Source organism: Pseudovibrio axinellae, from assembly GCF_900110875.1.
Lineage (GTDB): Bacteria > Pseudomonadota > Alphaproteobacteria > Rhizobiales > Stappiaceae > Pseudovibrio > Pseudovibrio axinellae.
Window position 1 is genome coordinate 1 of sequence record NZ_FOFM01000004.1, and the last position, 57,671, is coordinate 57,671.

Annotated in this window: 47 protein-coding genes (1 of these 47 running past the window's edge); 30 read left to right on the forward strand and 17 right to left on the reverse strand. The window is 50.3% G+C overall.

Translation table 11 applies throughout. The annotated features are described in order from the left end of the window. Positions 1–594: 594 nt before the first annotated feature. The 3 genes from BMZ51_RS10310 to BMZ51_RS10320 all read left to right on the forward strand — a co-directional run bounded on the left by BMZ51_RS10310 (position 595) and on the right by BMZ51_RS10320 (position 4,878). Positions 595–1,812 (forward strand): phospholipase D family protein, encoded by a 1,218-nt coding sequence (locus BMZ51_RS10310; RefSeq protein WP_161941264.1) that lies wholly within the window; start codon positions 595–597, stop codon positions 1,810–1,812. A 228-nt stretch (positions 1,813–2,040) separates the two neighbouring features. Then, a complete protein-coding gene (locus tag BMZ51_RS10315) occupies positions 2,041–2,904 on the forward strand; it encodes a metallophosphoesterase (RefSeq protein WP_068011293.1) in 864 nt (287 codons plus the stop codon). A 411-nt stretch (positions 2,905–3,315) separates the two neighbouring features. Continuing rightward, positions 3,316–4,878 (forward strand): GSCFA domain-containing protein, encoded by a 1,563-nt coding sequence (locus BMZ51_RS10320; RefSeq protein WP_068011292.1) that lies wholly within the window; start codon positions 3,316–3,318, stop codon positions 4,876–4,878. A gap of 39 nt (positions 4,879–4,917) precedes the next feature. Here the strand turns inward: BMZ51_RS10320 and pyrE are convergent, their stop codons facing one another. Beyond that, positions 4,918–5,466 (reverse strand): orotate phosphoribosyltransferase, encoded by a 549-nt coding sequence (pyrE, locus tag BMZ51_RS10325; RefSeq protein ID WP_068011291.1) that lies wholly within the window; start codon positions 5,464–5,466, stop codon positions 4,918–4,920. 111 nt (positions 5,467–5,577) lie between these two features. Next, on the reverse strand, positions 5,578–6,537 hold the full coding sequence (locus tag BMZ51_RS10330) for an endonuclease/exonuclease/phosphatase family protein (RefSeq protein ID WP_161941263.1): 960 nt from the start codon (positions 6,535–6,537) through the stop codon (positions 5,578–5,580). 458 nt (positions 6,538–6,995) lie between these two features. On the opposite strand from BMZ51_RS10330, the gene BMZ51_RS10335 reads away from it, so the two are divergent. The 5 genes from BMZ51_RS10335 to BMZ51_RS10360 all read left to right on the forward strand — a co-directional run bounded on the left by BMZ51_RS10335 (position 6,996) and on the right by BMZ51_RS10360 (position 14,751). Beyond that, on the forward strand, positions 6,996–7,466 hold the full coding sequence (locus BMZ51_RS10335; RefSeq protein WP_068011288.1) for a GNAT family N-acetyltransferase: 471 nt from the start codon (positions 6,996–6,998) through the stop codon (positions 7,464–7,466). An 820-nt stretch (positions 7,467–8,286) separates the two neighbouring features. After that, a complete protein-coding gene (locus BMZ51_RS10345; RefSeq protein ID WP_068011281.1) occupies positions 8,287–9,075 on the forward strand; it encodes a hypothetical protein in 789 nt (262 codons plus the stop codon). Positions 9,076–9,435: 360 nt separating this feature from the next. After that, positions 9,436–10,002 carry an ImuA family protein gene (locus BMZ51_RS10350; RefSeq protein ID WP_068011279.1) on the forward strand — a complete coding sequence of 189 codons (567 nt, stop codon included), beginning with the start codon at positions 9,436–9,438 and terminating at the stop codon, positions 10,000–10,002. Continuing rightward, the gene (locus BMZ51_RS10355) at positions 9,956–11,428 is read left to right on the forward strand and encodes a Y-family DNA polymerase (RefSeq protein ID WP_068011277.1); all 1,473 of its coding nucleotides are present in this window, start codon (positions 9,956–9,958) and stop codon (positions 11,426–11,428) included. The genes BMZ51_RS10350 and BMZ51_RS10355 overlap by 47 nt, the downstream gene beginning before the upstream one ends. Continuing rightward, positions 11,425–14,751 carry an error-prone DNA polymerase gene (locus BMZ51_RS10360; protein ID WP_082825771.1) on the forward strand — a complete coding sequence of 1,109 codons (3,327 nt, stop codon included), beginning with the start codon at positions 11,425–11,427 and terminating at the stop codon, positions 14,749–14,751. Before BMZ51_RS10355 ends, BMZ51_RS10360 begins: the two co-directional genes overlap by 4 nt. Positions 14,752–14,823: 72 nt before the next feature. On the opposite strand, the gene BMZ51_RS10365 is transcribed toward BMZ51_RS10360, so the two are convergent. From BMZ51_RS10365 to BMZ51_RS10380, 4 genes are all read right to left on the reverse strand, one after another. Further along, a complete protein-coding gene (locus BMZ51_RS10365; protein ID WP_068011273.1) occupies positions 14,824–15,969 on the reverse strand; it encodes an HlyD family secretion protein in 1,146 nt (381 codons plus the stop codon). Then, on the reverse strand, positions 15,966–16,178 hold the full coding sequence (locus BMZ51_RS10370; protein WP_074882030.1) for a DUF1656 domain-containing protein: 213 nt from the start codon (positions 16,176–16,178) through the stop codon (positions 15,966–15,968). The genes BMZ51_RS10365 and BMZ51_RS10370 overlap by 4 nt, the downstream gene beginning before the upstream one ends. A 14-nt stretch (positions 16,179–16,192) precedes the next feature. Continuing rightward, positions 16,193–18,343 (reverse strand): FUSC family protein, encoded by a 2,151-nt coding sequence (locus BMZ51_RS10375; protein ID WP_068011271.1) that lies wholly within the window; start codon positions 18,341–18,343, stop codon positions 16,193–16,195. A gap of 110 nt (positions 18,344–18,453) precedes the next feature. Continuing rightward, complete coding sequence (locus tag BMZ51_RS10380; RefSeq protein ID WP_068011269.1) at positions 18,454–19,356, reverse strand: LysR family transcriptional regulator; 903 nt, start codon at positions 19,354–19,356, stop codon at positions 18,454–18,456. A gap of 231 nt (positions 19,357–19,587) precedes the next feature. Between BMZ51_RS10380 and bla the strand changes: the two genes are divergently transcribed. After that, the gene (gene bla, locus BMZ51_RS10385; RefSeq protein WP_068011268.1) at positions 19,588–20,475 is read left to right on the forward strand and encodes a class A beta-lactamase; all 888 of its coding nucleotides are present in this window, start codon (positions 19,588–19,590) and stop codon (positions 20,473–20,475) included. Positions 20,476–20,528: 53 nt separating this feature from the next. On the opposite strand, the gene BMZ51_RS10390 is transcribed toward bla, so the two are convergent. Continuing rightward, positions 20,529–22,043, reverse strand: coding sequence for an alkaline phosphatase family protein (locus tag BMZ51_RS10390; protein WP_068011266.1), 1,515 nt, complete (start codon positions 22,041–22,043; stop codon positions 20,529–20,531). 213 nt (positions 22,044–22,256) lie between these two features. Between BMZ51_RS10390 and BMZ51_RS10395 the strand changes: the two genes are divergently transcribed. The 7 genes from BMZ51_RS10395 (at position 22,257) to BMZ51_RS10425 (ending at position 30,508) form a co-directional block, all read left to right on the forward strand. Further along, positions 22,257–23,030, forward strand: a complete 774-nt coding sequence (locus BMZ51_RS10395; protein WP_068011264.1) for a DeoR/GlpR family DNA-binding transcription regulator — start codon at positions 22,257–22,259, stop codon at positions 23,028–23,030. Between the two features lie 206 nt (positions 23,031–23,236). After that, entirely contained in the window at positions 23,237–24,076 is an 840-nt protein-coding gene (locus tag BMZ51_RS10400) for an EamA family transporter (protein WP_068011263.1), read from the forward strand. A 194-nt stretch (positions 24,077–24,270) separates the two neighbouring features. Further along, positions 24,271–25,179 carry a LysR family transcriptional regulator gene (locus BMZ51_RS10405; RefSeq protein WP_068011262.1) on the forward strand — a complete coding sequence of 303 codons (909 nt, stop codon included), beginning with the start codon at positions 24,271–24,273 and terminating at the stop codon, positions 25,177–25,179. A 92-nt stretch (positions 25,180–25,271) separates the two neighbouring features. Next, positions 25,272–25,748 (forward strand): formate dehydrogenase subunit gamma, encoded by a 477-nt coding sequence (locus tag BMZ51_RS10410; protein WP_068011261.1) that lies wholly within the window; start codon positions 25,272–25,274, stop codon positions 25,746–25,748. After that, a complete protein-coding gene (locus BMZ51_RS10415) occupies positions 25,748–27,313 on the forward strand; it encodes a formate dehydrogenase beta subunit (RefSeq protein ID WP_068011260.1) in 1,566 nt (521 codons plus the stop codon). The genes BMZ51_RS10410 and BMZ51_RS10415 overlap by 1 nt, the downstream gene beginning before the upstream one ends. Then, positions 27,310–30,180 (forward strand): formate dehydrogenase subunit alpha, encoded by a 2,871-nt coding sequence (gene fdhF / locus BMZ51_RS10420; RefSeq protein WP_068011259.1) that lies wholly within the window; start codon positions 27,310–27,312, stop codon positions 30,178–30,180. The genes BMZ51_RS10415 and fdhF overlap by 4 nt, the downstream gene beginning before the upstream one ends. Before the next feature lie 103 nt (positions 30,181–30,283). Beyond that, a complete protein-coding gene (locus BMZ51_RS10425) occupies positions 30,284–30,508 on the forward strand; it encodes a formate dehydrogenase subunit delta (RefSeq protein ID WP_068011258.1) in 225 nt (74 codons plus the stop codon). A gap of 110 nt (positions 30,509–30,618) precedes the next feature. On the opposite strand, the gene BMZ51_RS10430 is transcribed toward BMZ51_RS10425, so the two are convergent. After that, entirely contained in the window at positions 30,619–31,470 is an 852-nt protein-coding gene (locus BMZ51_RS10430; protein WP_068011257.1) for a carbon-nitrogen hydrolase family protein, read from the reverse strand. A 23-nt stretch (positions 31,471–31,493) separates the two neighbouring features. Next, positions 31,494–32,372 (reverse strand): MurR/RpiR family transcriptional regulator, encoded by an 879-nt coding sequence (locus BMZ51_RS10435; RefSeq protein WP_068011255.1) that lies wholly within the window; start codon positions 32,370–32,372, stop codon positions 31,494–31,496. 595 nt (positions 32,373–32,967) lie between these two features. On the opposite strand from BMZ51_RS10435, the gene dctP reads away from it, so the two are divergent. The 12 genes from dctP (at position 32,968) to BMZ51_RS10505 (ending at position 46,592) form a co-directional block, all read left to right on the forward strand. Beyond that, entirely contained in the window at positions 32,968–34,002 is a 1,035-nt protein-coding gene (gene dctP, locus BMZ51_RS10445) for a TRAP transporter substrate-binding protein DctP (RefSeq protein ID WP_068011251.1), read from the forward strand. Between the two features lie 83 nt (positions 34,003–34,085). Then, a complete protein-coding gene (locus tag BMZ51_RS10450; protein ID WP_068011249.1) occupies positions 34,086–34,685 on the forward strand; it encodes a TRAP transporter small permease in 600 nt (199 codons plus the stop codon). Continuing rightward, a complete protein-coding gene (locus tag BMZ51_RS10455; RefSeq protein WP_068011247.1) occupies positions 34,685–35,974 on the forward strand; it encodes a TRAP transporter large permease in 1,290 nt (429 codons plus the stop codon). The genes BMZ51_RS10450 and BMZ51_RS10455 overlap by 1 nt, the downstream gene beginning before the upstream one ends. A 412-nt stretch (positions 35,975–36,386) precedes the next feature. Further along, a complete protein-coding gene (locus BMZ51_RS10460; RefSeq protein WP_068011245.1) occupies positions 36,387–37,751 on the forward strand; it encodes a TolC family outer membrane protein in 1,365 nt (454 codons plus the stop codon). Positions 37,752–38,107: 356 nt separating this feature from the next. Further along, positions 38,108–39,340 carry a branched-chain amino acid ABC transporter substrate-binding protein gene (locus BMZ51_RS10470; RefSeq protein ID WP_068011243.1) on the forward strand — a complete coding sequence of 411 codons (1,233 nt, stop codon included), beginning with the start codon at positions 38,108–38,110 and terminating at the stop codon, positions 39,338–39,340. 70 nt (positions 39,341–39,410) lie between these two features. Then, positions 39,411–40,343, forward strand: a complete 933-nt coding sequence (locus tag BMZ51_RS10475) for a branched-chain amino acid ABC transporter permease (protein ID WP_068011241.1) — start codon at positions 39,411–39,413, stop codon at positions 40,341–40,343. Then, positions 40,340–41,620, forward strand: a complete 1,281-nt coding sequence (locus BMZ51_RS10480; RefSeq protein ID WP_068011239.1) for a branched-chain amino acid ABC transporter permease — start codon at positions 40,340–40,342, stop codon at positions 41,618–41,620. The genes BMZ51_RS10475 and BMZ51_RS10480 overlap by 4 nt, the downstream gene beginning before the upstream one ends. Further along, positions 41,617–42,384 carry an ABC transporter ATP-binding protein gene (locus BMZ51_RS10485; protein ID WP_068011238.1) on the forward strand — a complete coding sequence of 256 codons (768 nt, stop codon included), beginning with the start codon at positions 41,617–41,619 and terminating at the stop codon, positions 42,382–42,384. Before BMZ51_RS10480 ends, BMZ51_RS10485 begins: the two co-directional genes overlap by 4 nt. Before the next feature lie 20 nt (positions 42,385–42,404). Next, a complete protein-coding gene (locus BMZ51_RS10490) occupies positions 42,405–43,100 on the forward strand; it encodes an ABC transporter ATP-binding protein (RefSeq protein WP_068011300.1) in 696 nt (231 codons plus the stop codon). An 87-nt stretch (positions 43,101–43,187) separates the two neighbouring features. Continuing rightward, entirely contained in the window at positions 43,188–44,039 is an 852-nt protein-coding gene (locus BMZ51_RS10495) for an IclR family transcriptional regulator (RefSeq protein ID WP_244271435.1), read from the forward strand. 210 nt (positions 44,040–44,249) lie between these two features. After that, positions 44,250–45,446: an acyl-CoA dehydrogenase family protein gene (locus BMZ51_RS10500; protein ID WP_068011236.1), complete on the forward strand. Its 1,197-nt coding sequence runs from the start codon at positions 44,250–44,252 to the stop codon at positions 45,444–45,446. A gap of 9 nt (positions 45,447–45,455) precedes the next feature. After that, on the forward strand, positions 45,456–46,592 hold the full coding sequence (locus tag BMZ51_RS10505; RefSeq protein ID WP_068011234.1) for an acyl-CoA dehydrogenase family protein: 1,137 nt from the start codon (positions 45,456–45,458) through the stop codon (positions 46,590–46,592). An 86-nt stretch (positions 46,593–46,678) separates the two neighbouring features. Here BMZ51_RS10505 and BMZ51_RS10510 read toward each other — a convergent pair whose 3' ends face one another. From BMZ51_RS10510 to BMZ51_RS10535, 6 genes are all read right to left on the reverse strand, one after another. After that, positions 46,679–48,076, reverse strand: coding sequence for a glutamine synthetase family protein (locus BMZ51_RS10510; RefSeq protein WP_068011233.1), 1,398 nt, complete (start codon positions 48,074–48,076; stop codon positions 46,679–46,681). Positions 48,077–48,112: 36 nt separating this feature from the next. Further along, positions 48,113–49,096 (reverse strand): agmatinase, encoded by a 984-nt coding sequence (speB, locus tag BMZ51_RS10515; protein ID WP_068011298.1) that lies wholly within the window; start codon positions 49,094–49,096, stop codon positions 48,113–48,115. A gap of 14 nt (positions 49,097–49,110) precedes the next feature. After that, a complete protein-coding gene (locus BMZ51_RS10520; RefSeq protein WP_068011230.1) occupies positions 49,111–49,929 on the reverse strand; it encodes an ABC transporter permease in 819 nt (272 codons plus the stop codon). Continuing rightward, positions 49,926–50,882, reverse strand: a complete 957-nt coding sequence (locus BMZ51_RS10525; protein WP_082825770.1) for an ABC transporter permease subunit — start codon at positions 50,880–50,882, stop codon at positions 49,926–49,928. Before BMZ51_RS10525 ends, BMZ51_RS10520 begins: the two co-directional genes overlap by 4 nt. Before the next feature lie 9 nt (positions 50,883–50,891). After that, a complete protein-coding gene (locus tag BMZ51_RS10530) occupies positions 50,892–52,040 on the reverse strand; it encodes an ABC transporter ATP-binding protein (protein WP_068011228.1) in 1,149 nt (382 codons plus the stop codon). A 93-nt stretch (positions 52,041–52,133) separates the two neighbouring features. Further along, positions 52,134–53,240, reverse strand: a complete 1,107-nt coding sequence (locus BMZ51_RS10535) for a polyamine ABC transporter substrate-binding protein (RefSeq protein ID WP_068011225.1) — start codon at positions 53,238–53,240, stop codon at positions 52,134–52,136. Positions 53,241–53,416: 176 nt separating this feature from the next. Between BMZ51_RS10535 and BMZ51_RS10540 the strand changes: the two genes are divergently transcribed. Both BMZ51_RS10540 and BMZ51_RS10545 read left to right on the forward strand, forming a co-directional pair. Then, positions 53,417–54,103, forward strand: a complete 687-nt coding sequence (locus BMZ51_RS10540) for a GntR family transcriptional regulator (RefSeq protein ID WP_068011223.1) — start codon at positions 53,417–53,419, stop codon at positions 54,101–54,103. 219 nt (positions 54,104–54,322) lie between these two features. Then, complete coding sequence (locus BMZ51_RS10545; RefSeq protein WP_068011221.1) at positions 54,323–55,714, forward strand: aspartate aminotransferase family protein; 1,392 nt, start codon at positions 54,323–54,325, stop codon at positions 55,712–55,714. Between the two features lie 3 nt (positions 55,715–55,717). Here BMZ51_RS10545 and BMZ51_RS10550 read toward each other — a convergent pair whose 3' ends face one another. After that, positions 55,718–56,848: an ABC transporter permease gene (locus BMZ51_RS10550; RefSeq protein ID WP_068011218.1), complete on the reverse strand. Its 1,131-nt coding sequence runs from the start codon at positions 56,846–56,848 to the stop codon at positions 55,718–55,720. Then, positions 56,845–57,671, reverse strand: the 3' portion of a protein-coding gene (locus BMZ51_RS10555; protein WP_068011216.1) for an ABC transporter ATP-binding protein. The gene runs 91 nt beyond the window's last position; only the last 827 of its 918 coding nucleotides appear in the window; its start codon lies beyond the right edge, outside the window; the stop codon is at positions 56,845–56,847. The genes BMZ51_RS10550 and BMZ51_RS10555 overlap by 4 nt, the downstream gene beginning before the upstream one ends.

Below are 57,671 nucleotides of genomic sequence, written 5' to 3' on the forward strand. Positions count from 1 at the left end.
GGGAGCTATCTTTGAAGTGCTCTAACAAGCGTCGAGCAGGATGAGACCGACTGCAGCTCAAACAGCACCGGAGTAACTGGGCAGGGGGATAGATTAGAGTGGTGGACGAAGCGAAAATAGATACCCCCCCGATCTGCAGAATTGCGCAGCAGCAGCCGTCAGGACGTTATCCCCGGTTGTGGGGCGCAAGTCGACATTCGGGTGCTACGATCTTGGGGGTGAAGCAACCACTACCGGTTCTGGAGTACCTTAATGCGCAGCTGCTCGCGGGCCTTTGAGACCATTTGGCTTGAACATAAACGTGGTTTGCTTTGCGCTTAAGAGGCATTAATCACGATGTGAGCTTTCGCAGTGGTAAGCATAGCGTGATTGTCAGTTACCAACCATCAGCGCGTAGCTCATGAACAACTGAGCCGGGACGGCTAAGGCCTTTCCTTGGGTTGCAGCAATGTCAAGAGCTCGATTTGAAACAAAGAACTGGGCCTTGTGGCTAGCTTGCTACGGTGGCACGGACACCTAAGATTTTCCTAGATGAGCATGGGGTCGAATCTGGAGCCAATACTGTATTTTGCCCGCAATCCTTTGGAAAATGTTATGAAGATCAATCTGTTGAACGCCGAGACATTACGAGGCACATTACCACGCCTTATTTGCAGCCATGATGAAATTCAGGTGGCAGTGGCTTGGGGATACAATGGAGAGCTCGCCAAGCTCTTGATGGAGCACAGCGCGAAATTCCGGTCTGTGATTATTGGTTTAAATGGCTTTGCGACCTGCCCCGATCTGGTGGACCGCCTGATTGACACTCCAAATGCCTGGGTTGCCAAGGCGACCACAGGCATTTTCCATCCAAAGATCTATTTATTTCGAAGCGGAAGCAGAACTGAAGCAATTGTTGGAAGTGCCAATTTTACGTCGGGGGGTCTCCAGCGAAATTATGAGGCCTGTCTTCACATTGAGGGTTCAGGTAAGGAAGATATTTTCGAGCAGCTTCAAAAAGAGCTTTGCTGCTACGACACATTAAAGCAGCGCGTTACATCAACGCTATCGGACAGCTACCGACGACAGCACGCGGCAGCGCGTCGAAGGCAGGGTACGCGCGACCCCATTCTGCCCAACGATGATAAGAGTGATAAGGGGCTTGTCTCAACGTTGGCTAGGATGGGTTGGGCGGAGTTTGCTTTAGAAGTGAAACGTGATCACTATCATAGTTTTAAGGGCCGCTTAGAACTATTGAGTGAAATTCAGTCCCTTTTTTCAGGCGTGGATAAATTTTCGGATCTGCCCGTGTCAGTTTGGAAGGGGATTGCTGGCACACTTGGCAGGGGCAACGAGGATACTTCTGTTCCTGGTAACCATGATTGGGCTTGGTTCGGGTCCATGGGGGGCAACGGCGACTTTGCTAGTCTGATCTTGAAACAAGATCCCAAACTTGGTGCGGCACTGGACTGTATTCCTCGGGAAGACCCGGTATCTTTTGAGAATTACAATAATTATTGCGAGAGTTTCCATAGGGCGTTTGTGGAGGCAGGAAGTCACCATGTTGGCAACGTTGCAACGGCGACGCGACTTCTTGCCATGAAGCGTCCGGATATGTTCGTGTGTGTGAACGGGAAGAACAAAGCTGGGTTAGCAAAGGCCCTAAATTTTGCACCGAGCACACTTTCGATTGACAACTATTGGGAGCGAGTAATCGTCCCGATCCAGTCATCACCTTGGTACAATGCGCCGCGGCCTAAAACAGAAGACAGTGAGTTGTGGGACTATCGTGTCGCTATGCTTGATGCAATTTATTACGATGATGATGCCTGAGGGGCCGTACCCGACATTCGTACGTTTCCCTCAGGAGGTGAAAAAGCAGTTTTGAAGGATAGCATGCCAGCGCCCTTTGTAGGTGTTTGCGTAAAAGCACTGGGCATTAGGTCAATGCAGGCCACCGCCGCGCAATTGCTATTAGGCGCCAATGGTTTAGCTTGTAACGTCCTCGTGGGTTTGCGATAATTTGGCTCTGTTTTAATATCATTTTGTGAAAGAAGTCGCATGAATGCTTATACTGATCGTCTCTTAAAGCTTATCGTTATGAGCGATATTCATCTACTTCCCGAGGGTGAGGTGAAACGAGGACTGGATACAGGCCCACGGTTTGAGGCAGCCCTTGATAGTGTGCAGGCCCTGCATATGGATGCAGACCTGTGTGTTTTCGCAGGTGATATCACTGAGAAGTCAGATGTACAGGCGTACGAGCGATTTGACCACATGCGCTCACGGATTGAACTGCCTCAGCGCGTCCTCATGGGAAATCATGATGACCGGAATATATATCTAACATGTGCCAGTGAGCCTATGCTCGACGAAAATGGATTTATTGAAGGCTTTGAGGATATCAAAGGGCACCGTATCTTAATGCTCGACAGCTCCGAACCAGGAATGACACGTGGCGGTTTATGCAGAAAACGCCTTACATGGGTGGCAGACCGCCTGGCTGAGGCGAAAGCTGCAGGCCTTAAAGTGATTATCTTGTTACATCACAACCCTTGTGCACTGCAAATGCCAGTGGATACCTATCGGTTAGCAGAGCCAGATAAATTGCTTGCGGTGCTGCATCGGAGCGATGCAGATATTATCCAGATTGTTGCCGGTCATTGCCATATCACTACGGCAGGCAGTTGGGGCGGTTATCCTTGTGCTACGATTTCTGGCAATCAGCACAGGGTTGAGCCTTTTCTACGCGGGCGTAGTGGTCAGCAAGCTTGTTATGAAGGGCCCGCGCAATACGCAGTAATTCAGTCTGATGGCACGAACTGTGCGGTGCACTATCAAAACTATGTCGATCACAGCACAGTAATGAACCCCGAACTTTTTCCAGGAAAAATGAAACAGGAATTCGAGAGTTTGGATTATTGAACTCTTGAGCCCAATGACATTTGGCAAAACAAGAGCGCGATCTACGCGATTGGCCAATCTTCCCCGCAGTCTTTCTGATCATGCGGCAAAATCTGACTGGTGCAAATTTGGTTGTCTGTTGACGACGGTTTTAACCTATTTGGTCTGCTTAAGGGTAACCGTTAAGCAACGGCAGAGCGTTAACTGAAGACAAGACAAAGCCAACCAAGCTGAGGCGTTGAGGGAGAAGGTGCTTCTGACCAGTTTTAATTGAGGATGGGCACCTCACGCACTAGATCTGTAGGCTTGCCGTTATCCGGTCGATGGTGATTTGGTTCTGGTGTGGTGGGGTTTGCAATATGGCCCGAGATAAGGCCAGGAAATACCGCGCATCAGAGACCACAGCTTACTTTTTGTGATGAGGAGCCCTTGATGAAAGTACTTGGGAGTACGGAGGCGCTGGCGACTTATAAAGCAAATCCCTATTCTGGCTGGCCCAATAGGGACGAGCTGGACGATCGGCTCGCTCACTTTACACTTCCTGCAGTTAAGCCGAAGTTCAAGTTAGAAGCGCATGACAGAGTGTTTACGATTGGCTCCTGCTTTGCCAGAAACATTGAAAATGCACTTGTAGAAACTGGGCGTACCATAGCTGGTCGTGATTTGTGGCTTAACTCAGGTTTGGTTGATCGCAATAACCCTTCGTCTATTTTGAACAATTTTGCTGTTTCATCAATTGAAAATGAGTTGGATTGGGCATTTGGTGAGGCGCGTTTCAATGTTGAGGAGCATTGCTATCAATACGCTAATGGAAAGTGGCAGGACTTGCACATTCCCCAGGCCATTAAGGCTTCCAGATTAGACCTGTTAGAGCAGCGGCGGGACTTAATTCACAAAACGTATCGGCTGCTTGAAAGCAGTAGCTTTATAATCATCACCCTTGGTCTTGTCGAAGCTTGGTTTGATAAAAAAGCACAGAAATATCTAAACTTAACGCCTCCAAAGGAAGCCATTCGCCAGCACCCGAAAAGGTTTGAGCTGCATGTTCAATCTGTCGATTTTATTCGGCAAACGCTTTTCCGCATCGTGAGCAAATTGAAGGCCATTTGTCCTGAGGGGCATAAAATTTTAATAACAGTATCCCCCATCCCCTTAACAGCTAGTTTTACAGACAGGGATGTGATTGTCGCGAATGCATACAGTAAAGCTGCTTTGCGGGTTGCCGCAGAAGAACTGTACCAAGAACATACGCATATTGACTATTTTCCCTCGTTTGAGAGTATAACGCACACAGACAGGTCTGTAGCTTATTTAAATGATCAGGTTCACGTCAACACGGACCTCATCGGCGCAAATGTGCGTCATATGATGTCGCTATATAGTGAGGCGGTAAACCTGGAAACGTTTGAACAGCTTCGACAGGCACTGCATGCGTTACCCCCACAAGAACGCCTGGTTCAGCTAGGTAAGTTCCTAGTGAAGAACCCAGATCACACAGGGGCTATTTTGACTTGCGTTGAAGTTGCAACGACAAACAGAAAGCTTATGCGCCTTGCTGAAAAGTATATTGCTAAGCTGCCAGCCAAGTTGAATCTGCGAGAAGCAATATCTCTTTCTAACTCCTATCTTCGTTTAAATACTCCTGAACGGGTTATTGAACTCTTGAGTTCGATAACATTTGGCAAAAACAAGAGCGCAATTTATGCGATCGGCCGTGCTTTTAACCAGACAGGCCAGTTCTCTAAAGCAGTGGATGTGCTGGAGCGTAGCCCACATAGCGGTGCGGGGCCTCGCGCTCTCATCGCTATGGAGTTGGCCAAAGCATTGAGGCATTTGGGCCGTAATAAGGAAGCGCGCGAACAAATGGAAATTGCTAAGGAGCTCCGCCCTGCTGACAAGAAAGTTAAAGCTGCTGAGCAAGAGTTATTCGGCTTCTTTGCCAAAACCTCTCGGTTTTATGAAAAAGCGGTCATGCGGCCTAAGGCGAAATCGTGATCATGGTTGACCCCATCGCAGGCTTGCAACAGGGCCAGCTTAGCTGCTTTCTACGGGCTCCAGATCGGCGCGTGTGAAAACTGGATAAACAGGCAGTTCAGGTACGCCTTTGATTGCAGGAGAGCCTTCTCCTCGCCAAATTGCGCAAATGACGGCGAGAACGTCAGCACCTTCTTGCGTTGCAAGTTGATGGGCGTGTGTTACAGCACCGCCGGTAGAGATAACATCCTCAATGAAGGTTAGTTTTCTTTCAGAAACGTTTTGCCCTTCAACGGCCCGGCAGGTGCCATAGGATTTGGCCTCTTTTCGAATGAATGCCGCTGGCAGACCTGTCTGCAAGGATATTGCAGTGGCAAGCGGAATGCCTCCAAGTTCTAGGCCAGCGATGATTTGTGTTTCGGGTGGGATCAGATCGCTCATTGCCTGTGCCAGCGGTTGCAGCAGGTGGGGCAGGCCTTCAAAACGATATTTGTCGAAATAGCGCTGTGATATCTGCCCAGAGCGTAATACAAACTCGCCTTCAAGCGCTGCGACTTGTGAAATGTTTCGCGCAAGATCTGGCAATGACAATATAGACGGGTCAGACATCCGTTTTAACCTCCAAATATAATCGCTCATATATTAGAGGGCCTGCATCTTGCTCGCAAGGTTTTGCCCTGCATGCCCGGTGCTGCGTGATTGGCTATAAGGTCTAAGTGCCTAGTCCTTTTCATAGAGCGAGAGGGTTACGGACTGAACCAGGTGATCGGAATTTCCTTTGGGGTCCAGGCTTTGGAACTGGCTGACGGTCACATTGTTTCGGATTAGAAGCCAATCGGTGCGCCATAGTTTGGGCAGCTGTCCGCCCACGCGCCATGTGGCTGGGTAAAGGGCCTTGCTGAACGAGGCAGCGTCCGTCGTTATGTTGAGAAGGCTGCGGTTATCTCCCATCGCGGGGCTGGTGTTGAAATCTCCTGCGATCACCAATGGCAGATCATTTCTCGCAACATCTTGCGTGATATGGTGAAATTCGTCTTTGCGGACGAAGTAGCGTGTCCTGATTTCATCGTAAAATTCCGAACTTAACCATTGTTTTTCAAGGAGGATCTGGATCGGCATGTACACATTGTAGGTTGATAAGATCTGGTCTCCAACTTGCACGTTGACCTTAAGTGCATAAGGGGGCGGCGGTAGGCGAAGGCTATATTGGTTTTTGGGGTTTACGACGGTGTGATCAACGACTGGCAAGCGGGTCAGCGTTAATAATGTTCCTGCGGTGATGGCTTGGTATTCGGGGAACTTTTCGGCAACATCTGATAGATCTGTCAGGGGGATGGCTTGGTTGCCCTTCGGCCTCATGTGTTCCTGCAAAAGATAGATATCGGCATCAAGCGAGCGTAGAAAGTTGAGCATTGCATGTTTGTTGCGTGGGTCGGTCAAGCTGCCTTCTCGCTGCTGGGCCCAAAAGTCGGTGTTCATTTGTACGACATGCACTTGTGCGCTTATTTTTGAAGGGGGCGAATGTTGGGTAAAGGCTGCAAAGTTTATGCCGGTCGACGGCATTGAAATAACGAACGCCGTTATAGAGAAGGCCACTACCCATAAACGAAACCGCTTCATCAAAAGCGTGGCCAATATTAAAATAATAGGCGCAGCAGCAAAAACGATAGGAGGCATCATTTCTGGTAGGACCCAGAACCAAATTTGCCCTGTCAGGGTCTCGTGTACAGTTGCGTAAACGAGCCAGACCGTTGCCAAAACTAAAATGATCTTTGACATCTATTGGTTTCTCATGGCTTTACCTGAACCCAAAGCTATGGATCTGTCATGGTGTGTTTCTGCTTGATGTTTTTAAGCCCGAACTATTGGTTTTGTGTGCCAAGGGGAGCTGCAAGTTAGTGTAAATGCGGTGCTTTGCTGCGTGCCAATTAACCATGGGTGGTGGTGCCATTTGCACCGTTTCACCAAAGGTGAGTTTCTCTTCTGCGATGTAAACGAGGTACCTCTTAGTTGCAGTAGCTATCAGTCGCTTGGTGGTGTTGTAATACTAGGCAGAGCGAGCGGTGGTCTGTGGTCGCATCCGATTTCAATCGGTGGGGTTCGGGGGCTTATGTCATGGCAAGCGTAAGGAGGTAAAGATGGTTCAATATCGACAAGCTAAAATTTCCGATGCGACGGCGATCTCTACTTTAATCTTAGAGACTCAGAACCAGTTTTCGATGGAGAAATTTTCTTCAGAGGGAGAGCGTTTCTTAGCAGAACTTTGTTCAGCCGAGGCAATCGAGCGTTACCTAGAGAGTGGCTATACTTATTTTGTTGCAGAGGACGGGGCAGCAATCATTGGCGTCATCGGTGTAAGACATGGCCGTCACATTGAGCATAACTTTGTGCGCGGTGACTATCATCGGCAGGGAATATCATCTCAACTATGGGAGCTGGCCAGAGAGAGTTGCCGACAGCAGGGTAATGTTGGCGAATTTGAACTCCAAGCCTCAACGTTTGCCATTCCTATCTATGAGCGCTGGGGGTTCGTTAAGGAAGGTGAAAAGCAAGACATTGGAGGGATAATATTTACACCCATGCGGCTCAAGATTGCATTGGCAGATTGAAACGCTGAGCAGGTGTGCGTCCTTATAGGGCAAACAAGGTGAGTGAACGGAGTTTTATGGGCAGGGCGCCATTTACTGCATCACTTGCTTGATAACCCCTTCTGCAACCGGGCCCCAAGTTTTTGATCCATCATTTTTTTGGAAGAGACCGTGACCGTCTTCACCGTTGGGAGGAAGAATGATCAGTTCCTGTTCCGCCTCGCTTTTTGATGCGTATGCGTTGAAAAAGAAACGGGTGAGTTTCGGGCCCAAAAACTGGTCGTTCTCAGCATAAATTCAGAGAGTTGGTATTTTATTGGTAGAGCCAAGTTTTTGGAAAAGTTCCTGCATCTGATCGGTAGGGCAAGACAGCTGGTTAGGGTTGATGGTCCCCGTTCCTGGCGCGAATGTGATTACACCTTAGGACCTGTGGTTTTGGCAGGATGTGCCGATATACTGGCTTGGTTGCATATGTAATAAAAACCCGTTTCGCCCACATATGTTGCCCCCTACATTTCAGTATGAGGTCACAAGCCGTCTTTAGTCTGCGATTCATGTTTCTGTCATACTACTTTCCCACTCGCTTCTCTGAGTACCTTTGGTTTCAAATTTGCGTCCGATCCCCCAGGTTTGACAGCTATCGTTGCCCCAAAAACAGTAAGCAAAAAGGGCCATCAAGAGGGTGAGTGAGAGACGTTACGTTTTTTACTATCACCAGTGATGGTGAGCGCGTCCCGCCAGGATGCGAAAATGGCAGCGTGTAGCAATTTTGCTAGCAGTTAGAAACCTCTAAGCGTGGGCCTTGTGACGACAGTGGTCCAGCTCATCAAGGAGATAACACATGCCGCTGAAATCAGCATCACGACTTGCAACGCTATGGTTGATCCTTGCGTTTCCACTTCTCAGTATCGGCGCTGCCCGCGCTGAAACCAGCACTGACCCAAGTACCCAACCAACAGTTTTCAAAGAGTGTCCGGTGTCACAGGGTGCCCCCAACACTTTTGCTCTGTGTGCGACCGCCAAATGCTGGACCGTCGATACCGTGGCCTATTGCAAATGCGATGTGATGAAGGAACCGAGCATTTCTCTGCCGTTTCATTATAAAGAAGATGGAGAGGAAAAGGACGTTTGTGATCTGCTGAAAGCAGGCATTGATAATGGTTTCACGGTAAGCACGTATGCCACACCGCGCCAGATGGAAACCGACTATGATCCCGACGCAGAGAGCCTGGGATCTCCCATGGCGACCTATAGCTGCCCCAACAGCGAAGATACGCCCGCCGGCTACTCTGCCCAATGTGATGGTGGCTTCTGTTTTAACAGCACTCAGGGGAAGAAATTCCCGGGTATTGGAGCGGTTAAGGAAGATGAGATCATCTGTTCCTGTCCCGCAGTACCCAGTCCCTCTGCAGGCTTTCAGATAGCAGGACCTTGGTTATGTGCGCCGGGCGAGCGCAATTCTGATGGGACGTGCTGCGATAAGTCGTTCCATGATAAGCTTTGTTCGGTCAAAACTGTCAATTCCACTGGTACTGAGCTTATGGTTGGCGCACCTTTAGGAGTAGCCAAGCTGCTTTCGAAAAAACTGGATGGTAAGGCTCCAAGCATCAACCGCTGTGTATTTAAATAAACCACAGCGCATCAGGCAGGAATATATACGATCCAGAGCAAGTCTGGCTCTGGAATGAAGACATCTCAACCTGCCGATAATTGGCAGGTTGAGATTTAAACCGTCCAAACATCACCCGCATTTATCACGCTCCAGGCAATACACTTCCTTCTGCATGCACCAGAAATTTAAGCTTGATCAACTTTTAGTGGAACTGTGTTTCAGTTTGTGCATGAGCGTTTTGTGTTTGCTACAACGTTAGGCTGGTAGAGCGTGTGTGGTGAGGGGGTGGTCTTTGCCGGTGTTTGGAAAAGATTTTGCCTTGCTTTGAGGCGGAGATGTTATAGTGGGGACCTGGTTTAATTATATGAGCGAAAGCTGATGCCTCAATTTGATAGTCTGTTTCCGCTTCAAAAGGGGCGGGTGCATGAAGCGTGTGGTGCTTCGGCCCATTCGTTTGCAGCTATGGCATGTGGCCAGGCTGGAGGCAAAATCTTGTGGCTGCAAGCGGGCTGGCAAGCTGAGCAGGTGAACCCTAGTGGCCTTGCCCAGTTTATGGATCCCAAATGCCTTTTGCTGGCGCGCCCTGATGACCAGAAGAGCTTGCTGGCTTGTGCTGAAGACGGGCTGCGATCTGGTGCCCTTAGTTTTGTTGTGGTTGAGAGTTTACAGCCTTTGGACCTGACGGCAGGGCGGCGCTTGCAACTGGCTGCAGAAGAAGGCCAAAGCACTGGTATTATGTTGATACCGGACGGGATGGGCAGCAATGCAACACAGACCCGCTGGTGCTGCTCCCCTATGTTTCATGGTGTCGATGAACAGGAGAAAAACTTGACTCTTCAGCTGTGGGAGTTAATTAAGAACAAAAGAGGAACATTGTGTAGTTGGGAAGTGTGCTGGGATGCAAAGGCGCATCGTGTCATTGTGGTTTCCGAGGTTGGCGAGTGACCGCATTTTGCGCGCTCAGCCGACAGAGGCTCCTTTTGCGGTTACGCATCATGAGAAGAACAGTGAACGTCTTTATTGCGTGAACAGCTTTGCCAGGCAGCAAGGCCTTGTGGAGGGCATGGGGCTTTGTGATGCCAAAGTGCTGTGCCCGGAACTGCGCACACAGGCTGCGGACTTGCTTGCAGACCAGCGGTTTTTGCAAATGCTTTTGCGCTGGTCCAACCGATACTGCCCATGGGTTGGAGCTGATGGAGCAGATGGTTTGATGCTGGATGTGACTGGTTCGACCCATTTGTTTGGCGGCGAAGCAGAGATGCTCTTTGACCTTCATGAGCGTTTGGCACAATTTGGTTTGACCGTGTTCTCCGGGTTGGCAGCGACAAAAGGGGCGGCATGGGCCGTGTCGCATTATAGCAAGGGCGTTGTTGCTGAGGGTGGTTTGAAAGCTGCTCTTAGTTCGATGCCTGTGCAAGCCCTGCGGCTGGATGAAGCGACCTGTATTACGCTACAGCGCCTTGGCTTGCGCAGTATTGGGGATGTGCTGGCAACACCGCGCGCAACGCTTGGCAGACGCTTTGGGCTCGAGCTGCTTCGACATGTGGATCAGGCCTTTGGTGACCAGGCTGAGCAGATCAACCCGCAGGCTCCAGAGGTCTACTATGCAGTGCGGCTGACATTTCCTGACCCTATTGGCTTTTTTGATGATGTGATGGCAGGGCTTAAGCGTTTGCTAGAGCACCTATGCCTGAAGCTTAAAAAGCACGAGCAGGGGATGCGCAGTTTACGTTTGACATGCCAAAGGGTTGATCAGGTCAGTGCGCAGGCTGAATTGCGACTGGCCCGCCCAATGCACGATAGTGCGCGTATCCTGCCGCTTTTTGAGCGCAGCGTGGGGGAGATTGATGCCGGATATGGTATCGACCAGTTGCGGCTGGAAGCGTTTGACTTAGAGCCACTGCCTTTGCAACAGGTTGAGGTGAGCACAACGCCAAAACCATCAGGTGATGCACTTAATGATCTCATTACCCGTTTGGGCAGCCGGATTGGGTTGGACAAAATTGTTCGCTTTTTGCCAGCAGACAGCCATGTGCCTGAACGTAGTTTTGTTGTTGCGCCTGCTGCGTACTGTGAGGCTGAAGGTGAGTGGAGAGAGGGGCTTGTGCGCCCTTTGCGGTTGTTTGCGCCAGAGCCTGTGCTGGGCAAGGATAAAATGCCACCCAAAACGTTTTGCTGGAGAGGAATGCGGCTTGCTCTTGGGCGAGCCACTGGCCCTGAGCGAATTGCACCAGAGTGGTGGTTGGATGATCCAAACTGGCGTTCTGGCCTAAGAGATTACTGGCGGGTGGAGACCCGGCAGGGGCGGCGTTTGTGGATGTTTTTTACGCCGCAAAGCCCGGCCTGGTTTGTGCAAGGAGAGTTTGCATGAGCTACGCCGAATTGTGTGTGACCTCTAATTTTACATTTTTGACAGGAGCTTCGCACCCTGAAGAGCTGGTTATGCGTGCTGCAACCTTTGGCCTGCAGGCGATTGCAATTACGGACCGCAACTCGCTGGCAGGTGTGGTGCGTGCGTATGCTGCGTTAAAAGAGCTGAAATATAAACGAGACAAAGCGCTGCCTATTCGCTCCAGTACCCGTCTTGACCCAAGCAGTAGACAACCCGTTCATGAAGGTAATGAAGAGGAGATCAGCGCACCGGTGCTTGTTTTGCCACGGTTGCTAGTTGGGTGCAGGCTGGTCTTTGAAGACAGCCCCGTCCACTGGGTCGCCCTTGCGCAAGACCGTCCTGCTTATGCACGCTTGTCCCGCTTGCTGACACAGGGCAAGCGGCGCACGGAGAAAGGCCAGTGCCAGCTGTTTTTTAATGACCTTCTTGAAAGTGCCAGTGGTATCGTGCTGATCGCTTTGCCTCAGAGTGATTTGGCAGGTGAGGAGGTTGCAGACCATATCAGCCAGGCGTCCAAGGCTTATCCCGGACATGTTTTTTTGGGAGCTGCGCCCAGGTATGATGGTCAGGATCAGGCCTATTTTGAACGCTGTTCCAAGCTGGCCTTGAGGCTTGCAACCCCGATGGTAGCAGTGGGCGATGTGCTTATGCACCATGGCAAGCGAAGGCAGCTGGCTGATGTGCTGACCTGCATCCGGGAGGGCGTTACCATCGACCAAATTGGACGCCGGGCTTTGCCCAATGCTGAGCGACGATTGAAAGCCCCCTTAGAGATGGCGCGGCTTTTCCGGGACTACCCTGCTGCGATCAAACGGACCATGGAAATCGCCAATCGCTGCATGTTTTGCTTGAGTGAACTTTCCTATGAATACCCGGAGGAAGGGCGCGGCACGGAAACAGCTCAAGACAGACTGAAACGATTGACCCATGAAGGGGTACAGCGACGCTACCCTAGTGGGGAGAGCGAACGTGTGCGGCTGCTGGTTGAAAAAGAGCTTGCTCTGGTAGCAAAGCTTGGTTTTGCCGCTTATTTCCTCACAGTCTATGACATTGTCATGTTCGCCCGTTCTCAAAACATTTTGTGTCAGGGGCGCGGGTCTGCGGCGAACTCGATCATTTGCTATGCGCTTGGTATTACAGATGTTGCTCCTGAAACGATTTCGATGGTGTTTGAGCGTTTTGTCTCAGAACATCGCGGCGAGCCGCCAGATATTGACGTGGATTTTGAGCATGAACGGCGCGAAGAAGTAATTCAGCACATCTATGAGAAGTATGGCAGGCACCGGGCTGGCTTATGCGCGACGGTTATTCATTTCCGCTCCCGCGCTGCTATTGGTGAAGTTGGTAAGGTCATGGGGCTTTCGCAGGACCTGCTGGCGAACCTTTCCGGCTCTATGTGGGGCTCGTCCAACACTGGTGTTCAAGAGACGAGGCTGAAGGAACTTGGGCTGGATGGCAATGAACGCCGCCTTGCTCAGACCATCCATTTGATTCAGGAGATTATCGGCTTCCCGCGCCACCTTTCTCAACATGTGGGCGGTTTTATTATCACCAAGGGGCGGCTGGATGAACTGTGCCCTATTGAGAATGCGGCGATGGAAGACCGGACTACGATTGAATGGGACAAGGATGATATCGACACGCTTGGTATTTTGAAAGTGGATGTGCTCAGCCTTGGCATGTTGACCTGTATTCGCAAGTGCTTTGCTATGATTGCAGAAAAGAACGGGCCACAGCTGACTATCGATTCCGTACCGCAAGATGATGAAGCCACCTATGACATGCTTTGTAAGGCAGATGCGCTGGGGGTGTTTCAGGTTGAAAGCCGCGCACAGATGAACTTTTTGCCACGCATGCGGCCACGCGTTTTTTATGACTTGGTGATTGAGGTGGCAATTGTTCGCCCTGGTCCTATTCAGGGGGGGATGGTGCACCCCTATATCAAACGGCGTCAGGGTAAGGAGCGGGTCGATTTTCCTTCTGCTGAGCTGGAAGGGGTGTTGGGCAAAACGCTTGGTGTGCCGCTCTTTCAGGAACAGGCGATGCGTATTGCTGAAGTTGCAGCTGGTTTTACGCCAGAAGAAGCTGACCGGTTACGACGTTCGCTGGCGACGTTTAAGCGTATGGGGACGATCAGCTCATTTAAGAGCCGCTTTATCAATGGAATGTTGTCACGTGGATATACTCTGGACTTTGCCGAGCGGTGCTTCGCGCAGATTGAAGGGTTTGGCAACTACGGCTTTCCCGAGAGCCATGCGGCGGCTTTTGCCATGTTGGCTTATGTTTCTGCTTATCTGAAATGCCATCATCCAGCAGCTTTTGCTTGTGCTTTGCTCAACTCACAGCCCATGGGGTTTTATGCGCCTGCGCAAATTGTGAGGGATGTGCGCGAGCATGATGTGGAGGTACGCCCGATCTGTGTGAACCGCAGCCACTGGGATAATACGCTAGAACGGCGCAGTGATGGAGAACTTGCCATTCAGCTTGGTTTTCGCCAGATCAAGGGCTTCAAGGAGGAGGATGCTCTTTGGATTATTGCTGCGCGTGGAAATGGCTATCCTGACCCACAAAGCATCTGGCAACGTGCCAGTATCATGCCTGCTGTTTTGGAGAGGCTGGCAGAAGCGGATGCTTTTACAAGTATGGGGCTTAACCGGCGGGATGCACTGTGGCAGGTGAAAGCCATTAAAGGGACGCAGCCGCTGCCGTTGTTTAATGATCCCATTGATGGTGAAGTTATTCCAGAGCCGCAGGTGAGCTTGCCGAGTATGCATTTAGGGGAAGAGCTGGTTGAGGATTATCTTTCCACCCGGCTTTCCTTACGGGCGCATCCAATGGAGTTGTTGCGCCCTGATATTGGCGGGCTTACTGCACATGCGCAGCTGAGTACTGCGCCGCTGAAGCGGACCAGTGTTTGCGGTGTTGTGATCACCCGGCAGCGGCCTGGCACTGCTTCTGGGGTTATTTTTCTGACGCTGGAAGATGAAACCGGGGTTTGCAATGTGGTGGTCTGGCCGAAGATTTATAAAAAATTTCGCCGGACAGTGATTTCCGGGCGGCTGCTTTATGTGTGTGGGTATTTGCAGCGAGAAGGGGTGGTGGTTCACTTGATTGCACAGGAGATCAAGGATTACTCGCAGAAGCTGTCTGCGTTGGGTCATCCGCTTGATGAGGTGATTGGTGAGACTTTACCAGCTGCTGATGATGCTCCGCGCCGTCCTGCTTTGCCTCGCGCTGTAACGCGGGCACGTCACCCACGCGAGCAAGCAAAGAAACTCTTCCCAAGCCGTGATTTTCACTAGTTGGGATTGGCAAGGCACCTTGGGCTGCGCGCCACCTTTGTGGCGGTGCTGAATGTGGCATTCAGTGTAATGCTATTGAAGGAGAAGGGGGGCTGGCGGTGCGTCTGGTGTTTCACTACTCGACGCCGTTCCAGTTAGCACAAGGACGGAGACTGTGGTTCCTACCCGCAGTTGTACGTCCTTCGGCATTTCCATGATTTTCACACGCACTGGGATACGCTGGGCCAAGCGGATCCACTCAAAGGTGGGGCTGATATTGGGAAGCAGATCAGAGCCTGTGCTTCCATCTGATTGAGAAATACCCCAGCCGATGCTCTCCACTTGCCCAAGAACGACTTCGTGTGGGTACGCCATGAGCGTCATAACCACTTTATCGCCGATCTTGATCCGCCGGATTTTGGTTTCTGGAAAGTAGGCGTCGATCCAGAAACTGGAGGAATCCACCAGCGCAAGGGCGGGCTCGTTTTCAACGGTCTGGCTGCCTAAACGCAGATTTAAGTTTGTGACGAAGCCTGTCACAGGGGCAGCGACCTGCGTGAAGGCAAGGTTTAGTTCGGCTGTACGCAAGGCTGCTCGTGCAGAGCGTAACTGGGCGTTTTCCTCTCCCTTTGCTCCAAGAGTTGCCACGACCTGAGCAAGAGAGGCCTGAGCTTCTACAAGAGCGGCTTTTGACTGCGCCAGACCGGCTTCTGCCTGCTCGGCACTTGCCAGAGCGACAATGTAACTCTTTTCGATTTGATCGAAGGTGCGCTGTGTGACGAAGCCGTCTTTCAATAGCTTTCTGTTTCTTTCCAGATTTGCCTTGATGTTCCTGAGTGTTGCAAGGGAGGAGCGCACCTCTGAATTGGCTTGTTCAACGCTGGAGCGGTACTGGGAGACATTAGCCACCGCTGCTTCTCGTTCTTTTTCAAGGGCGTTGAGTTGATCAATTGTCTGATCAAGATCAGCCTTTTTTTGGGTGTAGGTGGCTTTAAATGTTCGGGGGTCTATTTGAAAGAGCAGTTGCCCGGCAGACACCGCCTGGTTGTCGAGGATTGGCAGGTCTACAATCGGACCGGAAACACGGGTGGCGATCTGAATGACGTTGGCGCGTACCTGACCATCGCGTGTCCATGGGTTTTGTAAGTACGCGTAGAACTTGAAAACAAAGGCCAAAATAGCCAGACCGATAATCGTGCCCGTAATCGCCAGTTTATAGCTACGTTTTAGTGCTTTCATATCGGGATGATCCAGTTTCCAAGTAAAGTCGTGTAGATGACGGCTAAAGCTATGAAGACGCCGGGTGGGTACACAAGAAACCTTGAAAGCCGGTACCTGTTTAATAAGCGCGATGTGAGCCAGCTGAGGAACAGGCCTAAAAACGAAGCAATCAAGAGGGGCGGGAAATAAACGCTACCTATGGCCCATTCACTTGGGTATCCACTCATTGATCCATGCTCCTTTAGAAACGAGCTTCCTTTAAGTAAGACCAGTCGACTTTTTGAGATTGCTCTTCATAGTTCTCTAATGCCTGATAAACACTGCGAATGCCTCCAAGAATGCGATAGATATTTAACCGTTCTTCTAACTCTATGCCGTCTTTGCTCTGCTCATCCAAGACCGTTGAAATTGTGTCTTCCATTTCAGGTAGCTTGATCTGGCATTGCCTGACAGCTGCCCTTAACGTTTCGCCGGAAGGCTCTTGAACCAGACTCTCAAAGTCATTCATGAGCTGGGTGTTCCAGCCGCTAATATTGTGTCTCAACGCTTCATAAAACGGGGCGTTTTCTGCGTCTTTAAACTCCCCCATTAGCACTGAAAGGCGAATGGAAAGAGCTTGAAGCACAACGATCGTCTTGATCAGCTCGTGTTTTTCAATTGTTGGAGAAATCCCAGGCATCCAAGCTCGCATTATATGCGGAATGCTTTCAATTTCGTTGATGTGATGGCGCCTTAGATAGCGCTGGATTGCGGAGCGTTGGGGTGTGGAGCTGCTGTTCTGGTCTGCCAGTAAATAACCGGCACTGGTGAAAAACCGGCGCAGCAAGCTGAGATATTGAATCTCCGGGCGAAGCTTGAATGTGAATGTGGAAACGCAGGTGAAAATCCCCATAATCAAAAGGAAAACGAGCAGCTGATTAACTGCAAAACTAAAGCTGTACGATTGGTTGTTGCTTATGCCGGTTGTCATCACAAAGTTGGCGAGGCCGAACATTCTTGCCAGACCTGCTTCGGGTGAATGAAAGAGATAAGCAATGGAAAATACCGCAATGAAAATGAGGGTGCCGAGAGCCCAGAAACTGTGTAAATGCGGCATAATCAGAAGGTAGATACAAGCTGCGAAAATGGTTGATATGACCCCAATAGCTAACAGGGAACTTGGTTTAACATAGGGGTTTGTTGATAAGGAAACACTGTAGACTCCTGCCAGAATGAGGAGAACAGAGCTGTTTGGAAGATTGGGTGCAAAAATGTACGCAATATAGGCAATCCAAAGACAAAGGAATGCGCGGAATGCTCCTTTCAATGCGCCAGTATTGATAATGTGTTTTGGCGTTGGTTTTTCGATTTTGAGTTGTGGTTCAAGATTCTGACGAAAGCCGAATATCACGGCATAAATTTCGTGGAGCTCATAAGTGATGCGCTCTATATTGATCAGCTGTCTGACGTATAGCGATAAGGTCGCTTTTTCCAGGTGACTAAGGCCTGTTGTATCGATTTCGTTTGGCTGAAAGCCCCGGAAAGGGCTTTTGTATTTCACGCGTTTGCCAGAGGACATTCTGGCGATGTTGGTTAGGCGCTCAATGATCTCTTCCTGATACTGTTTAAACCAGGGCAGGCGTGTTTCGACTTCGAGTAGATTTACCTCATTGATGTTTTGGCGCCATGCTTCGATTGTGCGTTCATATTTAATCCAGAGTTGAGCGGAGTCTTTCCAAAGCTCGTGAACCTCCCAAATTTCATAGCTTTCAACCTGGGCTATGTTGGCAAGCTCATCCAGCCTTGCCTGTAATGCGGCCAGGTTGCCTTGTTGTTTGAGGTAGTTTTTCGGGTTGCTGGAAAATTCGTCTCTCAAGGTTTCTTGAAATAAGTTAAGAGCAGCGTTGCTCAGCTGGCTTGCGGTATTATAAAGCGCTCGCGCCGAGGTTTGGGGCCAAAGGACAGCAGAGACGACGCTGTACGTGATCACGCCAAGAGCGGTCTCCTCGATCCTTAGCATTGCGGTGTAAAATGCTGGCTCAGTGCTTGATGCTGAATCAACGGCAACAATTATTGTTACGAATGCGGCGACATTCCAAAAGTAGGAATTGCGGGTTGTGCTTTTCATATAGGTGCAAAAAAGCACATAGCTGGATAACACAACCATAAACATCCAGCGTTGCTGCGGATAAAGGGAGAGGATTAAAAGGGCTGCTACAGCAGCAAGCAGCGTGCCGCCAAGGCGTTGTGCGCCTTTGTTAAATGACTGTCCTGAGGTTTCTAAGGAGATAAACGCGACAGCCAGTCCAGCCCAATAAGGACGATCCCACCCCATAGAAAGAGCAATTGCATAGGCAATCACCATTGCAAGGGCGACTTTGATTGCATCCTTTGCTCGGGTGCTTAACAGCATATCCTTATTCACCAAGGTCCCAGCCAGGCCAGAGGAGTGTCGGCGTCAGAATAAGGTGAAGACATGTTGGAGAGGTTTTTGTTTTGCCTTCAATTTGCGCGGTTGTTTTATCACCTTTGCGGGTGGCTGGCAGGGTTGAGTGTAGCCAGAGGTTTTTGTGATGTGAGCCAGTTTTCAAAGAGTGTGATTGCTGGAGTGACAGGTTTTGTTTTGATGCGTGTAAGCCAGTATTTACCTGTCACAATCTCCATTGGAAATGGCCTGCAGAGGTGGCCTAAAGACAGTTTACGCGTGAACATATCGTAGGGCAGGAGAGCAACGCCGTGGCCTGCTTCTACCATCTCTGCCATGGCTATGGAGGAGTCAAAAACAGGGCCTGTAATCTTGGGGCATGCGGTGGCTGCTTGTTGAAACCAAAGTTCCCATTCATCTGCACGATATGATCTTAAGAGGGTTTGGTTGACCAAATCTGCCGGGGTTTTGAGGCTATCTTTGATCTGTGGTGAGCATAGCGGGGTCAGTGGTGTCGTGAGCAATGCGGTTGCATGAAGTGCAGGCCATAGACCTTCGCCAAAACGGATCGCCAGATCGAGACCTTCCTTGGCGATGTCTACGCGGTTGTTGTTGGTAAATAGGCGCAGGTTCACACTGGGGTGCTGTTTACGAAAATCGGGCAGGCGCTCCAATAAGTAGCCGGTGGCAAAGGTGGTGACGACGCCGACGTTTAACGTTTCCTGATAACGGCCATCCAGCAGCCGGTCGAGCATACTTCCTATGTTGTCAAAGCCCTGAGTGAGAACGGGGTGCAGTGCTGCGCCTTCATCGGTTAGCATAAGCCCCTTGGGGGTGCGGGTGAAAAGCGTTACGCCCAGAAATTCTTCCAGAGCAATAAGCTGGTGGCTGACGGCAGCCTGTGTCACGCATAGCTCAATGGCGGCGCGTGTGAAACTGCCTTGTCTTGCTGCAACTTCGAATGCGCGCAATGCGTTGAGGGGGAGTTTTGGTCGGTCCATTGCTATTAGTTTTTCTAATATCTAATTCGAGAAAAAGTCGTTTGTGGCTCTTTAAAAAAGTGGTTACTCCTAAAAGCATACAGGATTAACCTGTATCAATCACTAGAAGACTTCAAAGATAACGGGCGAAATTGCGCTGTGTATGCTTTGCGCTGCGCTAATGAGCAACTGTGTTTATCGCATGAAATTTTTTTGTGGTTTCCGAGATCATTCATCCTAAGGATTTTGAGTATGTTCCGTTTTTTTGAAGGGGTTGGCGCTTCTGTGAAAGGACTTGCCTGTTGCTTTGCTTTTGCCGTGAGTATGCCAGTGGTTGCGCAAGCAGGGCAGCTTTTGGAGACGGTGGCAAAGTTGGAAGCGGATGTGGGGGGACGTATTGGCGTGGTTGTACGCCACACTGGGTCGGACTGGTCCATTGAGCATCGTCCAAACGAGCGCTTTCCCATGGCCAGTACGTTTAAAGCACTTTTGTGCGGTGGTGTTTTGGCCCGCGTTGATCAGGGGCAAGAGAACCTTGAGAACGTCGCGCGTTACACTGCTGATGAACTGGTGAGGTATTCACCTGTTACTGAAAAGCATGTTGCAACTGGTATGAGTGTTGGGGACCTATGCGAAGCCACTATTACAGTGAGTGATAATAGCGCTGCGAACTTTTTGCTGAAGCGTTTGGGGGGGCCTGAGGGCTTTACGCGATTTATGCGTGGCATTGGAGATGAAGACACCCGGCTTGATCGCTGGGAGGTTGAAATGAGCGAGTCCAAGCCCGGGGACCTGCGCGATACAACAACACCTGAAGCGATTTCGAAGAGCCTGGGTAAGCTGTTGTTTGGAGATATCTTGCAACCCCATTCACGTGAACTGCTGACACACTGGATGATCAACAACAAGGTTGCTGATGCGCTAATGCGCAAGCATTTGCCAACCGGGTGGCGTATTGCGGACCGGTCAGGCATGGGGCATTACGGCACTCGTGGGAATATTGCAGCTTTATGGACTGAAACAGGAGAGGTCTATCTGGCTGCGATCTACATGACGGGAAGTGATGCCGATGTTAAAACCCGAAATGCGACGATTGCAGAAGTTGGGCAAGCTATATTTGTAGAGATCAAACAGCGCTAATTCATCCAGCAGAGTTTTGGTCAAAAGGGGCAGGTGTGTGCCCCTTTTTTTCGTCATTGCTTCGGGCCTTCGGGGGTGATCATCCAGTTGGACAGTGTTTTGTCCATATGTTTCATGCGATGGCGCAAAAGCTCGCGGGTCAGCCGAGCAAGGGTTGCGGCAAACTCGGGTTTGTTTGCAAGGTTTTCCATTTCACCTTTGCCCTGTCTATCAAACAGCATGGGGGGGAGGTCTGCTGCAAATTCTACCAGTGTAAAGCGATCATCTCGCAGGATGCTCAGGCATGAGTCTTCCAGTTTTGTTTCCAGCCTCTGCTGCCAAAGGGTAGGTTTCAACGGATCAGCGAAATCCAGTTCTGACATGGAGACTTTGCGCCAATTCTCAGGCGTTTCTCCCTTCAAGAACGGAAGAAGGGACTTCCCATCGACCGAACCTGGAACGTCTTGTCCAACCCAGTCCAAAATGGTGGGAAGGATATCGATGGATTCCGTGTCCTGTGAGATTTGCGTCCCGTTTTCACCCTCTGGTATGCGGATCATGAGTGGTGTGTGGTAGGCCGCATCATAGACGGTCATTTTCCCCCATGAGTGGTGATCTCCAAGCATCTCTCCGTGATCTGCTGTTATGACCAGCATCGTGTTGTCGTATTGCCCGCTTTCTTTTAGAAACTCGATTACACGCCCCACATGGTGGTCGACTTCAGTGGCCAGTCCCAGATAGATGGATCTCAGCGTGCGGATGTTTTCATCTGACGGCTCCAGATTGCTAAAGCCTTCAACAAAGTTTGCCGCACTGGTATTTTGCATTGTTGGCGCGAAAAATGGGTGCTGCGCGGCTTCATCCTCAGGACGCTCAAGCCTTTCTGGCAGCGGCATGCTCTCTGGGTCATACATGGTGTTGTATGGCGCTGGAGCGACAAGGGGCGGGTGTGGTCGTATGTATGTCAGGTGCGCAAACCAGCTTTGCTGGTGATAGGCAGGCATGGCGTTTAAAAATGAATCTGTCAGGAAGGCGGTATCGCTGTCCTGTGCTGAATAAAGGGCAGGGTCATTCAGACGCGGGGGTTTTCCATCTGACGAAACGGGTTTGTATACATCCCAGTATTTTTCGAAGTTATACCCGCGGTTCATGAGGTAAGATTGCCAGGGAAGTGACGTTTCCTGGCGCATCTCCATCATCTCATGGAAGCCCGGCAGGGGGTGCTCATAGGTTCTCACGGCAGGGTCGCTGGGGTGGAATTTGCGAGGATCTTGAGAGGTGTCGGTATAACCAAACAACATTGGCAAATAGCCAGCCTTGCGCATCTCGGTAGCAACGTTTGGTATATCATGGCGTAAAGGGGTGCCATTGCGCACAGAACGGTGGTTCATCGCATATTGCCCTGTCAGAATTGAAGCTCTGGAGGGGCCACATGGGTTGGTCACAGAGAAGTGGCGGGTAAAACTAACGCTTTCTTGCATAAAGGCGCGCAGGTTTGGCAAGTTTACGTGATTGGCAAGTTCACCGAAGACACAGTCGGCGCGCAACTGGTCGATAATGATGAAAAGAACATTGCGTTTGTTCTGCATACTTTCGATCCCTCTAAGCCACTGTTGTGGCAGTCCTTCCCACACGTGTAACCTTGCAATGTGAAAACGAGATGTGTCATTAGCTTTTTGCCAGCAAACAATCCACAATTCTACGCAAATTCAAACCTATTTGATTATCTTTGTTGAAAAATGGAGGTAATTGTGGGCTAAGTTGGGAAGTTGAGCTTTCTTGACTGAATTTGTGAGGAACGGATGTCTCATACCCACCGTGAACTGGAACTACTTGAAGCTCTTAAGCGGCTTGGGGGCTCTGCGCGAAATGCAGACCTAGCACATGCGCTTGATGTGTCTGAGGAAACTGTTCGGCGAACTGTTAAGGCGCTGTCCATTACGTCGGATGTTGAACGTGTGCGCGGGGGAGCGTATCTGGCTGGAACTCAAAGTGAGCCCAGCTTCTTTCGCAGGATCTCTTTGCGCTCGGACGAGAAGCGTTTGATCGCGTCTGTTGTTGCAGATGTGGTTGAAGATGGAATGACAATCTATCTGGATGTGGGCTCTACAACCGCTTATGTGGCCGAAGAACTGCGGCAACACAAAAACCTGACTGTGGTCACGAACTCAATTGGTGTGGCGCAAACGCTGGTTCATATAAATAATAACAAAGTGCATCTTCTCGGGGGGGAGATGCAGGGAAATGAACGGGGTACTTTTGGGCATGTGACAACGCGCCAGGTGCAGCGGTTTGTTATTGATATGGCGGTCCTCAGCCTTGATGGCGTCTCGCAATCGCGAGGGTTCTTGTATCAAAACAGTGTTGAGGCCGATCTTTCCTGCGCAATCGCGGAATTGGCTGATCAGGTCTTGATCGCCTTTGACCATGGCAAGCTGGGAGAAAATGCGCCGTATGTGGGACCCGATCCGCGCCGTGTCTCCTATGTTGTGACAGATCGTGCCCCTGAAGAGCCTTTTGCAACCTCCTTCGCGAACTGGGGAATTGAGAGCCTCGTTGCTTCTGAAAATGCGTGACTACTAACGAAAAGTGTTGGTGAGTTTCATGCCAATGAGATCGTTTGGCTAGCTCCTAATGCCCCAACACAACCTCTTTAAAAATAAACAAGAACTCGTCGGAATCTGGGTGTCTCCAAGTGCCGCTGGTCACAAGGGACTTGGTTGTACAAGCTGTTCAATACGCGCGCGTGCGCCGGAAATCCGCATTACATTTGGTTTGATTGATGAGCTTTACCATCATTGTGATTATTCTCTCTGCGGCGCTGTTGCATGCGATTTGGAATGCGATTGTTAAGTCTGCGGCTGACCGTACGCTCACTCTGGGCCTTGTGGCCCTTGGGCATGTGATCCCGGGCGCAGTCATGGTTGTGTTGTTACCGTTGCCAGATGTGGCAAGCCTTGGGTATGTCGCCTGTTCCACGGTCATTCACTTTGCTTATTATTACATGCTTGGTCAGGCTTATCGGCATGGTGACTTAAGTGTTGTGTACCCCATTGCACGCGGTATTGTGCCGGCGCTTGTCTCTTTGTGGGCGATGCTCTTTATTGGCGAAGTTTTGCCATTTTGGGCATGGATCGGCATTGGGTTGATTGCATTTGGCATACAGATGTCCAGCTGGTCGGCGTTACGCCAAGGTGTTGGTCGGGCTGCACTTGGGTTTGCTGTTGCGACCGGCGTTTGTATTTCGGCTTACTCGCTGGTTGATGGCGTTGGAGTGCGGTTGTCGGGTAACACGTTGAGCTACTGGGCGTGGGGCGCTTTCCTTCACATCTTCATCGCTGCATTTGTTGGGCTTAGGCGGCGCTCAGCTCTTTCGACTTTGTCGAGGCGCACTTGGATTCTAGGGTTGAGTGGCGGCCTGGTTTCGATGACCGCTTATGGTTTGGTTCTTTATGCAAAAAACTTTGCGCCACTGGGAGCCGTGTCAGCGCTTCGAGAAACCTCGGTGATTTTTGCTGCCTTGATCGGATTTGTCTTCTTGGGAGAAGGTAACTGGATCCGCCGAATGCTTGCTGCCGTGCTGATGGTTGCCGGAGTGAGCCTGATCGGCCTAAGTTTGTAAGCATTGACCGGTTGCGCCTGCTGCTGGGCCGTAAATTGGATGTGTTCTCGTTCTTAATATGAATATGCAAGGTTGGTTGAGAGGCGATAAGAACATTGATGGGACTGCTTGCAGGGGGCGAGCCGTTCGGCTTGGGGGTGAGCGGTTTCATAAGGGCCTTTGTGGGTAAAGATTAAGCCGGGGAAGGGAGAGGCATGATCGACAAGCTGGAGATGTTTATCGCGTTGGCGCATGAGAGGCACTTTGGGAAAGCTGCTGAGGAGTGCGGCGTGACCCAGCCAACGCTTTCGGCAAATATCAAGCAGCTCGAAAAGCAACTCGGCGTTTTGTTGGTTCTGCGCGGATCCCGCTTTCAGGGCATTACACCTGAGGGGGAGCGCGTGCTGGAATGGGCGCGCAAACTTGTTGCTGATACACGGACCATGAAACAGGAGCTAAAGGCCGTTCGTAAGGGGCAGACTGGCACTTTGCGTATCGCATCTATTCCTACAGCCCTAACCTATGTGCCTGAACTCACCAGATGCTTCAGTGAGGATAACCCTGGAATTTCATATAGGGTGCTTTCTCGGCCTTCCTCTGAAATTCTGACACAGCTGGAAAATCTGGAAATTGATATCGGGCTGACCTATCTGGATAATGAGCCTTTGGGTCGGGTCTTGAGAATCCCGCTCTACAAAGAACGCTATTGTTTCGTTGTTGTGGAAGGTGGGCCTTTGTCTGGTGCGAAGCAGGTCTCACTGCAAGATGTTAGTGAGGTTCCCTTGTGTCTGTTGACCACAGATATGCAATGTCGCCGGATCGTGGATCGTATTTTTGATGAGCTTGATGTGATTGCCAAACCGGTGTTGCAATCAGATTCCATTATGTGCCTTCTCGCTCATGTGGGTACCGGCCGATGGGGAACAGTGATTCCGCAGGGAATCGCTGAGACCATTGCATCTGATCGATTTGAAATTATTCCAATTTCAGATTCTTATGCGAGCGTCATGGTTGGGTTGATCGCAACGCAGCGTGAGCCGCGCGCTCCTCTTTTGGATGCGTTTTTGCGATGTGTTGCGCAAGACATTAAAGATTGCGCGGTTCCGTTGTCTGCTTCACGATAGAAATGTGCAATCGCTCAACGGATTTACGCTATTGATCAGGTGCGACATTTTGTGGCAAGTCGGTGCATTGACGTGCGAGGATGGAGGAACGTATGGCCTTGCAGACGCAATCGCAGGATGTAGAAAAAGAAACGGCCGCGATCGTTGATAGCCACGAACAGCTGGAGGGACCGCTCCTTCCAATCCTGCACGATGTGCAGGCTAAATTTGGCTATATTCCCGAGGAAGCGCTTTTACATATTGCAGATCGTTTAAATCTGAGCCGCGCTGAAGTTTATGGGACAATCAGTTTTTATCACGACTTTCGCAAGAAAGCCGCTGGGCGGCATGTCTTGAAAGTCTGCCGATCTGAGGCTTGTCAGTCCGTTGGTGGCGATAAGCTGGCGGAAGGTGTGCAATCCGCACTTGGTATCACATGGCATGAAACAACGGATGACGGGATGATCACACTGGAACCGGTGTATTGTCTTGGACTGTGTGCATGTGCGCCAGCTGCAATGCTGGATGAAAAAATCCATGGCCGCCTTGATAAATCCGGCGTTCTTGCGCTTGTTGAGGAGGTGAAGTGATGGGTGTCGTTTACATTCCTTGCGATTCTGCTGCTGTTGCCGTTGGTGTAGAGGGTGTGGCAGACGCATTTAGTACAGAGCTTCGTGAGCGCAATCTTGATGTACAAGTGGTGCGAAACGGGTCTCGCGGCATGCATTGGCTGGAGCCGCTGGTTGAGGTTGAAACAGAACAAGGGCGTGTTGCTTACGGGCCGGTTCGCCCTGGCGATGTTCCCTCGTTGTTGGATGCAGGAATGCTGGAGGGGGCGGACCATCCACTTTGCCATGGGCTGACTGAGGAGATGCCTTTTTTACGGCAGCAAACGCGTCTAACCTTCTCACGCTGCGGTGTGACTGATCCACTTTCGATTGAACATTATAAAACCCATCGTGGCTTTCTTGGTTTGCAACGGGCGCTATCAATGACGCCTGCTGAGATTGTTAAGGAAGTCACTGATAGCGGGCTGCGTGGACGTGGTGGTGCCGGGTTCCCAACCGGTGTCAAATGGAACACTGTTCTCAATACGAAAGGTGAGCAGAAGTATATTGTCTGCAATGCTGATGAAGGCGATAGCGGCACTTTTTCGGATCGTATGATCATGGAGGGTGACCCCTTCGTGCTGATTGAAGGTATGGCCATTGCTGGTATCGCAACTGGTGCGACCAAGGGCTACATTTATACCCGTTCAGAATATCCTCTTGCTGTTTCTGCTTTGCGTGAGGCCATCAAGCTTGCGCAGGATGCTGGTATCCTCGGGCCATCAGTGATGGGGTCTTCATACGCGTTTGATATGGAGGTGCGCGTTGGTGCCGGTGCTTATGTGTGTGGTGAAGAAACGTCTTTGCTGAACAGCCTTGAAGGCAAACGCGGCGTTGTGCGCGCGAAACCGCCACTTCCGGCCATTGAGGGGCTGTTTGGACGCCCAACGGTGGTCAACAATGTAATATCACTGGCGACCGTTCCAGTGATCATGGATCGCGGTGCCAAAGCCTATTATGATTATGGTGTGGGAAAATCTCACGGTACGATCCCGATCCAGCTGACAGGCAATATCCGCAATGGCGGGCTTTTTGAAACAGCCTTCGGCCTGACGCTGAATGAGCTGATTTATGATATCGGCGGCGGCACGTTGAGTGGGCGCGAGGTGAAGGCGGTGCAGGTTGGTGGGCCTCTTGGGGCGTACTTCCCTCCTTCAATGTTTGATACTATCTTTGACTATGAAGCGTTTGCAGAGCGCCACGGAATACTTGGTCATGCGGGGATCGTGGTTTTTGATGACACCGTCGACATGCTTAAACAAGCACGTTTTGCGATGGAATTTTGTGCAATTGAGAGCTGCGGTAAATGTACGCCTTGCCGGATAGGGTCGGTTCGCGGTGTTGAGGTGCTTGATAGCATCGCTAGAGGGGATCGACCTGAGGAGCACATGGAGCTTCTGGAAGATCTTTGCGACACGATGAAGATGGGGTCTTTATGCGCTTTGGGAGGGTTCACGTCCTATCCTGTGATGAGCTCTTTGACGCATTTTCCGCAGGATTTTCAGGTGAAATCAGCCAGCCAGCAAGCAGGTGGAGTGGACGCATGACACTTATTAAAGAGATTGACTACGGCACGCGTCAAGCAACCTCAGAAGATACGGTCACTCTTACGGTCGACGGGTTTGATGTGAGTGTGCCGGAAGGCACTTCAGTGATGCGCGCTTCGATGGAAGCGGGGATCTCGATTCCGAAATTATGTGCAACTGATATGGTTGACGCTTTTGGCTCTTGTCGGCTGTGCCTTGTGGAGATTGACGGCAAACGCGGGACGCCCTCTTCTTGTACAACACTGGTTGAGGAAGGGATGCAGGTTCATACGCAGACCAAGCGCCTTAAGGGGCTGCGGCGGGGGGTGATGGAGCTTTACATTTCTGATCACCCGCTGGACTGTCTGACTTGTGCGGCCAATGGTGATTGCGAACTGCAAGACATGGCAGGTGCGGTTGGATTGCGGGATGTGCGGTATGGATATGATGGCGTAAATCATGTTCAGCAGCGCGAGGCTTCCGGGGAGCTTAATGCCAAGTGGAAGCCAAAGGACGAGACCAATCCGTACTTTACGTATGACCCGTCCAAATGCATTGTGTGTTCACGTTGCGTGCGTGCTTGTGAGGAAGTGCAGGGAACATTTGCGCTGACGATTGAAGGGCGCGGCTTTGACTCTCGTGTCACTGCCAGTGTGAACGAAAGCTTCCTTGATTCTGAGTGTGTTTCTTGCGGTGCGTGTGTACAGGCCTGTCCTACAGGGACCTTGCAGGAAAAGTCCGTGATCGAAATCGGGCAACCTGAGCGCTCTGTCGTAACAACCTGTGCTTATTGCGGTGTGGGATGTTCCTTTAAAGCGGAGATGCGTGGCTCGGAACTAGTGCGCATGGTGCCGTACAAAGACGGGAAGGCCAACCGTGGTCATTCTTGTGTTAAAGGGCGGTTTGCTTACGGATATGCAGCTCATCAGGACCGTATTCTTGAGCCAATGGTGCGAGAGAGCATCGATGATCCATGGCGTGAAGTGTCATGGGATGAAGCATTGAGCTTTGCTGCCAATCGGCTGCAAGGCCTGCAGAAAACCTACGGCAAAGAGTCTATTGGTGTGATCACCTCGTCGCGGTGTACCAACGAAGAAACATACCTTGTCCAGAAGCTTACACGGGCTGTGTTTGAAAACAACAACACTGACACTTGCGCTCGTGTCTGCCACTCGCCAACCGGATACGGGCTTGGTCAGACCTTTGGTACCTCTGCTGGCACTCAGGACTTTGATAGTGTGGAGCACTGTGATGTGGTTCTTGTTATTGGAGCCAATCCGACGGATGGACACCCTGTCTTTGGCTCTCGCCTGAAAAAGCGGCTGCGTGAAGGTGCTAAGCTGATCGTCCTCGATCCACGTCGCATTGATTTGGTGAAATCACCTCATGTAAAAGCAGAGCATCACCTTGCATTGCGTCCAGGTACAAATGTTGCGGTTGTGACAGCTATGGCGCATGTCATCGTAAGCGAAGGTTTGTTTGACGAGACCTTCATTCGTGAGCGTTGTGAGTGGGATGAGTTTCAGGATTACGTCGATTTTATTTCCGATCCTGCACAAAGCCCAGAGGCGATTGAAGAGCTAACAGGGGTTTCAGCGGCAGACGTTCGCAGCGCTGCAAGGCTTTATGCGTGCGGTGGTAATGCAGCGATTTATTATGGCCTTGGCGTAACAGAGCACAGTCAAGGTTCAACAGCGGTTATCGGGCTTGCCAACCTTGCGATGTTGACCGGAAATATCGGTAAGAAGGGTGTTGGAATCAATCCGCTACGCGGCCAAAACAACGTTCAGGGTTCATGCGATATGGGCTCGTTCCCTCATGAACTGCCGGGCTACCGACATGTCAAAAATGCTGATGTGCGTGATATCTTCGAGAGGATGTGGGGCGTTCCCATTTCTGATGAACCGGGTTTGCGAATTCCTAACATGCTGGATGCGGCGGTAGAGGGAACCTTCAAAGGGCTTTATGTTCAAGGTGAAGATATTCTTCAGTCTGATCCAGACACCAAGCACGTTGCTGCTGGTCTTGCGGCGATGGACTGCGTGATTGTGCATGATCTGTTTTTGAATGAAACGGCGAACTATGCGCATGTCTTCTTGCCAGGTTCAACCTTCCTGGAAAAGGATGGCACTTTCACCAATGCAGAGCGGCGCATCAATCGCGTGCGTAAAGTTATGCCTCCTCGAAACGGGTATGCCGATTGGGAAGTGACCCAGTTGCTGGCTAATGCCATGGGAGGAGGGTGGACCTATACGCACCCATCCCAGGTCATGGCAGAAATTGCAGCAACCACCCCAAGCTTTGCCAATGTGACTTATGAGTTGCTGGATGAGAAAGGGTCTGTGCAATGGCCGTGTACGGATGCAACACCGGAAGGCTCACCCATCATGCACGTGGATGGGTTCGTTCGTGGTAAAGGCCGGTTTATTCGCACAGACTACGTTGCAACGGATGAGAAAACAGGGCCGCGGTTTCCGCTTTTGCTGACGACTGGTCGTATTTTGAGCCAATACAATGTTGGCGCTCAGACACGACGTACAGAAAATGTGGTTTGGCATGAAGAGGATGTTCTGGAGATTCATCCCCATGATGCAGAACTGCGCGGTGTTAAGGATGGTGACTGGATCAAGCTTGTCAGCCGGTCTGGTGAAACGAGTTTGCGGGCGAGTGTCACGGACCGTGTTTCTACCGGTGTTGTCTATACAACATTCCACCACCCGACCACTCAGGCAAATGTGGTGACCACCGACTACTCTGACTGGGCCACGAATTGCCCTGAATATAAGGTAACGGCAGTTCAGGTTTCATTGTCCAATGGCCCAACCGATTGGCAGGAACAATATCAAGAGCAGTCAACCCGTTCCCGGCGGATCGAAGCCGCAGAGTAACAATACAGGTGAGATATGCATGAGCGCCTCTCTGGTTTGGTCAGAGGCGCTCATGCCTAAACCTAATTCGCGTTTGTAAAGTTGAGAGGATAAGAGTTCGATCATGTCGGCGGAAAAGCTTACCTACATGGCGAACCAGATTGCTGGCTTCTTCAAGCACAAGCCGCACGAAGAAGCTGTTGCTGGTATTGCTAATCACATTAATGATTTCTGGGAGCCACGTATGCGCTTGCAGCTCTTTGATATTTTAAAAATGGGCGGGGCGGACCTTAATCCGCTTGTGGTTGAGGCCGGACCATCCATCCGCAGGCCTGCACGTTCACCTTAAAGAATGAGTGTAACTTCCTTAAAGACACGGTCCAGCACGGGCATTTACTCCAGTTGGACCGTCACTTTAACAAGGGACTCTTTCGCCTGATGACTTGCTTGGCATCAGGCCTAGCTGTTTCCCGCATCTGGGCCTTGGTGCTTTAGCTGAGAGTAGTCTTCAAGACGATCCTTGAGGAATGTGTAGTCGTTGCGGGCTTGAGCGATGACCTGCGTATCCACTTCGATGCTGACAAAGTGCTCTTCAGTTTGCGAAAAAGACGTGAGCGGTGTGTTCTCATCTATCCACGGAGGGCAGAATACGGAGTTACCAAAATTCTCCCCCGCGCGGTTCAGGCTGAGAACGTAGATCTGGTTTTCCAGAGCGCGGGTGATGACAAAATCATGCCAGCTGAAGAAGCTTTCATCTCGCGCATATGCGCCGCTGTGAAGAAGCAGCTCCACGCCGTGTTGCACTGCTAGTGTGCGGCTCAGTTCTGGAATTCGGATATCATAACAAATGATTGGGGCCACTTTCACGCCTTTTACCGAAAATGAAAACAGCTGGTTTCCCTTGTTGAAATAGTCCTTTTCCATTGAGGCGCCGTATTGGCAAATGTGAAGCTTGTCATAAAAGCCGACTACGTCTCCCGTAGGTCCAACAGCAACTTGAGAAATTGTGAAGCCATTCTCTGCCTTGCGCGGCATTCCAAAAACAATTGTTGTTTTATGAGCTTTTGCAAGCGCAGAAAATGCTTGCACCGAGGGGCCGTCCAGTTGCTCTGCAAGCACCGAGAGCTTGTTGAATGCCTCTCTGGAGTAGTCGACGGTTGACAGCTCAGGCAATATCACCAGATCCTGCGGATTTCCAGAAAGTTGCTGATCTAACTTGCCTATCACACAGTGCAGGTGGGCATCTCGTTCTTGTGCGGTTGTCGTAACAGGGATCTTGATCTGGCCTGCAAGTAGTTTGAGCTTCGTCATCGAGTATTCCGGGTTGTTGTTCGTTATTGTTCTGGCCAATATTCGCCAAATTCAGTGCGGTTTCGCTCCAGTTTCGTAATGTTATCGATGACCTCCTGATCGCTATCGGCAACCAAGAAGCCAAGGATCATTTCTACAAGTGCAGCTGTAGCAATATAGCTTTCAAAAAAATGAGGGCTGTGTACAGGTGTAATAAGGAGGTCTGTTGAGTATGTGGCGAGAGGCGAGGTGCGCGTGTCTGTGATTCCGATAACTTTTGCACCCACTTCGTATGCACGTTTTGCAACGCGCACTGTATCCGCTGCGCACGGATTGAGCGAGATTGCAATGATCACATCATCGGCATTGATGCCTTCCACCTGGTCTGCGATCTCTCCGTTCTTGTGACTGATGAGTTGCCAGTTCCGAAAACACATGGATGCAACATAGTGCAGGTAGTTGGCAATAGAATGTGCTGCATGCATTCCTACGACGAACACATTTCGAGCACAGGTAAGAGATGAAATAATGTGCTGCAGGTGCGTGCGGTCAATGCTGTCAAACAGATGTTTCAGATTTCCGAGTGCGGCGCTTTTAACACCTTGTATGGAAGCTTCCAGATCAGCGCTGCCATGTGTTAGCTGTAGTTCGGTTGCTCTTGAAGGGTAGGTGGGGGAGAAAACGTCAAGCCCGCCACGGTAGACATCGCGCATTGCGTTATACGTTTCAAACTCAAGAGACTTTGCAAGCCTGTTCATCGTAGGTGGGGGGACGTCTGCGCGAGCCGCGACCTGGCGCATGGATAATGTAGCCACATCGCCTGGATACTCCAAAACATAAGCAGCACTTTTCTTGAGTTGCTTACTTAAATTTGGGTAGGCGCGCGTCAGTTGCTCAACTGTATCCTTGTAGTGCTTCGTCATAGCTTCCCTCCCAAGCCCGTCGCTGCCTATAAAAAATGGAGCAAATGGAACAAAAACATCAGTGGTGCAGAAACCACCTGTTCGTCCGTTGGTTGTTCGTCCCATTTGGTATTTTTTCCAAGACAGCGAAATAACAAATGATATATCAGTGATTTATTCTTTATCGGAAAATACTGTTGCCATTTGATTTTCCTAAATTTATAAGTTCCGAAGAACAATCCGTCCAAATATTCTTCGAAATAAGTGTATATGACTAGAGCATAAGGTAATGAATGGTCAATACTGAAAAAAATATGGATCATTTGAATTATATCTAGTATGTTTTCCTTGTTAGTAAAAATATGCATGTGGGATATACCGCGCTCTGTCGCTGGTCATCACATCTATTGGGCGTAAGGGGACCGGCAATTAAAGGGACATCACCCATCAAGACCTATGAAGGGTGTTTCTCATCACGGCCCCTGTGCTGTTGCAATCCAAAATCTTAGGCAACCTGGTCTGACACAAGTCTGCGGGTTGTAAGAGGCATAATCGACCATCCGGGAGATAGTGATAAGCACGTTGTGCGTATCTGGATGGTTAGAGGGAGATAAGAATGAACAAACCTAGCCTTACATCTGTATCAAAAGGTTTCCGCCGCGCGCTGACTATTGGCGCTGCAAGTGCAGTTGCTTTGACACTGGCTTCTTCTGTTTATGCAGCAGATCTGCGTTTGAAAATCGCAGGTACTGTGCCTGTCGATCACGAAGGCACCAAAATGCTGAAGCAGATCGAGAAGGAAATTGAGGCTGCAGACGTAGGACTGAAAGTTTCTGTCTTCCCTGCAAGCCAGCTGGGTTCTGGTGAATCCCTAGTTGAAGACACTATCCGCGGAAACGTGGACTTTGTGATGGCGTTTATTTACTCCCACAAAGACCCTGTTCTCGACATCATGTCCATGCCGTACCTGTTCACCAGCTGGGACGACCTTGAAAATGTGATGTTGAACCCAGATTCTGAGTACAACAAGATCATCAACGAGCGTCTTGAAAATCTCGGTCTGAAGCTGTTCAACCACAACCCAGAAGGTTTTGTTGGCGTTGTAGCAAACAAAAAGCCTGACGATTACGCAGGCTTTGGCGACAAGGGCATGAACATCCGTGTATGGTCTTCTGCTGTTGTAAAAGACATGGCGGAAACACTGGGCTATAACACAACCACAATGGCTTGGGGTGACATGTTCCCAGCAATGCAGTCCGGTATTGTTGATGGTACCTTGTGCTGCACCAAGCAGGCTGCCTACACAATCTTTGCGAAAAGTAACATCGGCAAATACTTCGTTGAATACAACGCGATCTCTGAAATCAACTCTTTCTACGGTTCTATGAAGACCTGGAATAAGATGAATGAAGAGCAGCGCGCTGTTGTAAAGGCTGCATTCGACAAAGCGTCTAAGCAGTACTTCCAGTTCAACAAAGAAAACGATGCTAAGTTCAAGCAGAAACTCGTAGAATCTGGTTACGAAGTGCTGAGCTTTACACCAGAGCAAGAGCAGGTTCTTGCTGAGCGCGTGCGTGAAAAAGTATGGCCAGCTATGGCTGAAGTTGTTGGCCAGGAAACAATTGACCGTCTGAAGAAGGACTTTAAATAAGCCCTTCTCTTTTAGGCTGACGCACGTCCTGCGTCAGCCTTTTCTATGAGTAAGTTGTTTTCATAACGAAGGGCAAAATTCAGATGAGTATTCTGACAAGTGAACTTCCCAAAACGGTTGCTAAGCCGCTGAACGGCATAATTAAACTGATGAACTTCATGATTACAGCAGGCGGTGTAATCATGGCGCTCACATTCTTTATGGTTGTGATTGTCCGTTATGGCTTTAGTGGAAACCTTTTTGCCTATGAAGAATGGCTGATGATGATCAGTTTTTGGATGTTCTTCATGGCTGCTGCTGTCGCCTCAGCACGCAAAGAGCACGTCAACGCAGATGTGCTTGGATTCTTGATCAGCAACCCGCGCATCATCTGGTGGCGCGAGTTGGTTGTTGAGATTATCGAAATCACTGTATTAAGTGTGGTCACTTACTGGGGCTTCCTTATGCTTCAAGAAGAGATTGCATCCTACCCAATGTGGCAAACCACCGTTGGGTTGAAGATCCCGTTTTTTGTGCCGCGTCTGGGCATTTTTCTTGGCTTCTTCTTCATGACAATCTTTGCTGTGCTCCACTTCTATTTGCTGCTTAGAAACGGCCCTAAATGGCCGGAGCGCGAGGCGCGTGAGATTGCGGAACGTGTTGTCCCTGACGACGAACCAGTAAAAGCACAGGAAACTGCGTAATGATTATCGTTGGGTCTATTGTTATTCTTTGCGGCCTGTTGCTGTTGGGTGTGAGTGTACACTTAGCGTTTGGCGCAATTCTTATCTTCCTTGCCTATATGGGCGGGCATGACGTGGCTGGTTATCTGCCAACTGGCCATTGGAAAATGAACTCCTTGGTGCTGCTTGCTATCCCGCTGTTTATCATTGCAGGTGGTATTATGGAGAAGGGCCGCATAGCTGCCCCTCTTGTTTCGCTTGCAGAGCTGTTCATTGGCCATATTAAAGGTGGGTTGTCTGCTGCAACTGTGCTTGCCTCCGGTGTGTTCGGGTCAATTTCCGGCAGTGCAAACGCCACATTGACCTGCATTGGCGGTATCATGATGCCGCATTTGCGCAAGGCAAATTATCCTGAAGGTCAGTCTGCTGCATTGATTGTGAGTGCTGCCCCGCTTGGATTGCTTATTCCGCCTAGCGCCTCTCACATTCTGTATGCATGGGTTGCTCAACAGTCCGTTCTGCGCGCATTTTTGTCTACGGTAATTCCGGGTATCATCTTGATCAGCCTTCTGATCATCGTGAACCAGTTTATGCTGCGCAAGCACAAGGATATCAAACTGGAGTCGCGCCCTGAGAACTTCAATGTGGAATTCAAGCGCCGTGGTTTGAAAGCCTTCCCAGCGTTGATGATGCCTTTGATTATCCTGGGTGGAATCTACGGGGGCGTCATGACCCCGACTGAAGCTGCTGGTGTGGCTGTGATCTACGCGATCCCTGTTGCAATCTACATCTACCGTGGTCTGACCTGGAAGACTTTCCGTGAGACTGTGTTGAACTCGGGTATTACCATCGGTGTGGTGATGGCGATGATCTTCATGGTGCTGATTGTAAGTCGCTTCCTGATCTTTGAAGACATTCCGGCAATCGCTGAGGAGTTTGTTTATTCGATTTCCGAAAATCCGATTGTCATCCTCTTGATGGTGAATCTGGTCATGATCATCATCGGCATGTTGATGGATGATATCTCCGGTATTTTGCTTTCAACGCCACTGCTTCTGCCTATCGTGCAGGGCGTGGGCATGGACCCGATCCACTTTGCGGCCGTTCTGGGTGTGAACCTTGGCATGGCAAACATAACCCCGCCAACTGCTCCGTTGTTGTATCTGGGCTCCAAGGTCACGGCTACTTCGGTAGATAAAATGCTGAAGCCGACTTTGATGTTCATATTCTTTGCGTGGTTGCCGACTTTGGTACTGACGACGTTTATTCCGCAGCTGGCGCTCTTTGTTCCAAACTTGCTGTTGAACTAAACTTCTTGGAAAAGTTGCTGATAAAAAGGCGGGCGCCAGAGGTGTCCGCCTTTTCTTTTTGTGCTGAGGGCTTCAAGCGCCGTAAACCTCTGCACCCAATATTTAACGGGTTAAAATTGTCGATTTAGATAATGTAGTACGCACGCATGAATGCTGTTTTCAATTTTATCGTTTTTACTTATGCACTTGCTTGATGTTGCTCTGAGATATTGGGCGTCTCAATGTATTTCATAGTACTATTTGTCTTGTGAAGAAGCATATTGCAGAAAAAATAGCCGTGTGATTTTACTTAATAAGTTCTTCTTTTGATGTTTTTCTTGAATGGGTGATAAAGGTACGTGCTGTTGTGCGTTCTATTGCGTCTGTCTGTTTGAGGAAAACAATCTCTCAGTAAAACAGTCGGGTGTAAGCAATGCGTCTTTTAGGGTGTTCCTTTGCGTGTTTTGTCGGCGTCTTGGTCAGTAGTTCAGCTCAATGTGCATCCTTAAAAGAAGCCGTTGAGACTGCAGTTTTGACGAGCCCCGATATTGTTGAGGCCGCTGCAAGTCGAAGAGTGCGCGACCGGGATCTGCGCGCTTCACAGAGTGCGTTTTTGCCAAAACTCAGCATTAACGCTTCGTTCGGTGCTGAGCGTCTTCGCAAAGTGCAGTTCAATGATAATGAGTATTGGCGTGCTGCCAAACAGGTGAGCATTGAGGCGGAGCAGTTGTTGTTTGACGGCTTTGGCTCAGTCAATGACATTTATCGCCAGAGCGCACGGGTTGAAGGGGCTGCGCTGCGCGTTCTGGAGAAGTCAGAAATGATCGCCCTTGATGCGATCGAGGCATATATTGATGTGCTGCGGCACCAGAAGCTCTTAAAGAGATCCTTGGAAAATACTGCGTTGCATCAACAGTTAGCCGAGCAGGTTAAAGAGCGTTACGTGGGAGGTGCGATTAGTGTTTCGGACTTGGCACAGGTGCAGGAGCGTGTTGCTGCGACCCGAGTGATTACAGCTGGTGTGCGTAAGTCTCTGCTGGACGCAATGGCGAAATATCGCCGCGTGATTGGAGTGGCTCCCAGTGACCTAAGTGCGGTGCCAGCAGCGGAGGCTGGTGCAGCGAATAGCTTGAGCGCCGCGCTTACATTGTCGCGAAAGAACAATCCGATGATCTTGTCGGCGCGAGCTGATAGCGATGCTGCGGGGTATTCTGTCAAGCAAGCTAAGTCTCCCTTTCTGCCGCGCATTACCATGACGGGGTTTGCAAACTTTGGCGATGACATGAATGGGTATGAAGGGCGTAGCGACGACTACCGCGTTATGTTTCGCATGAAGTGGAATCTCTTTAACGGTGGCTATGACAAAGCGATGCGTGGCCGTGCCGTTGAACAACTTGCTGAGACGCAAGCCCGTGTTGATCGGGTGCGGCGCCAGACTGATGAGGCCGTTGAGCAGGGGTGGGCCTCAGTGCAAACAACGCAAGAACGTATCACAGCGCTACGCCAAGTGGTGTCAGCCAATGAACGTGTCGTTGATGGGTACCGCCAGGAGTACAATATTGGGCGGCGGTCTCTTCTGGATGTATTGAATGCAGAAAATGCCCTGTTTGGCAGTCAGGTAGACCTGATTTCAGCTCAGTATATTTTGAAGTTTTCTACCTACCAATTGCAAGGTTCTATGGGGCAACTCTTAGCCGGCTTTGATATTACTCCGCCGCTTGAATCACGAGCCGATCCTCATCGGGAGGTTTCAATTCTTCCTGCCGCGGCGGGTTTCACGCTGGAGCCGCTGCGTTAAGCACACGAGCTGTCGCAGCTGCAAGTTTCGTGCACTTGGAAAGAGCGGATTGGTCAGCAGGTGGTGAAGGTCTTTTCATCTTTTGTGTGCTGCGGGCAATGAGGACGGACCTAAGGTTTTTAGAGGTGTTTTGGTGGAAAGCTGGATTTATATTCTGCAGGCTGCACTTAGTACCGGGAGGGGGCATCGTTTTGGTTGCTTCAATCCAAGATGAATCGGTGTTTAAAAATGTCTCAAAAGGAGCTAAGCCACTATGCGGAATTGTGTTTTACTTATTACTTGACAATATAAACTATTGAATATCTCATTAACGTAATAATTAATTAATTTGTTGTGGTTCTCTGGGAGGGGTTGCTATGCCTAAAGGTATTGTTTGGAAGATTAGTCTGTCTGCATTTCTACTTTCTGGCAGTCTTCTCTCTGCGGAAGCAGAAACTATAAAGATTGGGTATATTGATCCGCTTTCTGGCCCGTTTGGAACTGCAGGTGATGGTGGGCTTAAGCATTTCCTTCATGCCGCAAGTGAAATTAATTCATCTGGTGGCATGGCTGGTATGCCGGTGGAGATTGTCGGGTTTGATAATAAAATAAACCCGAAAGAAAGCCTTATTCAGCTGCAAAAGGCGATTGATCAAGGCGTTCGTTTTATTGCGCAGGGCAATGGTTCCAGTGTCGCTAGTGCGCTGACTGATGCGATTGCAAAACACAACAAACGCAATCCTGGTGACGAGCTGATCTTCCTGAACTATGCAGCTGTTGACCCTGCTTTAACCAACGCCAAATGTAACTATTGGCATTTCCGTTTTGACTCGCATGTTGATATGAAAATGGCTGGCCTTACGGATTGGTTGCGCGATCAGAAAGACATCAAGTCGGTGTATATTTTAGCACAGGATTATTCCTTCGGCCGTGCGTTTACAGCAGCTGCAAAATCCATGATCACGGAGAAGCGCCCTGATATTCAAATTGTTGGGACGGCGCTTCACCCGGTTGCAAAAATTAAGGACTTTACCCCTTACGTTCAAAAAATGATTAATGCGAAAGCTGATGCTGTTCTGACTGGGAACTGGAGCACTGATATGTCGCTGCTGGTGAAGGCAGCCAATGCTTCGGGGCACAATGTTCCTTATCTTACGTTTTATGGCGGCGGGCTTGGTGCGCCGACGGCGATGGGAGAAAGTGCGCTTGGCCTTGTGAAACAAATCACCGAGTTTCATGAGAATATTGAGACCTCAGAGAAGCAGCTTGCGCGGATGAACGGGTTTGAAGATACCTATCATCTGGATATGTTCTACCAGCGCGTCTACACGGCTATGCATATGCTGGACAAGGCGGTTGAAGCTGTGGGATCGTTGGATATTCCTAAGATTGCTGGTGAACTGGAAGGTATGACCTATGAGTCTCCATATGGTGAAGTGACCATGCGGGCAGAGGACCACCAGCTGTTGCAACCGCTTTATATCTCAACGTTTTCTGATGACGTTGAGCGGGATGTAGAAAATACCGGGTTTGGATTTAAAACAGATGCTCTAATCTCTGCTGCAGCAACCGCATTACCAACGACATGCAAAATGCGGCGACCATCCTAACAAACTCGACGGGACCTTTAATGGCTTAGGCATCTTTGCCTTGGCCAGCTTACTCTCTTGAGGTGTGTCTATGGAGACGGTTGTATTTGCGCTGCTCAACGGGTTGATCTATGGCCTGTTACTTTTCATGCTGTCCAGCGGTTTGACGTTGATTTTCAGTATGATGGGCGTTTTGAACATGGCCCATGCCAGCTTTTATATGCTCGGCGCCTATTTTGCTTTTACGCTTGGTCAATCCACCGGATTTTGGTTTGCGTTGTTTCTTGCGCCGATTTGCGTTGGTGCGGTCGGGGCGTGCGTTGAAAGGTGGGGGCTTCGCAGAATTCATGCAGGCGGGCATGTGGGCGAGCTTCTTTTCACGTTCGGCCTTGCTTACGTTATCGAAGAACTGGTGAAAATCATTTGGGGTAAGTTTGCGGTGGCCTATGAGGTGCCTGCGGAGCTCAACTTTTCACTCTTTGAACTTTATGGGGCGCAATACCCTGCCTACAGGATGTTCATGCTGTTGGTCTCCATCACCATGCTTGCAGGGCTTTGGTACTTACTCAAGCGAACGCGGATTGGCTTGATCATTCAGGCATCGCTGACACACCCTCATATGGTTTCCCATCTTGGGCACAATGTCCCGCGTATTTTTATGCTTGTGTTTGCTGCAGGGTGTGCACTTGCAGGGCTGTCGGGCGTAATTGGCGGAAACTATCTGGTCACGGAACCATCTATGGCGTTTTCCATTGGGCCAATTGTTTTTGTAGTCGTGGTCGTTGGGGGCATGGGCAGTTTGGCAGGAGCCTTTGTTGCCAGTTTGCTGATTGGTTTTCTCCAAACCTTCGCTATTTCGATTGATGCTAATTTCGCTGAGATCTTTTCATTTGCTGGCCTAAATCCCGAAGGAGATCTCGGGCGAATAACGATTTCATCGTTGGCCCCAATGCTTCCGTTTATGTTGTTGGTTTTGATGTTGATGCTGCGTCCTCGTGGCTTGATGGGGGAGCGTGAGTTTTGACCGACTATAGTGTTGATCTGGTGCCGGATCTGGCACCGAGTTCCCAATATAAATTTGCCACACGGGTTTTGCCGCTGTTGCTGATGGCTTTGCTGCTTCTGGTCATTCCATTGCTTGAACCATCGCGTACGTCGCTTTCCTTGCTCAATGCGGTTGGCATCAATATCGTGTTTGCGCTTTCCTACAACATGCTGCTGGGGCAGGCAGGCATGTTGTCTTTTGGTCATGCTGTCTACTTTGGTTTTGGCGGCTATGCGGCGATGCACGCCATGAACTGGATAGAAACCGCCAGCTATGACGGTGGGGTGTGGGCGGCTTTTCCTGTGTTTGCTTTGCCGCTTGTGGGCTTTGCTGGTGGGGCCGCTGCTGGGGCTGTTATTGGCTGGCCTTCTTGCCGGCGGGCTGGTGTTCCCTTTGCCATGATTTCGCTTGGTCTTGCGGAGCTGATTGCAGCTGCTGGCCTGATGTTTGTTGGGCTGTTCGGCGGTGAAGAGGGTATAACTGGTGACCGTATGAACGGTGTTGAAGCCTTTGGCCTCTCGTTGGGGCCTATTGGTGAGGTGTACTGGTTTATCGCGTTTTGGGCGTTTGCTGGGACGGCATTGATGTATGCGTTCACACGCACGCCGCTTGGTAAGCTTGCGCAGGCGGTGAGAGATAACCCCGAGCGGGTCCAGTTTGTTGGCTATAACCCCAATAAGGTGCGTTACCTTGTGTTCATTGCAGCTGGAGGTTTTGCGGGGCTTGCAGGGGGAATGTCTGCTGTTAACTACGAGATCTTTACACCGGAAAGCCTCAGCGTCATTCCATCCGGGCTTGTGTTACTCATGGCTTACATTGGTGGGGCAAGGTACTTTGCCGGACCAATTCTGGGCGCGATAATGTTGACTTACATGCAGTCCAATTTCTCAGATTATTCGGAGGCCTGGTTGTTGTATCTTGGCTTGCTGTTTATTGGGATGATCATGTTTGCGCCAAGAGGTTTGGCAGGATTGTTACTTAGCGCTGTTAGCGGTATCCAGCATTCGCTGACAGTTAAAAGCCTATTGCGTTGGGGCGCCTATTGCACAGCCGGTTTGCTGGTCGTTGTTGGCGGTGTCACGCTGATTGAGCTTGCGGTACGCAGATCCAATGGTTTTGGCGAGGTATTTGAACCGTTCGGACTGCACCTTTCACCAGAGCAGGTTTTACCCTGGATGTATGGTGGCGTTCTTCTAGCTGCTGGTGTTGGTCTCTTGACTGCCTTGCACAAAGTGGGAGAGGGGGAGAGCAAATGACAGCTGCATTACAACTGAAGGATGTGTGCAAGAGCTTTGGGCCTGCCAATGTCATCGAAGGGGTCTCTCTTGAGGTTAAGCGGGGTGAGCGTCATGCAATTATTGGCCCTAATGGAGCTGGTAAGTCCACTTTGTTTAACCTCATTTCTGGCCTGTTCCCCTCCACCTCAGGTCAGATACTCTTAAGTGGTCGACAAATCTGTGGCCTTAAGCCCTTTGAAATAAACCGGCTTGGATTATCTCGTAGTTTTCAGGTGTCGAATATATTCGCCAATATGTCCGTTCGTGAAAATGTCCGTTGCGCGGTGCTGTGGTCTCTTGGGTATGGCCACAGTTTTTGGCGCAATATCGGAAACTTGAAGGAGGTGCAGCGCAAAACGGCTGAAGTCTTGGATAAGGTTGGGTTGAGTGACAAAGCGGATGTGCCAGCGGTGCTGCTGACATACGCTGACCAGCGCACATTGGAAATTGCAATTACCATCGCTGGCGGCGCTGATGTCATTTTGCTGGACGAGCCAACGGCTGGCATGAGCCATTCTGAAACCAACCGCGCAATTGAGCTGATTGAGATGGCCAGTGAAGGTAAAACCTTGCTGATTGTTGAGCATGACATGGGGGTTGTGTTTGGGCTTTCTGACCGGATTTCGGTTTTGGTTTATGGAGAGATCATTGCTACAGGGACGCCTGAGGAGATACGCGGTGATGCGCGTGTGCGTGAGGCGTATCTGGGAGATGAGGCAGACTTTGCAGAGGTGACAGCATGAGTGAAACTGCCGCTAGTGAGATGCTCAAAATTCGTGGTCTTCATGCATATTACGGCAAAAGCCACGTTCTTCGCGGAGTCGATATGGATGTGCCGAAAGGGAGTGTGACAGCTCTTTTAGGGCGCAACGGCGTGGGACGTTCCACAACAGCAAAAGCAATTATGGGCGAGGTCGCTCCAAAGGGGGATATCTGGTTCAAGGGCAAGAATATCTCGGGGCTTCCCAGCCATGCTATTGCGCAGTTAGGTCTTGGCTATGTGCCTGAGAACAGAGATGTGTTTCCCATGATGAGTGTGCGGGACAACCTGTTACTTGGCATTAAGGATATGCGCAAAGCGCTTAAGTGGACCATTGATGATATGCTGGACATGTTTCCCAATCTTAAATCGCGCGCAGATACGCCAGCTGGTGTGCTTTCAGGTGGAGAGAAGCAAATGCTTACCATCTGCCGCACTTTGATGGGGGACCCAGATCTCATTATCATCGACGAGCCGACAGAAGGGCTTGCGCCTAAGATCGTAACGCAGGTTGGTCAGTTGATTACAGAGATTGCGAAGGCTGGTGTTTCTATCTTACTGGTGGAGCAAAAACTCTCAATTGCGCTTAAAATTGCGCAGCACGTTTATGTGATGGGGCATGGGGAAATTGTTTATCACGGCTCGCCAGAGGAGTTTCGTAAACGGGACGATATTCGGCGTGAATGGTTGGAGGTGTGAGCACATTTATACTGGAGAAGTGATGGCGGCGGCATTGCTGGTATTCTGTGAGCGCTGTGATTTGTGTTAGGCAAGCGGTTGCCTATAGTGTTCGTAGGCGGTGCCTATGGGTGTAACGGGGCTGGAAACTTGACGGATAGTGAAGAAAAAGATCGGCGATTTGCGACAACGCTGGCACGTGGATTACAGGTGTTGCGGGCGTTTCGCGCTTCTGACGACGGGCTTGGAAACCAAGAGATTTCGCAGAGAACCGGCATTCCGAAGTCTACAGTTTCCCGGTTGACCTTCACTTTGCAACAGTTGGGGTACTTGAGCCATGCACGCCGGCACGATCGCTATCGCTTTGGTCCTGCGGCACTAGCGCTTGGAAATATTGCAAGTGCGTCTGTTTCTTTTCTGGAAGCTGCAAACCCTATGATGCAACTACTAGCGGATGAAACGGGAACATTGGCCCTGTTGGCGGTGCTTGATGAAAACAAGATGTTGCTGACAAAAACATGGCGCCCGCAAGGAGCGCCAGCGATCTGGCTGGAAGTGGGGCACCGTATTCCAGTTACCAACTCTTCCTCCGGTCACGCTTATCTTGCTAGCCTGAATGATCATGAGTTCTCCCAGGTGTGCGAGCGCGTACGTGGGAGAGATGAAAACATTATTGTTGAAGACCTGGAGCATGCCAGAAAAGCTGGATACTCTCAGTTGCTCTCTCAAGGCTTTGTGATTGTTGGCAAGGAACAACGTTACGCAGAGAATATCAACGCTGTTTCGACAGGTTTTCGCTCGCATGACTTTGGCGAACCCGTCGCAATCAGCTGTGGGGCAACGCCCGAAACGTTGAGTTGGGAGCGAATGCAAAACGAGGTCGGGCCGCAACTTCGCGATAGGGTGAAGGAGTTGGAGCGCGCTCTTGGCTTGCCGTCTGTGTTGGTCAATCGCGGCTAAAATATTGCCTAGTCCTTAGAAGAAGTTGACTGGTTTTCCTAGTTAGTTGTGCACCTTGTGGTGGCAATAATTCCGCATGTCAGAATTATATATTACATATTGAAATAATCTGAGAGCACGCTACTCTACCCTAAGGTTAGGGGCAGGATCAGTGGTTGGGCTGGTCCTACCCAGCCTTAGGTTTGTCCAGTGCAGCGGGGAGGGTAGCCTGTGGACTTGAATTTCTCAGATGATGAGCTGGCGTTTCGTGATGAAGTGCGTGCGTTTTTAAAGGATAATCTTTCTCCAGTAATTGCGGAGAGGGTACGTTTAGGTAAACGTCTTTCTAAATCGGATATCGAAGATTGGCATGCAACGCTCAATAAGCGTGGCTGGCTTGCAAACAACTGGCCGGTTGAGCATGGCGGTACCGGCTGGAATGCGATTTATCGTTACATTTTTGAAGAAGAACTTTGTTTGGCAAATGCGCCACGTACGTTGCCGTTCGGGCTTTCTATGCTGGCACCGGTGCTCTTTAAATTCGGTAGTAAAGAGCAGCAGGAGCGTTTTCTCCCTCGTATTTTGGACGGCACCGACTGGTGGTGTCAGGGGTATTCTGAGCCGCAGGCAGGTTCTGACCTTGCGTCGCTGAAAATGAAAGCGGTGCGCGATGGCGATCATTATGTGGTCAATGGTCAGAAAACCTGGACGACATTAGGCCAGTATGCTGACTGGATTTTCTGTCTTGTGCGTACCGACCCTGAAGCCCGGGCTCAGGAGGGTATCTCATTCTTGCTGATTGATATGAAGACACCAGGTGTCACCGTGCGGCCCATTACGTTGATTGACGGCGGGCAGGAAGTGAACGAGGTGTTTTTTGAGGATGTGCGCGTGCCTGCTGAGAACCTGGTGGGGCAGGAGAATAAAGGGTGGACCTACGCTAAGTATCTGCTCACTCATGAACGCACCAATATTGCAGGCGTTGGTTTTTCAACGGCAGCGCTTGCGCACCTGAAGGAGATTTGCTGCAAACAGATGTCCAGCGGAAAGCCTTTGCTGGAAAATCCGTATTTTGCTGGACGAATTGCAGAGATCGAAATTGATCTTATGGCGATGGCGACGACAAACCTGCGTATGGTCACAAAGGCTGCGGCAGGGCAGGCGCCGGGGGCTGAGAGCTCCATGTTGAAGATTAAGGGCACTGAGATCCGGCAGGCGATCAATGACCTGACACGGCGGGCCGTGGGACGCTATGCAATGCCGTTTGTATCTGAGGCGCTGGACAGCGGGGCGAATGTTGAAGGCGTTGGGCCAGATTATGCTGCGGCTGTGAGCCCGAGTTACTTCAACAATCGCAAGCTTTCCATCTTTGGTGGATCCAATGAGGTCCAGCGCAACATCATCAGCAAAGCAATCCTCGGTCTTTAGGAGTATCCCATGAACTTTAAACACAGTGAAGAACGGCGGATGCTTCAGGACACACTCAGCCGCTATCTTACCAACACCTACACGGCAGACCAGCGATCAGCTTGTGTGAGCAGTGCGCAAGGCTCTAACGAACAGGTTTGGAGTGAGCTGGCCGAGCTTGGCGTCATTGGGGCTTTGTTTGGCGAAGAGCATGATGGGTTTGGAGGCAGCGGGTTTGATATCGCAGTTGTCTTTGAAGAGCTGGGACGGTTTGCTTGCGTTGAACCGCTGATGGCATCTGGTGTTATGGGCGGGCAACTGCTGAGTACGCTTGGGTCAAAGGCGCAAAAGGCACATATTACAGACCTCATTGCCGGTAAGCTGAAGGTCGTGCCTGCACTTGAAGAGCCTCAGTCACGATATGATCTGGATGCAGTTGAAACAACCGCTGAACAAACTGCTGAGGGCTACCGTTTGAACGGGACCAAGTCGGTGGTGATTGGTGCTCCAAGTGCAGATAAGATCATCGTGAGTGCGCGTACAGGTGATGGTGTGCAGCTGTTTTTAGTCGACACTGACTGTGCTGGCGTCGAGCGATACAATTACCCCAATCTGGATGGATACCATGCAAGTGACATTGCGCTTGTAAATGTAAGCGTTCCAGCTTCTGCATGTCTTGGAACGTCGCAAGACGCCTTAGTTGCCTTGGAAGCAGCGCGTGCTGCAGGTGTCGTTGCACTTTGTGCTGAGGCCCTTGGAGCAATGGAAGCTGCCAAGGACCTTACTATTGAATACTTGCGGGTGCGGACACAGTTTGGTCGTCCACTTGGCAAATTTCAGGCGCTCCAGCACCGCATGTCGACAGTCCTTATTGAGATTGAACAGGCCCGCTCGGCCCTTATCAATGTGGCGGGACATTTGTCTGCAGAAACGTCCTTACGTGACAAACACGTTTTTGCTGCCAAGAACCTGATTGGCCGCGTGGCTCAACTCGTTTGCGAGGAAACTATTCAATTGCATGGCGGAATCGGCATGACTGAAGAGTATTCTCTCAACCACTATGCAAAGCGCCTCACGATGATTGATCACCAGCTTGGTGATGTTGACTATCATCTGGAGCGGTTTGTTGGAGTGATGCAGCAGGAAGCTGCTGCTGAGAGTATGTAACTGCGCTGGTATCGCCGGTGCGTTTTATGCGCACTGGCGATCATTTGGGGCTCCCTTACCTGAAGCCCTCTTGATGCATTATTGTATCAGACTTTCTTCGCGTAGGTTTGGCATTCAAACTCTGTAACTGTCCTTGCAAAAACTTCGTGTTCGGCTGTGCGGCTGACAGTGTACATATGGTGGAACTCTTGGCTGCTCATGTTCTGTGCGCTTTTGCTGTGCTGCCACCTGTTGATTGCAGTTTCCCAACTCCCGGTCAGATGATCATAGCTACTCAAATCAGTGTCTGTCGTGATTGGTGAGCCGGGATCACTCTTGTTTTGCAGGCCCAGATAAATACCTTCCAAAAGAGCTGTGACGACCAGATACGGGTTGGCATCTGCCCCAGCAACGCGGTGCTCCAGCCTTGCGCCTTTTCCGTGTGTTGCCGGAACCCGAATAGCAGCTGCTCTGTGATCATAGCCCCAGCAGCACGTGATTGGTGCGTAAGAGCCTGGTTGGAGGCGACGGTATGAATTGGCGTGAGGGGCAAACAGAATTTGCATATCCAGCAGTGTATCTAGCAACCCTCCGACCGCGTGGCGCAGGGTGGGGTTAGCCTCTTGCGAGGTTGCGCTGAAGATGTTTGTGCCCTTCGCGTCCAGCACACTTGTATGCACGTGAAAACCGCTGCCACTTTCGTTTCCGTAGGGCTTTGGCATAAAGGTGACGTCCATTGCGTGTTTGCGCGCGATTTGCCTGATGATCCTTTTGAACAAGAGGCAGTGGTCAGCAGCTTTTAGAGCATCTGGTACGTGTAAGAGGTTGATCTCAAACTGCCCGTGTCCAAACTCAGCTATGGTGGTATCGGCTGGGATACCTTGTACCTGACAGGCACGGTTGATCTGTGTGAGAAATGGTTCGAACTGTGCCATGACATCCAGATCATAGATCTGAGAGGCCTCCAGCCGTTGATTGGTCCCGGGAATGAAGGGTGGCTGCGGAAGGCCGGTTGGACCGGGTTCAATGTCTGTGAGATAAAATTCCAGTTCAGTGGCAACAACAGGCGTCAGGCCTATATCCTGAAATTTCCTTTGCGCAGTTTCAAGAACATACCTCGGGTCAAGTGGGGTAGGCTTTTGTTCTTCAATCTCAAACAGTGTGACAAGTATTTGCGCGGTTGGGACTTTGGCCCAAGGAACAATCTTTAAAGTGCCGGGCACGGGAATGCAGATGCCGTCTGGGTCACCGCGTTCAATAGCCAGTCCCGTCGCAGGCACATCAACGCCCCAAATATCCAGAGCCACAGTTGAAAGGGGAAGACGAACTGCGCCTTCGCAGAGCTTGCTCAGCATTTCGGCAGGAAGCCACTTTCCCCGAAGTGGACCACAAAAACCTGCATAAAGGATCTCAACCTTTTCAAGGTCCGGGTGTTGCTTCAAGAAGGCGTCGGCTTCAATTTGAAACTGTTCCAATTGTGGCTGTACAGCTGTCAGGGTAGGCATACGAACTCTTCTACTGTGATTGGGTTAGGTTTGTTATCAGGTTTTTGGCTTGAACTGACTGGCATAAATACAAAGCAGATCCAAGGCTAATGTTGCGCCGGCCAAAGCCGTGATTTCGGCGTGGTCATAGGGTGGTGAGACTTCAACAACGTCCATTCCTTTAAGGTTTATTCCTGCAAGTCCGCGCAGAATTTCGCGTGTTTGTCCAGTGTTCAGGCCACCAATAACGGGGGTGCCTGTGCCCGGGGCAAAGGCAGGATCGAGGCAGTCGATGTCAAAACTAATGTAACTGGCGCTTTTTCCGGTCACCTGCAATATGCGTTCGATTGTTGCTTTGGATCCGTTGTTGCGTATCCAATCCGCTGTAATTGTAGTGAGGCCTTGCGTATTTGCGTTGTTGGTTCTGATACCAAGTTGTATCGAGGTGTCAGGGTTGATTAAGCCATCTTTCACAGCTCTATAGAACATGGTGCCGTGATCAATGCGCGTTGAGTTATCTGTCCAGGTATCGCTGTGTGCATCAAACTGTATCAATGATAGTGGGCCGTGTTTTTTGGCATGTGCTTTGAGCATCGGGTAGGTGCAGAAATGGTCACCACCCAGCATGAGTGTGGTTGCTCCTTTATCAAGGATCAGGGAAGCTTGTTGTTCCAGTTCCTCTGGTACACTCATCGGGTACCCGGGGTCGAAGATGAAGTCGCCATAGTCAATGACTGCAAGGCGGTCAAATGGATCAAACGACCAGCCCCATGCATGGTCCCAGGCCAAAATCGAGGAGGCCTGTCTTATTGCTCTTGGTCCAAAACGACAGCCGGGTCTGTTGCTCACAGACGTGTCAAATGGAATGCCGCAGACCGCCACATCAACACCCTGCAGGTTTTTGGTGAACGTTCTGCGCATGAAGCTGAGCGCACCGGCATAGCTGGATTCTGCTATGGTTTCATATGGCGTAGAGCGCGTGTAGGCCAGATCGCCGCATGAGTACTCATCCAATGAAGAGGGCTGTTTGACATCAGACATGTTTTCTTCCCCGATCATGTTGAGCTGTGAGCCTGTTGTTCTTCCTTCATGCGTTTGGCATGGGCCTGTTTTGTAATCAGTGATGCGGTGACCACACCAAAGGCAACAACTGCAATGAGAATGGAAGAAAGAGCATTGATTTCAGGTGAAACGCCAATACGTACCTGAGAGTAGATTTTCATGGGAAGTGTGGTCGCGCCGGGGCCGGATGCGAAAGAGGCGATGACCAGATCGTCCAAAGACAATGTGAAAGCCAGAAGCCAGGCGGCCAGAATTGCCGGAAATATGATCGGCAGCGTGATTTGCATAAAGGCTGAGAAGCGGGTGCAGCCTAGATCAAGGGCAGCCTCTTCCATGCTTCTTTCAAAGGTGACAAGCCTTGCGGAGATTACCACTGTCGCGTAGCACATGGAGAAAGTTATATGGGCGAGGGTGACTGTCCAAAAGCCTCTGGTAAAGTCGAGAGAGACGAAGAGCAACAGCAGGGATAGGCCCGTGATTACTTCGGGCATGACCATTGTGGCGTAAATCATACCGGTGAAAAGCGTTTTGCCTTTGAACGAGCCTGCACGGTTCAGGACAAGGGCTGCCATTGTACCAAGAACGGTGGCGAGTGAGGCCGATATGAAGCCAACACGTAACGTCACCCAGGCCGCATTCATAAAGCTCTCATTGGAAAAAACGGACTGATACCATTTGGTTGAAAAGCCAGCCCAGACGGTGACCAGCCGGGACTCATTGAACGAGTAAATCATTAGCAAAATGATTGGCAGGTATAGGAACGCAAAGCCTAATGTAAGTGTTGTTGCGTTGAACCAGTTAAAGCGGGTCATTGACTGGCCTCCGCCTGTTTTTCCTGTTGTTTTTGAAACAGGATGATGGGCATGATTAACATGATCAGCAGCAGGATTGCGACTGCGGAGGCAACTGGCCAATCTCTATTTGAAAAGAACTCTACCCACAGTGTCTTGCCGATCATAATTGTGCTTGAACCACCCAAAATGTCGGGAATAACGAACTCACCAACAGCTGGAATGAAAACGAGGAAGCACCCCGCCCATATGCCTGAAACCGAGAGTGGCAGTGTGATTACCCAGAAGGCTTTGAACGGCGAGCATCCCAGATCAGTTGCTGCTTCAAGAAGGGAGTAGTCGAGCTTTTCTAAAACGGCATACAGAGGCAATATCATAAATGGCAGATACGAGTAGACGATCCCAATATAGATTGCTGCATCAGTGTTCAGGATCGTCAGGGGTTCATCGATGATACCGCTCCAAAGCAGCACATAGTTGAGGACCCCTTCTTTCTTCAAAATGCCGATCCACGCATAGACGCGGATCAAGAAACTTGTCCAAAATGGTAGAATGACCAGCATGAGTAAGGTTGATCGCCATTCCTTGGGGGCTTTTGCCAGGGCGTAGGCGATCGGATAGCCCAGAACGAGTGCTATCATGGTTGATATAAATGCGATCTTGAGGCTGCTGAGATAAGACTTCAGGTAGAGCGTATCTTCAGTTAGCCAGACATAGTTCTCCAAGTCAAAGGCCTGAAACATCGCCACAAAGCCCTGCCAACCCTCAGAAATATCGAAGGTCGGGAAGTAGGGTGGGCGTGCCAGCACCACGTCGGAAAGCGATATTTTCAGGACAATCACAAAGGGGGCAAGAAAGAAGACCAAGAGCCAGATGTAAGGCACTGCGATCAACAATGACCGCCGCCAGCCAGACCCTTGGACCGAAGCTTGCTCTGTCTCTTGTGAGGGAGTGGTGATGTCTGCCAAGGCCATGTTCTCACCTCACGTTTCCAGAAAGACGCCAGCGCCTTTGTCCCAATGAACGAAGACAGTATCTTCCCATGTGATTGGCCGGTCTGCGAGGCGTTCTTGGTTGGAAACTTGAGCCTTTAAAATGGAGCCGTTGGAGACCTTTACGTGATAGGTCGATATGTTGCCTGTGTAACCAATGTCCCAGACCTTACCTTGTATGCAGTTGTCGCTGGTTGGGGGCTTATCCTTTGAGATGCGCAGTTTTTCTGGCCTAACGGCAAGCCAGGCCGTGGTTTGCGCAGGTAGTCTGAGTGAAGTGGAAACAGTTAGAGGTGCCTCCTCATCGCTCCAGTACAGGCTTGCTGTTTCGCCCGTGGAAATATCAGTGCGACCTTCAATGATATTAACGTCTCCGAGGAAATCTGCGGAATAACGCGAGTTGGGGTACTCATAGATTTCGGCAGGGGTTGCGACCTGAACAATCTTACCGTGATCCATCACCGCGATACGGCTGGCGACCGTCATGGCCTCTTCCTGATCATGCGTGACGATCACGAAGGTCAGGCCAAGTTGCTCCTGAATGTTCATCAGTTCAAACTGTGTTTGTTCGCGAAGTTTTCGGTCGAGCGCACCAAGTGGCTCGTCCAAGAGCAGAAGCTTTGGTTTTTTTGCAAGTGACCGTGCAAGAGCGACGCGTTGCTTTTGTCCGCCCGAGAGTTGGTGGGGTTTGCGTTTAGCAAACGGTTCCAACTGAACCAGAGAGAGCATTTCTTCAACGCGTCGTTTGATTTCTGCCTTGGGTGTTTTGTCTTGTTTGAGCCCAAAGCCAATATTTTGCTCCACGTTCATATGCGGAAAGAGTGCATAGGATTGAAACATCATATTGACTGGCCGTTTGTGCGGTGGTGCCTCTTGCAGGTTGCCTTGGCCAAGCAAGATGTTGCCTTTGGTGGGGTGCTCAAAGCCGGCCAACATGCGCATCATCGTGGTTTTTCCGCAGCCTGAAGGCCCAAGAAGCGCGAAAAACTCTCGTTCGTAAATGTTAAGCGACAGGTTCTCTATTGCAGTGAAATCACCGAACTTTTTGGTCACGCCATCAAAGTGAACAAGGGGAACTTCGCCGGGGTTGTTCCACGGGGCGAAGTCGCTGACTGGTTGAGTGCTTACCAAAGTTTCCATTGTGGTCGTGTTCCACTCTCGGTTTTGTCGTGCTTGTGAAGAAACAGAGGACGGCGCGCAGGCAACGGATGTCGCCTGCAGGTGCCGCTTTGGTTATTGACCAGACTTCACTGATGTCCAGGCACGTGTCACAACACGTTGGATTTTGAGAGGGTAGGGCGTTGTAACGTATAAGTTTTCCATCGTGTCTGCATCAGGGTACACTGCTGCATCTTCCAGAACCTCTGCATCCAGATAGGCTTGTGAGGCTTTGTTACCGTTGGCATAGACCACGTAGTTTGAGGCTTTTGCAATGACATCAGGGCGCATGACATAGTCTAGGAATAAATGCGCGCCCTTGGTATTTGCAGCATCCGTTGGGATTGCCATCTGGTCAAACCACATCAAGGCCCCTTCCTTTGGAATGATGTAGTTTATTGTTACGCCATTGTCAGCCTCAGCTGCTCTGTCGCGCGCCTGGAACACATCGCCCGACCAACCGATTGCAAGACAGATGTCTCCGTTTGCAAGTGCGTTGATGTATTCTGAGCTGTGAAATTTTTGTATGTAGGGCCGGATTGTTTTGAGAAGCTCAGCAGCTTTGTCCAGATCTGCTTTGTCGTGGCTATCTGGATCAAGTCCCAGATGGTTCAAAGCTGCCGGGAATAACTCGGTTGGGGCGTCCAGCATATGAATGCCGCAGTCCTGAAACTTGGCTAAAATTTCTGGATTGAAGATAATGTCCCAACTGTCGACTGGTTTGCCGTCAAGGCGCTTTGCGGCGGCCTCTACGTTGTAGCCAATGCCGGTGGTGCCCCAAAGGTAGTTGATTGAATAGGCGTTGCCAGGGTCATATATGGAGGTTCTTTGTGAGACGACAGACCACATGTTCTTAAGGTTCGGGAGTGCGTCTTTGTCCAGCTTTTGAAAGACACCAGCTTGAATTTGCCGAGAGAGGAAGCTGCCTGTAGGTACGACAATGTCATAGCCTGTGGTTCCTGCCAGAAGTTTGGTTTCCAGAACTTCGTTTGAATCGAAGACGTCATAGTTGACCTTTATGCCGGTTTCCGCTTCAAAATCTTTCAGGACGCTTTCGTCGATATAGTCCGACCAGTTGTAGACATTGATGGTCCCGTCTGCCTGTGCAACGCTTGTTGCAAGTGCCGCCATGGCTGCGCTTACCAGTGTTACTGTCAGTTTAGACTTGAAGCTCGAAATCATTTTATCTTCCCCCTCAAATGCTGCCCAGCATTGGTGCTGGCCTGTCTGGATCTGGCAATCTCCATTGTTTTTATTAGTGTGCCCGTTTTGAAAGATGAGCACAGAAAACACGGATAGGCAATAGTTTGTGATCAAATTATCTATGCAGCGGGACGAGGAGCTTTTATAGTACTTTCATGACCAAAACGACTTTACACAGTGCTTCTACGAGTGATGCGGTTGTTCCCGTACATGAACAGGTTTACCAGCAACTGCGGGACCGGATCCTGTTTGGTGGCTTCTTGCCAGGCAAGGCTGTTACTTTACGCGGACTTGCTGATGATCTGGGCGTGAGTGCTATGCCAGTGCGTGAGGCTGTTCGCCGTCTTATTGCTGAAAATGCATTGGAACTACATGGAAATCGACGCGTTTTTATTCCTGATCTTTCCGAGAAAGTCATTAATGAGATTTGGTCTGCACGCCGACTTTTAGAGGTTGAACTGGCGTTGATGGCTCTTAAAAACCTGAGTGATGATGATATTCAGAGTCTGCAAGATATAGATGAGCGGATCGACGTATCGTTAGAAACTGGCGATGTGGAAGGGTATATGCGCGGTAACTATGAGTTTCATTTTTACCTATACTCTCAAAGCAAATCAGAGGTTCTTATCAAGTTGGTCAGGAACCTTTGGGTTCAGTTCGGGCCGTTTATGCGCCTTGTTTATGGTCGCTCAGGTACAGCGAATCTTGAAGACCAGCATAAACAGGCTCTTGAGGCCCTGAAATCTCGAGATCAACGCGCTTTAAGAGCAGCGCTTGAGGCAGATATCTCGCAGGGGATGGGTTTTATTCAGGAAACCATTTGTCTGCCAGATAAGGTTTGAATGCGGCGTATCAGATGAAGGAAATACTGCATTTTCTGCCATTAGCTGTGCGGTAAAGATGAGGTCCGGGAGGCTGTTGTTTTTTGGTTTCTAGGCGAATAGATTGACAATGTTCATTTTGTGATCACAAAATATCAAGGTGTTTTTTGTTCGCCTGTGAATCGCTGGGAGGCGGTTGCCGGGTTTGTAAGGCTTGCATCGTCTGGAAGGAGTGACCCCATGGACTACATTGCCAATCTTCCGCCAACACATGTGTTGCAGAAAAAGGATGCCGCTCATCATCTGCATCCCTTTACTGATACCCAGAGCCTTAATGCAAAAGGCACGCGGATTATTACGCGAGCTGAAGGCGTGTATTTGTGGGACTCTGAAGGCAATAAAATTCTTGATGGAATGGCCGGTCTTTGGTGCGTGAATGTTGGGTATGGCCGAAAAGAGATCATCGAAGCCGTTCATCGCCAGATGCAGCAGCTGCCCTACTACAATACATTTTTCCAGACATCACACCCTCCGGCGATTGCCCTGGCAGAAAAGATTGCAAAGCTTGCACCTGGAGACCTTGATTATGTGTTCTTTGCAGGTTCTGGTTCTGAGGCGAATGATACAGTGGTGCGTATGGTGCGTCATTACTGGGCCAGCAAAGGTAAACCGACCAAGAAAACCATAATTTCCCGACATAATGCCTATCATGGTTCAACGATGGCGGGGGCGAGCCTTGGCGGCATGAGTGCTATGCATGCCCAAGGTGGATTGCCCATCCCAGATATCACCCATATCAATCAGCCTTACTGGTATGCAGAAGGCGGGGACATGGACCCGGCAGAATTCGGGTTGGCACGGGCGCGCGAGTTAGAACAGGAAATTGAACGACTGGGTGCGGACAATGTGGCGGCATTTATTGGTGAGCCTATACAAGGGGCAGGTGGGGTTATTATTCCGCCTGAAACGTACTGGCCTGAAATTCAGCGGATTTGCCGCGAGCACGATATCTTGCTGGTTGCTGATGAAGTCATTTGTGGCTTTGGGCGCACGGGTCACTGGTTTGGTTCGCAAACATTTGGCTTCAAACCTGACCTGATGCCAATCGCAAAAGGCCTATCCTCTGGTTATCTGCCGATTGGTGCTGTGGTGATGAGTGAAGATGTTGCCCAGGGTTTCATCACACATGGTGGTGAGTTTTGTCATGGCTTTACGTATTCTGCACATCCTTCGGCTTGTGCAGCGGCGTTGGCTAACCTGGAAATTCTTGAGAGTGAACGTTTGCCTGCAAAAGTTGCGACTGATACAGGTCCGTATCTTGCAGAACGATGGCAGACACTGGCTGAGCACCCGCTTGTCGGTGAAACGCGCATTTGTGGTTTGATCGGTGCGTTGGAGCTTTCACCCGACAAAAAACGTCGCGCTCCCTTTGAAGCGGAAAGGGGCACTGTGGGCACCATCTGCCGTGATCATTGCTTTGCAACGGGGCTGGTGATGCGCCATGTGGGAGATACGATGGTTATTTCGCCTCCGCTTGTCATTTCTCACTCAGAAGTGGATGAGCTGATCGAGAAAGTACATCGGGCATTGGACCTGACTTCAGCGGATATTGCGCTTCAAGGGATCAAGTAGGCTTCAGTCCAGTGTGCGTTTGAACCTTTTCAGAGCGAGCAATGAAAGCAAAGCGACGAACAGGAAGAGCATGTAAACGCTGGCAGATACCTCGTGCCACTCCGCTCCTTTTAAAAGGATAGCGCGCACAACCCTTAGGAAGTGGGTAAGAGGGAAGACCTCGCCAAGCTTTTGGGCCCATTCAGGCATGCCTGCATATGGGAACATAAAGCCTGAGAGCAGCAGGGATGGCAGGAAGAAGAAAAAGGCTATTTGCAATGCCTGCATTTGCGTCGTTGCCACGGTGGAAATAAAATATCCCAGCAGCACAAGGGCGATGACGAAGACAAGTGTAGCGGCGATCAATAGCATCAGTGTGCCTTCAAACGGAATGCTGAACAAAACTTTGCCTGCCACCAAAACAACAACGACCTGAACAGCTCCAACGACGATGTATGGCATAACCTTGCCGCACATAATCTCGAAGGGGGATGCCGGCATTGACAGCAGGTTTTCCATGGTTCCGCGTTCTGTCTCACGTGTGAGCGCAATGCTGGTCATCATCACCAATGTGAGCTGAAGGATCACGCCCAACAAGGCGGGAACAATGTTGTACTGGGTAACGCCTTCAGGGTTGTATTTTCGATGGATGATTGTACTTGGCGTTAGAAGATCTTGCTTCAGGCTTGGGTTCTTTTGTTTGACGTTGGCGATCGCCTGTTCGATAATTGCTGGAGCGGAGGCAACTGCAGCGCCAGAGGCGGCGGGGTCTGTTGCATCTGCTTCGATGAGAATATTGGGAGTCCCTGCCTCTGCTTGTTTGGCAAAGTCGCTTGGGATCGTCACGATAAATGTGATTTTTCCTTTTCGGAGCATGCTCAGCGCTTGTGAGGGGGAGGCGTCTTTTTCGGTGAATTTAAAGTATTCTGAGTTTTCCAATGCGGTAACAGCTGCACGTGCATATGGGCCGTTTGCCATTGTGACCAAAGCGGTGGGAAGTCCACGCGGATCATTGTTGATCGCATAACCAAACAGCACGAGTTGGACCAATGGTACTCCAAGCATCATCGCGAAGGTGACACGGTCGCGGCGCATCTGAATGAACTCTTTGATGAGCATTGCCAAAAGTCGCTGAAATGAAAATATATGACTCATTGCATATTGTCCGTGCTGTCACTCATAAACTTGATGAAGACGTCTTCCAGGTTGGTTTCAGCGCGCTCAATGTGAATGTCATCATGTTGTTCTAGTGGTTTAAGTGCCCGCTTTAATGCCTGTAGGTTTGTTCCTGTTACGTGCAGGGAGTTTCCAAACGGAGCCACCTGGTTTACCCCTTTGTTAGCTTGCAGCTCGGGGATAAACCGCTCCAGATTAGTACCGGTGAGCGTGTATGTATAAAGGCCTGCATCTGCAATAACATCACCCAGAGGACCATCTGCCAGTTTGACGCCGTAGGAGATGTAAGTGATCCTATGGCAGCGTTCTGCCTCGTCCATGTAGTGGGTTGAGACAAGGACCGTCATGCCCTCAGCTGCGAGACGGTGAATTTCCTCCCAAAAGTCGCGGCGGGCTTTGGGGTCTACGCCGGCTGTTGGTTCATCCAAAAGCAAGAGCTTTGGTTTGTGCATGGTGCAGGCCGCAAGAGCGAGGCGCTGCTTCCAGCCACCAGACAGTTCTCCGGCCAACTGGTCACGACGCGACAGCAAGCCAAGCTTTTCCAGGGTTTCTGTTGTGTGCTTTTTTACTGATTTAAGGTCATAAAGCCGAGCGACAAAGCTAAGGTTTTCTTCGATCGTCAGGTCCTCATAAAATGAGAACTTTTGGGTCATGTAACCAACCTGGCTTTTGATCAGCAGGCGATCCTTGAGCAGGTCATAACCAAGTACCTGGCCGTGTCCCTGATCGGGCTTGAGCAAACCACACATCATGCGGATGCAAGTTGTCTTTCCTGAGCCGTTGGGGCCAAGGAAGCCCACAA

What these genes read in the sequence shown, in the direction of transcription:
- BMZ51_RS10310 (WP_161941264.1), top strand. Translation starts at nt 595, where the DNA reads ATGAAGATCAATCTGTTGAACGCCGAGACATTACGAGGCACATTACCA.
- BMZ51_RS10315 (WP_068011293.1), top strand. Translation starts at nt 2,041, where the DNA reads ATGAATGCTTATACTGATCGTCTCTTAAAGCTTATCGTTATGAGCGAT.
- BMZ51_RS10320 (WP_068011292.1), top strand. Translation starts at nt 3,316, where the DNA reads ATGAAAGTACTTGGGAGTACGGAGGCGCTGGCGACTTATAAAGCAAAT.
- pyrE (WP_068011291.1), bottom strand. Translation starts at nt 5,466, where the DNA reads ATGTCTGACCCGTCTATATTGTCATTGCCAGATCTTGCGCGAAACATT.
- BMZ51_RS10330 (WP_161941263.1), bottom strand. Translation starts at nt 6,537, where the DNA reads ATGATGCCTCCTATCGTTTTTGCTGCTGCGCCTATTATTTTAATATTG.
- BMZ51_RS10335 (WP_068011288.1), top strand. Translation starts at nt 6,996, where the DNA reads ATGGTTCAATATCGACAAGCTAAAATTTCCGATGCGACGGCGATCTCT.
- BMZ51_RS10345 (WP_068011281.1), top strand. Translation starts at nt 8,287, where the DNA reads ATGCCGCTGAAATCAGCATCACGACTTGCAACGCTATGGTTGATCCTT.
- BMZ51_RS10350 (WP_068011279.1), top strand. Translation starts at nt 9,436, where the DNA reads ATGCCTCAATTTGATAGTCTGTTTCCGCTTCAAAAGGGGCGGGTGCAT.
- BMZ51_RS10355 (WP_068011277.1), top strand. Translation starts at nt 9,956, where the DNA reads ATGCAAAGGCGCATCGTGTCATTGTGGTTTCCGAGGTTGGCGAGTGAC.
- BMZ51_RS10360 (WP_082825771.1), top strand. Translation starts at nt 11,425, where the DNA reads ATGAGCTACGCCGAATTGTGTGTGACCTCTAATTTTACATTTTTGACA.
- BMZ51_RS10365 (WP_068011273.1), bottom strand. Translation starts at nt 15,969, where the DNA reads ATGAAAGCACTAAAACGTAGCTATAAACTGGCGATTACGGGCACGATT.
- BMZ51_RS10370 (WP_074882030.1), bottom strand. Translation starts at nt 16,178, where the DNA reads ATGAGTGGATACCCAAGTGAATGGGCCATAGGTAGCGTTTATTTCCCG.
- BMZ51_RS10375 (WP_068011271.1), bottom strand. Translation starts at nt 18,343, where the DNA reads ATGCTGTTAAGCACCCGAGCAAAGGATGCAATCAAAGTCGCCCTTGCA.
- BMZ51_RS10380 (WP_068011269.1), bottom strand. Translation starts at nt 19,356, where the DNA reads ATGGACCGACCAAAACTCCCCCTCAACGCATTGCGCGCATTCGAAGTT.
- bla (WP_068011268.1), top strand. Translation starts at nt 19,588, where the DNA reads ATGTTCCGTTTTTTTGAAGGGGTTGGCGCTTCTGTGAAAGGACTTGCC.
- BMZ51_RS10390 (WP_068011266.1), bottom strand. Translation starts at nt 22,043, where the DNA reads ATGCAGAACAAACGCAATGTTCTTTTCATCATTATCGACCAGTTGCGC.
- BMZ51_RS10395 (WP_068011264.1), top strand. Translation starts at nt 22,257, where the DNA reads ATGTCTCATACCCACCGTGAACTGGAACTACTTGAAGCTCTTAAGCGG.
- BMZ51_RS10400 (WP_068011263.1), top strand. Translation starts at nt 23,237, where the DNA reads ATGAGCTTTACCATCATTGTGATTATTCTCTCTGCGGCGCTGTTGCAT.
- BMZ51_RS10405 (WP_068011262.1), top strand. Translation starts at nt 24,271, where the DNA reads ATGATCGACAAGCTGGAGATGTTTATCGCGTTGGCGCATGAGAGGCAC.
- BMZ51_RS10410 (WP_068011261.1), top strand. Translation starts at nt 25,272, where the DNA reads ATGGCCTTGCAGACGCAATCGCAGGATGTAGAAAAAGAAACGGCCGCG.
- BMZ51_RS10415 (WP_068011260.1), top strand. Translation starts at nt 25,748, where the DNA reads ATGGGTGTCGTTTACATTCCTTGCGATTCTGCTGCTGTTGCCGTTGGT.
- fdhF (WP_068011259.1), top strand. Translation starts at nt 27,310, where the DNA reads ATGACACTTATTAAAGAGATTGACTACGGCACGCGTCAAGCAACCTCA.
- BMZ51_RS10425 (WP_068011258.1), top strand. Translation starts at nt 30,284, where the DNA reads ATGTCGGCGGAAAAGCTTACCTACATGGCGAACCAGATTGCTGGCTTC.
- BMZ51_RS10430 (WP_068011257.1), bottom strand. Translation starts at nt 31,470, where the DNA reads ATGACGAAGCTCAAACTACTTGCAGGCCAGATCAAGATCCCTGTTACG.
- BMZ51_RS10435 (WP_068011255.1), bottom strand. Translation starts at nt 32,372, where the DNA reads ATGACGAAGCACTACAAGGATACAGTTGAGCAACTGACGCGCGCCTAC.
- dctP (WP_068011251.1), top strand. Translation starts at nt 32,968, where the DNA reads ATGAACAAACCTAGCCTTACATCTGTATCAAAAGGTTTCCGCCGCGCG.
- BMZ51_RS10450 (WP_068011249.1), top strand. Translation starts at nt 34,086, where the DNA reads ATGAGTATTCTGACAAGTGAACTTCCCAAAACGGTTGCTAAGCCGCTG.
- BMZ51_RS10455 (WP_068011247.1), top strand. Translation starts at nt 34,685, where the DNA reads ATGATTATCGTTGGGTCTATTGTTATTCTTTGCGGCCTGTTGCTGTTG.
- BMZ51_RS10460 (WP_068011245.1), top strand. Translation starts at nt 36,387, where the DNA reads ATGCGTCTTTTAGGGTGTTCCTTTGCGTGTTTTGTCGGCGTCTTGGTC.
- BMZ51_RS10470 (WP_068011243.1), top strand. Translation starts at nt 38,108, where the DNA reads ATGCCTAAAGGTATTGTTTGGAAGATTAGTCTGTCTGCATTTCTACTT.
- BMZ51_RS10475 (WP_068011241.1), top strand. Translation starts at nt 39,411, where the DNA reads ATGGAGACGGTTGTATTTGCGCTGCTCAACGGGTTGATCTATGGCCTG.
- BMZ51_RS10485 (WP_068011238.1), top strand. Translation starts at nt 41,617, where the DNA reads ATGACAGCTGCATTACAACTGAAGGATGTGTGCAAGAGCTTTGGGCCT.
- BMZ51_RS10490 (WP_068011300.1), top strand. Translation starts at nt 42,405, where the DNA reads ATGCTCAAAATTCGTGGTCTTCATGCATATTACGGCAAAAGCCACGTT.
- BMZ51_RS10505 (WP_068011234.1), top strand. Translation starts at nt 45,456, where the DNA reads ATGAACTTTAAACACAGTGAAGAACGGCGGATGCTTCAGGACACACTC.
- BMZ51_RS10510 (WP_068011233.1), bottom strand. Translation starts at nt 48,076, where the DNA reads ATGCCTACCCTGACAGCTGTACAGCCACAATTGGAACAGTTTCAAATT.
- speB (WP_068011298.1), bottom strand. Translation starts at nt 49,096, where the DNA reads ATGTCTGATGTCAAACAGCCCTCTTCATTGGATGAGTACTCATGCGGC.
- BMZ51_RS10520 (WP_068011230.1), bottom strand. Translation starts at nt 49,929, where the DNA reads ATGACCCGCTTTAACTGGTTCAACGCAACAACACTTACATTAGGCTTT.
- BMZ51_RS10525 (WP_082825770.1), bottom strand. Translation starts at nt 50,882, where the DNA reads ATGGCCTTGGCAGACATCACCACTCCCTCACAAGAGACAGAGCAAGCT.
- BMZ51_RS10530 (WP_068011228.1), bottom strand. Translation starts at nt 52,040, where the DNA reads ATGGAAACTTTGGTAAGCACTCAACCAGTCAGCGACTTCGCCCCGTGG.
- BMZ51_RS10535 (WP_068011225.1), bottom strand. Translation starts at nt 53,240, where the DNA reads ATGATTTCGAGCTTCAAGTCTAAACTGACAGTAACACTGGTAAGCGCA.
- BMZ51_RS10540 (WP_068011223.1), top strand. Translation starts at nt 53,417, where the DNA reads ATGACCAAAACGACTTTACACAGTGCTTCTACGAGTGATGCGGTTGTT.
- BMZ51_RS10545 (WP_068011221.1), top strand. Translation starts at nt 54,323, where the DNA reads ATGGACTACATTGCCAATCTTCCGCCAACACATGTGTTGCAGAAAAAG.
- BMZ51_RS10550 (WP_068011218.1), bottom strand. Translation starts at nt 56,848, where the DNA reads ATGAGTCATATATTTTCATTTCAGCGACTTTTGGCAATGCTCATCAAA.